Raw genomic sequence first — 56,146 nt, 5'->3', positions numbered from 1 at the left:
CGCGCGCCGTTCGACATGCCGGAGTCCGAGGGCGACCTGGTCGGCGGCTTCAACACCGAGTACTCCTCGATCAAGTTCGCGCTGTTCATGCTGGCCGAGTACGTCAACATGATCACGGTCTCGGCGGTCTCGGCCACCCTCTTCCTCGGCGGCTGGCGGGCCCCTTACCCGATCAGCACCTTCTGGGAGGGCGCCAACCACGGCTGGTGGCCGATGCTCTGGTTCTCGCTCAAGGTCCAGCTGCTGCTCTTCTTCTTCATCTGGCTGCGCGGCACGCTGCCCCGGGTCCGCTACGACCAGCTGATGAAGCTGGGCTGGAAGGTCCTCATCCCGGTCTCGGTGGTCTGGCTGATGCTGGTCGCCTCCGTGCGGGCGCTGCGCAACGAGAACTACGACTTCGGCGACATCGTGCTGTACGTCGGCAGCGGGGTGATCGCGATCCTGCTGCTCTCCTTCGTCGCGGACCTCTTCCGCGACCGGAAGGCCAAGGCCGCCGAGGCCGGTGCCCGCGCGGCCGGCGGCACCGAGGCCTTCGACGCGATGGCGGGCGGCTTCCCCGTACCGCCCAAGCCCGGGCAGGTCCTCCCACCCGTACCCCGGCGGCGGTCCCGCGAGGAGCGGGAGCTGGTCGTCAGCGGCGGGACGAATTCCGACAGCGACCGAGAGGAGGGTGCTGAGAATGTCTGACGAGAAGTGGCAGAACCCGGTGGCCGGCTTCGGCGTGACCTTCAAGGCCATGTTCAAGAAGCGGCTGACCGAGCAGTACCCCGAGGAGCCGAAGACCACCGCTCCGCGCTTCCACGGACGGCACCAGCTCAACCGCCATCCGGACGGCCTGGAGAAGTGCATCGGCTGCGAGCTGTGCGCCTGGGCCTGTCCCGCCGACGCGATCTACGTGGAGGGCGCGGACAACTCCGAGGAGGAGCGCTACTCCCCGGGCGAGCGGTACGGCCGCGTCTACCAGATCAACTACGCCCGCTGCATCCTGTGCGGGCTGTGCGTCGAGGCCTGCCCGACCCGGGCGCTGACCATGACGAACGAGTTCGAACTGGCCGACTCGAGCCGGGAGTCGCTGATCTACACCAAGGAGCAGCTGCTCGCCGGCTTCACCGAGGACATGGTCGCCCCGCCGCACGCGATGTTCCCGGGCACCGACGAGGGCGACTACTACCGCGGCCAGGTCACCGGCGCGGCGCCCGGCACGGTGCGCCAGACGATGTCGCACGCCCGGGACGAGGCCGACCCGGCGGACAACGGCACCGCGGAGGTGGGGGCATGAGCGCGGCGGTGCTGGCCGCCGCCTCGGCGTCCACCACGTCCACCGGCGAGGCCTTCCAGTTCTGGGTGCTGGGCACGGTCGCGGTGATCGGCGCCCTGTCGACGATCCTGATGCGGCGGGCGGTGCACAGTGCCCTCAGCCTCGCCGGGACGATGATCATCCTGGCGGTCTTCTACCTGGCCAACGGCGCGTACTTCCTGGGCATCGTGCAGGTCGTCGTCTACACCGGCGCGATCATGATGCTCTTCCTCTTCGTCGTGATGCTCGTCGGCGTCACCGCCGCGGACTCGCTGAAGGAGACCATCAAGGGCCAGCGGGTGCTGGCCGCGGTCTGCGGGCTGGGCTTCGGCATCCTCCTGATCGCCGGCCTCGGCAACGCCGGGCTCAAGCACTTCGACGGGCTGGGGCAGGTCAACTCCCGCGGTCACGTGGAGGGCCTGGCGGAGCTGATCTTCACCAAGTACGTCTTCGCCTTCGAGATCACCGGCGCGCTGCTGATCACGGCGGCGGTCGGCGCGATGGTGCTCACCCACCGCGAGCGCACCGAGCGGGCCGCCACCCAGCGCGAACTGGCCGAGCGCCGGGTGCGCGAGGGCGTCCAGCTCCCGCCGCTGCCGGCCCCCGGCGTGTACGCGCGGCACAACGCCGTCGACATCCCCGGTCTGCTGCCGGACGGTACGCCCTCCGAGCTCACGGTCAGCGCGACCCTGCGGGAGCGCGGCCAGGTCCGGGACGTCTCGACGCAGGCGCTGGAGGACCTCAAGGCCCTCGAGCAGCAGTCCGCCAAGCGGCTCGGCCGTGAGCTCGGCCGTGAGGAGGCCGCCAAGTGAACCCCGTCAACTACCTGTACCTCGCGGCCCTGCTCTTCACCATCGGCGCGACCGGGGTGCTGATCCGGCGGAACGCGATCGTGGTGTTCATGTGCGTGGAGCTGATGCTCAACGCCTGCAACCTGGCCTTCGTCACCTTCTCGCGGATGCACGGCAACCTCGACGGCCAGATCATCGCCTTCTTCACGATGGTCGTGGCCGCCGCGGAGGTCGTGGTCGGGCTCGCGATCATCGTGTCGCTCTTCCGCGCCCGCCACTCGGCCTCGGTCGACGACGCCAGCCTGATGAAGCTGTAAGGGGTCGGATCACGTGGACAACCTGATTGCGCTGCTGATCGCGGCGCCCCTGCTCGGAGCGGCGGTGCTGCTCTGCGGCGGCCGCCGCCTCGACAAGGCCGGCCACTGGCTCGGCACCCTGCTCGCCGGCGCCTCGTTCGTCATCGGCGCGGTGCTCTTCGCCGACATGCTCGGCCGGGACGGCGAGGACCGGACCGTGCACCAGCACCTCTTCTCGTGGGTGCCGGTGGGCGGCTTCAAGGCCGACGTGGCCTTCCAGCTCGACCAGCTGTCGATGACCTTCGTGCTGCTGATCACCGGGGTGGGCACGCTCATCCACGTGTACTCGATCGGGTACATGGAGCACGACGAGCGCCGCCGCCGGTTCTTCGGCTACCTCAACCTCTTCCTCGCGGCGATGCTGCTGCTGGTGCTGGCCGACAACTACCTCCTGCTGTACGTCGGCTGGGAGGGCGTGGGCCTGGCCTCGTACCTGCTGATCGGCTTCTGGCAGCACAAGCCCAGCGCGGCCACCGCCGCCAAGAAGGCCTTCCTGGTCAACCGGGTCGGCGACATGGGCCTGTCGATCGCCATCATGCTGATGTTCACCACCTTCGGCACCTTCGCCTTCGAGCCGGTGCTGAAGGCGGCCGGGCAGACCGGTGAGGGCAAGCTGACCGCCATCGGCCTGATGCTGCTGCTGGCCGCCTGCGGCAAGTCCGCCCAGGTGCCGCTGCAGTCCTGGCTCGGCGACGCGATGGAGGGCCCGACCCCGGTCTCGGCCCTGATCCACGCCGCGACCATGGTCACCGCCGGCGTCTACCTGATCGTCCGCTCCGGCGCGATCTTCAACGGCGCCCCGGACGCCCAGCTGGTGGTCACCGTCGTCGGTGCGGTCACGCTCCTCTTCGGTGCGATCGTCGGTTGCGCCAAGGACGACATCAAGAAGGCGCTGGCCGGCTCGACCATGTCGCAGATCGGCTACATGATCCTCGCCGCGGGCCTGGGCCCGATCGGCTACGTGTTCGCGATCATGCACCTGGTCACCCACGGCTTCTTCAAGGCGGGCCTCTTCCTCGGCGCCGGCTCGGTGATGCACGGGATGAACGACGAGGTCGACATGCGCAAGTACGGCGCCCTGCGCTCGTACATGCCGGTCACCTTCGCCACCTTCGGCCTCGGCTACCTGGCCATCATCGGCTTCCCGGGCCTGTCCGGCTTCTTCTCCAAGGACAAGATCATCGAGGCGGCCTTCGCCAAGGGCGGCACCGAGGGCTGGATCCTCGGTTCGGTCGCCCTGCTGGGCGCCGCCATCACGGCCTTCTACATGACGCGCGTGATGCTGATGACCTTCTTCGGCGAGAAGCGCTGGCAGCCGGACGCGGAGGGCCACGAGCCGCACCCGCACGAGTCCCCGAAGAGCATGACGATCCCCATGATCGTGCTGGCCTTCGGCTCCGTCTTCGCCGGCGGGATCTTCGGCATCGGCGACCGCTTCCTGCACTGGCTGGAGCCGGTCACCGGGCACGCCGAGGGCGACTCCCCGGTCAGCGCGCTGACCGTCACCGGCGCCACCATGGTCGTGCTGGTCGTGGGCGTGGCGATCGCCTGGTCGATGTACGGGCGCAAGCCGGTCCCGGTGACCGCCCCGCGCGGCTCGCTGCTGACCCGCGCCGCCCGCCGCGACCTGCTCCAGGACGACTTCAACCACGTCGTGCTGGTGCGCGGCGGCGAGCACCTGACCCGCTCGCTGGTCTACGTCGACCACACCCTGGTCGACGGGGTGGTCAACGGCACGGCCGCCTCGGTGGGCGGGCTCTCCGGCCGGCTGCGCAAGCTGCAGAACGGCTACGCCCGCTCGTACGCGGTCTCGATGTTCGGGGGCACGGCGATCCTGATCGCCGCGACCCTGCTGATGAGGGCGGTGTGAAATGAGTTTCCCGCTTCTGACGGCGACGGCCGCGCTCCCCGCGGTCGGCGCGGTCCTCACGGCGGCCGTCCCGGCCGCCCGCCGGACCGCCGCCAAGTGGCTCGCGCTGCTCGTCTCCCTGGCGACGCTCGTCCTGGCCGCGGTGGTCGCGGTCCGCTTCGAGCCCGGCGGTGCGCGCTACCAGCTCACCGAGTCGCACTCCTGGATCGCTGACTTCGGGGTCCGCTACGAACTGGGCGTGGACGGCATCGGGGTGGCGCTGATCGCGCTCACCGCGCTGCTGATCCCGTTCGTGATCGCGGCCGGCTGGCACGACGCCGACCCCCTGGAGACGGAAGCGTCCAATAGCAGCTTCGCTGCGGGCTCCCGCTGGCGGCCGACCCAGGGCTTCTTCGCCCTGATCCTGATGGTCGAGGCGATGGTGATCATCTCCTTCGAGGCCACCGACGTCTTCCTCTTCTACATCTTCTTCGAAGCCATGCTCATCCCGATGTACTTCCTCATCGGCGGCTTCGGGGACCGGGCGCACAGCGGCAGCGACGAGAACGCCGCCGCCCAGCGCTCCTACGCGGCGGTCAAGTTCCTGCTCTACAACCTGGTCGGCGGCCTGATCATGCTGGCCGCGGTGATCGGGCTGTACGCGGTCACCAAGACCTTCTCGCTCGCCGAGATCGCCGACCTGCGGGCCGCCGGCAAGCTGGACATGGCGACCAACACCGAGCGGCTGCTCTTCCTCGGCTTCTTCTTCGCCTTCGCGGTGAAGGCGCCGCTGTGGCCGCTGCACACCTGGCTGCCCAACGCCATGGGCGAGGCCACCGCGCCGGTCGCGGTGCTGATCACCGCGGTGGTCGACAAGGTCGGCACCTTCGCGATGCTCCGCTTCTGCCTCCAGCTCTTCCCCGAGGCCAGCAAGTGGGCGACCCCGGTGATCCTGGTGCTCGCCGTGATCAGCATCGTGTACGGCGCGCTGCTCGCGGTGGGCCAGCGGGACATCAAGCGGCTGGTGGCCTACGCGTCGATCTCGCACTTCGGCTTCATCATCCTGGGCATCTTCGCGATGACCACCCAGGGCCAGTCCGGCGCGACCCTCTACATGGTCAACCACGGCATCTCGACGGCCGCGCTGATGCTGGTGGCCGGCTTCCTGATCTCCCGCCGCGGCTCCCGGCTCATCGCCGACTACGGCGGCGTGCAGAAGGTCGCCCCGGTGCTCGCCGGCACCTTCCTGATCGGCGGCCTGGCCACCCTCTCGCTGCCCGGGCTCGCGCCCTTCGTCAGCGAGTTCCTGGTCCTGGTGGGCACCTTCGCCCGCTACCCGGCCGTCGGCATCGTCGCGACCGTCGGCATCGTGCTCGCCGCGCTCTACACGCTGGTGCTGTACCAGCGCACCATGACCGGCCCCGTGAAGGACGAGGTCCGGTCCATGCCGGACCTGAAGCTGCGCGAACTGCTCGTGGTGACCCCGCTGATCGCGCTGCTGATCTTCCTCGGCGTCTACCCCAAGCCGCTGACGGAGATCGTGAACCCGGCGGTCCAGCACACGATGTCCGACGTGCACCAGAAGGACCCCCGGCCCGAGGTGGAGGCGGCCAAGTGAGCAACAGCATGATGGGCCTGGCGGCCGCGGCCGCCGGTCCCGTGGACAAGATCCCGGCCCCGCACATCGAGTACGCCCAGCTCTCCCCGGTCCTGATCGTGCTCGGCGCGGCGGTCCTCGGGGTGCTGGTGGAGGCGTTCGTACCGCGCCGGGCCCGGCACTACACCCAGGTGTTCCTGACGGTCGCCGGGCTGGCAGCGGCCTTCGCCGCGGTGGTCGGCCTGGCCGCCGCCGGGTACGGCACGACCAAGGCGCACATCGCCGCGATGGGCGCGGTCGCGGTGGACGGCCCCGCGCTGTTCCTCCAGGGCACCATCCTGCTGGCCTCCGTGGTCGCGGTGTTCACCTTCGCCGAGCGGCGGCTGGACCCGGCGGCGCACGGCAGCAAGGTGGACTCCTTCGCCGCGCAGGCCGCGTCGGTACCGGGCAGCGACAGCGAACGCGAGGCGGTCCGGGCCGGTTTCACCACCAGCGAGGTCTTCCCGCTGGCGCTGTTCGCGGTCGCGGGCATGCTGGTCTTCCCGGCGGCCAACGACCTGCTGACGCTGTTCGTGGCGCTGGAGGTCTTCTCCCTGCCGCTGTACCTGCTCTGCGCGCTGGCCCGCCGCCAGCGGCTGATGTCGCAGGAGGCCGCGGTCAAGTACTTCCTGCTCGGCGCCTTCTCCTCGGCGTTCCTGCTGTTCGGCGTGGCGCTGGTGTACGGCTACGCGGGCACGGTCACGTACGCGGGCATCGCCGACGTGGTCGACGGCACGGTCGTCAAGATCGACCCGGCGCTGGCCGACACCATGGGCAACGACGCGCTGCTGCTGATCGGCGGCGCGATGATCCTGATGGGCCTGCTGTTCAAGGTCGGCGCGGTGCCGTTCCACATGTGGACCCCGGACGTCTACCAGGGCGCCCCGACCCCGGTGACCGGCTTCATGGCCGCCGCCACCAAGGTCGCCGCCTTCGGCGCGCTGCTGCGGCTGCTGTACGTGGTGCTGCCCGGGCTGCGCTGGGACTGGCGGCCGGTGATGTGGGGCGTCGCGATCATCACGATGCTGGCCGGTGCGGTCATCGCGGTCACCCAGACCGACGTGAAGCGGCTGCTGGCCTACTCCTCGATCGCGCACGCCGGCTTCATCCTCGCGGGCGTGATCGCCACCAACCAGGAGGGGATCTCCTCGGTCCTCTTCTACCTGGGCGCCTACTCCTTCGTCACCATCGGGGCCTTCGCGGTGGTGACGCTGGTGCGGGACGCCGGCGGCGAGGCCACGCACCTGTCCAAGTGGGCCGGTCTGGGCCGGCGTTCGCCGCTGACCGCGGCGGTGTTCGCGGTCTTCCTGCTGGCCTTCGCGGGCATCCCGCTGACCTCCGGCTTCGCCGGGAAGTTCGCGGTCTTCAAGGCCGCGGCGGAGGGCGGGGCCGGGGCGCTGGTCGTGGTCGGTGTGATCTCCTCGGCGATCGCCGCGTTCTTCTACATCCGGGTGATCGTCCTGATGTTCTTCAGCGAGCCGAAGGCGGACGGCCCCACGGTCGCGGTGCCCTCGCCGCTGACGATGACCACCATCGCGGTGGGCGTCGCGGTCACGGTGGTACTGGGCCTGGCGCCGCAGTACTTCCTGGACCTGGCGGACCAGGCGAGCGTGTTCGTGCGCTAGCCCGTCGTACGGCCCCGGGCCCGGCTCCCGTTCCTCACGGGGCCGGGCCCTCGTGCGTCTGGCCGGCCGGGCAGGACACGGTGGGGTTGTACTGCTTGAACATCCCGTTCGGGTTGTCCTTCCACAGCCACACGTGCAGGTCGTAGTGGACCGGCTGGCCCGGGTGGTGGCCCTTCATCGGCCCGTCGAAGGGCACCCCGAAGAGGGTCGGGCGGTCGTCGTCGGTGTCCAGCCGGCCGTCCCGGTCGTAGACGATCCACTCGGCGCCGGTCAGCTGGCGGCGGTGGGTGAGCGGGTCGTCCTCGTAGAGCAGGGCACCCGGCCGGGCCGGGTCCAGGCTGCCCACGTCCGCCTCGTTGACGTAGTGGAAGCCCATCGCGCCGCTGCCCGCCGCGTCCTGCCAGCAGGTCCCGTCCGAGAGCCAGCCGTCGGGGGCGGCGTACGGCTCCCAGAGGTAGCGCTCGGTGGCCTTGTACGCCGTGGTCAGGGCGGACCAGACCGCCGGATCCAGCTCGTCCGGCTCGCCCAGCGCCTCGGCCCGGACGGCCTGCACGGGCCCGGGGGGCCGGGCCGCGGGCGGTACCGGGCCCGGCGGGGTGCCGGACCCGGCGGGGCTCGCGGGGCCCGGTGGCGGGGCCGCCGCGGCGGGTGCGGCGGCCAGGGCTATCGCGGCGGCGGCGGCCGCCAGGGCCGGTGCGGTGCGGTGTCTGCGGGCCATCTGCGGACTCCTAGGGGGGAGGGTGCGGCCCCCCGACCGCCACCGGCAGCTTCCCCCGGTCCCCGGCACCCCGCCACACGAAACCCGCCGTTCGGCTGACGCGCGGGCCGTTACGGCAGCGCGGGCAGCGGGCGGGCCGCGTAGGCACGGACGTCGGCGTCGGGGTCCTCGAGGACGGCGGCGAGGGCGGTGCGGGCCGCGGGATCGGTGGCGTGCGCCCGCAGGGAGAGCACCGCGGCCTTGCGGACGTCGGCGTTCGGGTCGGCCAGCGCCCCGGCCAGCGCGGCGACCGCCGCCGGCCCGGCGGCCGCCAGGGCCGCCGCCGCACCCGCCCGCACCTGCCAGGCCCCGTCGGCCAGCGCGGCCCGGGCCGGGCCCGCGTACGGCTCCGGGCACCCGGTGACCGCCAGGGCGGCCAGCGCGGCCCCCCGCACCAGCGGGTCCGGATCGGCCAGCAGGGGTGCCAGCGGGTCCGGGGCGGGCGAGCGGACCGCGGCGAGCCCCTTGGCCACCGCCACCCGGACCTCGCGCGCCGGGTCCGCCGCGGCCGCCGCCAGGGCGGCCACCGCGTCCACCGCCACCAGGCCGCGCACCGCGTGGATGCGGACCTCCGGCTCGGGGTCGGCCAGCAGCGCCGCGTACTGCCCGGCGCCGCCCAGCCGCAGGGCCCGCAGCGCCTCCAGTGCGGCCGCCCGCACCACCGGGTCCGGCACCGCCAGCGCGGCGTCCAGCGCCTGCGCCAGCTCCGGACCGGGCTCCAGCACCTCGACCAGCTCCCGCACCGAGGCCGCCGCCGCGGCCCGGACCGCCGCCGCCGGATCGCCCAGCCGGGCGGCCAGCGCGGGCCCGGCCCCGGCCGGCACGGTCTCGGTCAGCGCCGCCACCGCCGCGGCCCGCACCGCCGGGTCCGGATCGGCCAGGTACGGCTCCAGGGCCGCCAGTGCGGGCGACTCCTCGGCCAGCGCCAGCACCTCCAGGACCCGCGGCGAGGTGGCCCCGGTGGCGACCTCCGCCGGGATCCGCGCGGCGGTCCCGGACCCGGCCGGTGCCGGGGCCCCGCCGCCGCCGGCCCGCGCCACGTCCAGCGGCCGGGACTCGCCCAGCGGCCGGGACGCCCCGCCGGCCGGGTCGAAGCCCTCGACCGGCACCAGGTACGGCGCCACCGGCCGGGCGGTGAAGTGCATGGCGCCGGAGGCGGACTTGTACAGGTCCAGGTGGTGCAGCCAGGCCGCGTCGTCCCGCTCCGGGTGGTCCAGCCGCTCGTGGTAGAGCCCCCAGCGGGACTCGGTGCGGGCCAGCGAGGCCCGGGCCGCCATCTCCGCGCAGTCCCGGATGAAGGACACCTCCGCGCAGCGCATCAGCTCGTGCGGGGTCCGCGCGCCCATCCCCTCGATCTCCGCGGTCATCCGCTCGAAGGCCGCCACCGCCAGGGAGAGCCGGGCCCCGGACTTCGGCGGGGCGACGTAGTCGTTGACGAACCGCCGCAGCTTGTACTCCACCTGCGGCTGCGGGGGGCCGTCCGGGTGCCGCAGCGGCCGGTAGACCAGCTCGTGCGCGGCCTCCAGCTGGTCGGCCGGCAACTCGCCCTCGTACGCCCGGTACTGCGCCGCGTCCGCGCCCGCCAGGTCGCCGAAGACGAAGGCGCCGATCATGTAGTTGTGCGGTACGGAGGCCAGGTCCCCGGCCGCGTACAGCCCGGGCACGGTGGTCCGGGCGTGGTCGTCGACCCGCACGCCGGAGGCCGAGTGGCCGCCGCACAGGCCGATCTCGGAGATGTGCATCTCGATGTCGTGGGTGCGGTAGTCGTGGCCGCGGTTCGCGTGGAAGGTGCCGCGGGTGGGCCGCTCGGTGGTGTGCAGGATCGTCTCGAGCGCGCCGACCGACTCCTCCGGCAGGTGGCTCAGTTTGAGGTACACCGGCCCCCGGTCGGAGGCCAGTTCGGCGGCGAACTCCGCCATCATCTGCCCCGACCAGTAGTCGGAGTCCACGAACCGCTCGCCGTGCCGGTTGACCTGGTAGCCGCCGAAGGGGTTGGCCACGTACGCGCAGGCCGGGCCGTTGTAGTCCTTGATCAGCGGGTTGATCTGGAAGCATTCGATGCCGGTGAGCTCGGCCCCCGCGTGGTAGGCCATGGCGTACCCGTCGCCCGCGTTGGTCGGGTTCTCGTACGTGCCGTACAGGTAGCCCGAGGCGGGCAGCCCCAGCCGGCCGCAGGCCCCGGTGGCCAGGACGACCGCCCCGGCGCGGACCGTCACGAACGCGCCGGTGCGGGTGTGGAAGCCGGCCGCGCCCACCGCCCGGCCGCCGGCGGTGAGCACCCGCACCGGCATCACGCGGTTCTCGATCCGGATCCGCTCGCGCATCTCGCGGCGGCGCAGCTGCCGGTAGAGGACCTTCTTGACGTCCTTGCCCTCGGGCATCGGCAGCACGTACGAACCGGAGCGGTGCACCTGGCGGACCGCGTACTCGCCGTGCTCGTCCTTCTCGAACTTCACCCCGTACGACTCCAGCCGGCGGACCATGTCGTAGCCGAGGACCGCGGTCTGGCGGACCGTGGACTGGTCGACGATGCCGTCGTTGGCGCGGGTGATCTCGGCGACGTAGTCGTCCGGTTCGGCGCGGCCGGGGATGACCGCGTTGTTCACCCCGTCCATGCCCATGGCGAGCGCGCCGGAGTGCCGGACGTGCGCCTTCTCCAGCAGCAGGACGTCCGCGCCGCGCTCGGCGGCGGTCAGGGCCGCCATCGTGCCGGCCGTGCCGCCGCCGATGACGAGGACGTCGCAGCGCAGTTCGGTGGCGTCGGTGAGGGCGGGGATCTGCACGGTGGGGCCTTTCAGAGGGAGTCGAGGATCCGGTGCCGCAGCCCGGCGTCGGGGGTGTCCCGGGGGCGCGGGCCGGGGACGTCGAGCACCTCGCCGGTGTGCAGCAGGGCGATGCGGTCGCCGAGCCGCAGGGCCTCGTCCACGTCGTGGGTGACGAAGACGACGGTGCTCGCGCCGCCGGCCTCGCGCAGCACCTCGACGAGGAGGTCCTGCATCTCGCGGCGGGTCTGCGCGTCCAGGGCGCCGAAGGGCTCGTCCATGAGGACGGCCCGGGGGCCGGCGGCGAGGGCGCGGGCGAGCTGGACGCGCTGGCGCTGGCCGCCGGAGAGCTGGTGCGGCAGCTTGTGGAGGTGGCCGGCCAGGCCGACCCGGTCCGCCCAGTCGGCGGCCCGGGCCCGGCGCTCGGGCCGGGGCACCCGGCGGATCCGGAGCGGGAGTTCGATGTTGGCCAGCACCGTGCGCCAGGGCAGCAGGGCGTCCTCCTGGAAGACCAGGGCCCGGTCGGCGCCGGGGGCGGTGACGGCCGCGCCGTCCTGCCGGACCTCACCTTCGAGGGGCGGCAGCAGTCCGGCGAGGGTCCGCAGCAGGGTGGACTTCCCGCAGCCGGACGGCCCGACGACGGCCAGCAGCTCGCCGGGCCCGACGGCCAGGTCGACGGCCCGCGCGGGCCCGTGCGCGAGCCGCACCGCCGCCAGCCGGAGGCCGTCCGGCTCGGCCCGTACCTGTACGTCCACGGTCTGTGCACTCACTGCGGCCTCCCGCCGGTGGTGGTGGTTGCGATGCCGGGGGGCTTGCCCTGCGGGGCTGTTCCCCTACCCGCCCCTTCGCCGTTTCCCGGGGCTGCGCCCCGGCCCCCGTACCGCCGCTCCGCGCCGGTGCGCTCGATCTCCCCCGGACTCCGTCCGGGGGGACCCCCAGCGCGGGCTGGAAACGCCCGGCCCGAGGGCGAGGACGTGCGGGGCAGCCAGGACGTCAGGCGGCGGCCCAGGAGTTCGACCGCCGTGGACGTCAGCCAGCCGAGGAGGCCGATGGTGGCCATGCCGACGAAGACGCCGGGGTAGTCCACGACCGTGTAGTCCTGCCAGGTCCGGTAGCCGACCCCGTACTCGCCGGAGATCATCTCGGCCGAGATCACGCAGATCCACGACACCCCGATCCCCACCGACAGGCCGCCGAAGATCCCCGGCAGCGCCCCCGGCAGGACCACCGAGACCAGCACCCGCAGCCGCCCGCCGCCCAGCGTCAGCACGGCCTCCTCCCACACCGGCGTCAGCGCCCGCACCGCGTGCCGGGTGGAGACCAGGACCGGGAAGAAGGCGGCGGTGCAGGTGATGAAGACGATGCCCTGCTCGTTGCTGGGGAAGAGCAGGATCGCCACCGGCACGAGGGCGATCGCCGGGATCGGCCGCAGCACCTCCAGCACCGGCCCCAGCAGGTCCGCCGTCCAGCGGGACCGGGCCAGCGCGGTGCCCAGCGCCACCCCGAGCACCGCGGCGAGCAGGAAGCCCGACAGGATGCGGGTCAGACTGTCCGTCAGGTCCTGCCAGTACGTGTCCCCGGCCACCCGGTCGGCGAAGGTCCGGGCCACCTCCCCGACGGTGGGGAACTGGTCGAAGCGCAGCCAGAGGTCCACGTCCCAGACGGTGAGCGCCTGCCACAGCCCCAACGCCGCGACCAGCGAGAGCGCCCGCCGGATCACGGCGCGAGCCTGCGGACGGCGTCCCAGTCCACGGTCCGGGCGCCCGGGTGCGCGGCCACGTAGGCCGCCGCGTGCGCCGCGGTCACGAAGGGCACCGGGGTCCGGCCGTCGGCCACCCACACCGCCCGGTCGGCGAACCAGCGGGTGCCGGTGGTCGCATCGGCCACGTACGCCGCCCGCACCCGGTCCGGGCCGACCGCGGCGAGCGCGGCCAGCAGCGCGGAAGTGCTGGGGTAGGTACGGGTCTTCGGTTCGCCCCGGACCCACAGCTCGGGACCGGCGGCGGACGGGGCGGCGGCCGGCCGGCCCGCGGTGGCCCGGGCCAGCGGCGCCGGGTCCACGAAGGCGTCCACGTCCACGTCCCCCACCAGCTTCGCGGACCTCAGCACCGGCACGTCCTGCTTGAGCGCCGCGACCAGCTCGGGCCGCAGCGCCGGGTCGAAGGTGGCGATGCCGGCGGCGCCGTTGTAGAGGTAGACCACCTCGGCGGGCAGGCCGGTGGCCTTCGCGACCGCCTCGGCGTCCTGCACCGGATGGGCCCGCAGGTGGTCGGTGGCCTTGACCTGGGCGCGCAGGAAGTCCTCCAGCAGGCCGGGCCGGCGCTGGGCGAACTCCTCGCGGACGGTGACCCCGTGGAAGGTGGGCAGCCTCAGCTCGCCGCCGTCGTACAGGGCCTTGGCCCGCCCCTGGAAGGCCAGCAGTCCGGGCCAGGCGACGAACTGCGAGAGCGCGTCCACGCTGCCCGCCTGGAGCGCCGAAGCCCCCACCGCGGGCTGCTGGTTGAGCTTGGAGACGTCCTCGGCCGGGTCCAGCCCGGCCCGCTCCAGGGCCCGTACCAGCGTCCCGTCGGCGGCCGAGCCCACGGAGGTGGAGATCCGCTTGCCCTTGAGGTCGGCGAGCGTCCGGGCGTCCGAACCGGTCGGTACCAGCACGGTGTTGAGGGCGCCGGTCAGGTTGTAGCCGGTCACCGAGACCAGCCGGGTGGGCCGGTGCAGCTGCTTGCCGCGGGCCGCGTTGATCAGCAGCGGGAAGTCGCCCATCGAACCGATGTCGATCTTCCCGGCGGTCATCTGGGCGGTGATCGGGGCCCCGGTCGCGTAGTCCTGCCAGACGACCTTGTAGTGCACCCCGTCCTTGCGGCCGCGGGCGGCGAGCTCCTGCTCGAAGTAGCCCAGGGAGCGCAGCAGGGTGCCGGCGGTGACGGTGTTGATGGTCTTGGACTGGTAGCCGACGGTCACCGTGACGGTGCCGCCGGCGCCCGCGCCCGCGTCGTCCCCGCCGCAGCCGGTGGCGGTCAGGGCGAGGGCGAGCAGCGGGGCCGCGAGCAGCGGCCGGGCCGGGCCGGAGCGGGGGCGTGCCATCGGGACGGGTCCTTTCACCGGAGCAGGTAGGGCATGTTGACGGTGACCGCGCCGGTGGGGCACCGGGCCGCGCACGGGCCGCAGTACCAGCACTCGTCCACGTGCATGTAGGCCTTGCCGCTCTCCTGGTGGATGGCCAGCGAGTCGAGCGGGCACATCTCGACGCAGAGGGTGCAGCCGTCGATGCACAGGGACTCGTCGATGGTCACGGGCACGTCGGCACGCTGGGGCGCCAGAGGCATGGCTGTCTCCAGTGAAGGGGTTTCGGGACGGGGCGAAGGGGGCGCGGGCCGGTCAGGCCGAGCGGTGCAGCAGCCCGCTCATGGTGATCCGGTCCCCGCGGAAGCGGATGAACTCCAGGTCGACGGGGCGTCCGTCGCGCAGGTGGGTGAGCCGTTCCAGCATCAGGACGGCGGCCCCGCGCGGGGCCTGGAGGACGGCGGCGGAGTGCGCGTCGGCGTTGACGGCCTCGAGGGTGATCTCGGCGGTGCCCAGCGGCTGGCCGGTCACCGCCTCCAGCAGCTTGAAGACGTCCGTGTGCTCGAGGTCGCAGCCCAGCAGTTCGGCGCCGATGTCGAGCGGGACGTAGGTGAGGTCCAGGGAGAGCGGCAGGCCGCCGAGCCGGCGCAGCCGCTCGATGTAGAGGACGTCGGAGCCCTCCGGCAGCCGCAGCCGGCCGGCCACCGGGGCCGGCGCGGGCACCGCGCCGATGGTGCGGACCTCGTTGGTGACCGGCCCGTGTTCGTGGAGGGTTTCGGCCAGCCCCTGGAGCCGGTCCAGGCCGTGCCGGTACTTCGCGCAGACCACGACCGTGCCCACGCCCGGCTGCCGGGCCACCAACTGCTCGCCGCGCAGCAGGTCCAGGGCCTGGCGGACGGTGTTGCGGCTGGTGCGGTAGTCGGCGGCGAGGGCGTCCTCCAGGGGGAGGACCCGGTCCGGGAAGGCGCCCGCCAGGATCTGGTGGCGCAGCAGGTCGGCGAGTTGCCGGGCCTGGTCCGCGCGCAACCGTCGACGGCGCGCGGCGGCGACCGGGGCGGTGTGCTCACGGGTGCGTTCGGCTGGCATGGCAGGGAACGTACCGCCCGGGTGGCGGTGGTGGTGTTGCAGCGGTGTTGCGCCACCCGACGCTCTGCTCGGACGGCTGTGACCTGCGGTTTCGCGGGGCCGGCGGAAAGATCCGCCACCGCTCTTCCCACCAGGTGGACGGGCCCGGGCGGCCCCGGTGGCCGGATCCCGGCCGTCGCGGGGACGGCCGGGATCGCGGTGGTCCGCAGGAGCGGGTCTAGCGGGCCGGGGTGATGGTGCCGCTGACCTCGCCGAGGGCGATGCGGGCGCCGTCCGGGCCCGGGGCCCAGGCGGTCATGGTGACGGTGTCGCCGTCCTCCAGGAAGGTCCGCTTGCCGTCGGTGAGCTCGATGGCGTCGCGGCCGTTCCAGGTCAGTTCGAGCAGCGAGCCGCGCTGGCCGGTCTCGGGGCCGCTGACCGTGCCGGAGCCGTACACGTCGCCGGTGCGCAGCGAGGCGCCGTTGACGGTCATGTGGGCCAGCTGCTGGGCGGCGGTCCAGTACATGGTGGCGAACGGCGGGGCGGCCACCTCCTGGCCGTTGATCGCGACCGTGATGTGCAGGTCGTAGCCGGCCGGCTCGGTCGCGGCGTCGTCCAGGTAGGGCAGCAGCGGGAAGTCGCGGGCCGGGGGCGCGATCCGGGCCGTGTCCAGGGCCTCCAGCGGGGTCACCCAGGCGGCGACGGAGGTGGCGAAGGACTTGCCGAGGAAGGGGCCCAGCGGGACGTACTCCCAGGCCTGGATGTCGCGCGCGGACCAGTCGTTGAGCAGGAAGAGCCCGAAGACGTGCTCGCGGAAGTCCGCCAGCGCCACCGGCTCGCCGAGCACGGAGGGCGTGCCGACCACGAAGCCCACCTCGGCCTCGATGTCCAGCTTGACGGAGGGGCCGAAGACCGGCGCCGGGTCGGCGGGGGCCTTGCGCTGGCCCGAGGGGCGGACCACGTCGGTGCCGGAGACCACGATGGTGCCGGAACGGCCGTGGTAGCCGATGGGCAGGTGCTTCCAGTTGGGGGTGAGCGCGTCGCCGTCCGGCCGGAAGATCTTCCCGACGTTGGTGGCGTGGTGCTCGCTCGCGTAGAAGTCGACGTAGTCGGCGACCTCGTACGGCAGGTGCATGGTGACGGCGTCGAGGGGCACGAGCAGCGGCTCGACGGCGGCCCGGTGGGCGGGCTCGGTCACCCAGGCGGTCAGCTCGGCGCGGACGGCGCTCCAGGTGGTGCGGCCGGCGGCGAGCAGCGGGTTGAGGGTGGCGGCACCCAGCAGGGCGGCGTGCGGGGAGCCGAGCGCGACGGCTGCTGCGCCCGCATCCAGGACGTGCGCGCCGATCCGCACTCCAATGCGCCGGGGGGAGCCGCCCCCCGTCGAGAACACGCCGTACGGCAGGTTGTGCGGACCGAACGGGTCGCCCTGGGCCAGGTCGAGAGGGCTCTGCTCGGGCATGGGGTGCTGCCTCGCTTTCACGCGGTCCGGGGGTGTCCCGGCGTACACAGTGCGGACGACACGTTACGTGCCGGGCGCGTGGCGCGGGAGGCCGGATTCGGCAGCTATTTATATGACTTGTCCATAAGGCTCCCGGTAAAGATCCGTATTCTTGACGCCGTGACTTCGTCCCTCCCGTTCGCCCTGATCGCCACGGACCTCGACGGCACGCTGCTGCGCGCCGGGGACACCGTCTCACCCCGCTCGTACGCGGCGCTCGCGCGGGCGCGCGACGCGGGCGCCCAGCACATCGTGGTGACCGGACGCCCCGTCCCACAGGTGCGCCACGTCCTGGAAGGGCTCGGGTACGCGGGGCTCGCGGTGTGCGGCCAGGGCGCCCAGGTCTACGACGCCGCCGCCGGCCGGATGCTCAGTTCGGTGACGCTCGACCGGGAGCTCGCCGAGGTCGCCCTGGGCAAGATCGAGGCGGAGATCGGCGAGGTGCACGCCGCGGTGGACCGGGACGGCGTGGACGCCGAGATGCTGCGCGGCCCGGGCTACCGGATGCCGCACCCGCACCTGCCGACGGTGGTGGTCACCCGGCGCGCGGAGCTGTGGTCCGAGCCGATCACCAAGGTCCTGCTCCAGCACCCCAAGCTGGACGACGACGAGCTGACCCGGGTGGCCCGGGGCGTGGTCGGCCACCTCGTCAACGTGACGATGGCGGGGGAGCACACGGTCGAGCTGCAGCCGCCGGGGGTGACCAAGGCCAGCGGGCTGGCCTGGGCGGCGGGGGCGCTGGGGGTGGTGCCCGGGGCCACCATCGCCTTCGGGGACATGCCCAACGACATCCCGATGTTCGTCTGGTCCGGCCACGGCGTGGCCATGGCCAACGCCCACACCGAACTGAAGGCCGTCGCCGACGAGGTGACCCTCTCCAACGAGGACGACGGCATCGCCGTCGTCCTCGACCGCCTCTTCGGCTGACCGCCTCAGCCGGCCGTGCGCGGTACCCGCCGCTCCCACGTCCGGTGGAAGACGACCTCCGTCCCTTCCCGGCAGATCAACTCGTTCGAGAGCACGAACGCAGCCGCATCGCAGGCGGTCTCGGAGCGCGTCTCGACGTGCACGTCCCACCCCGCCTCCGGCCGGTGCAGCCGCACCGACCAGTCCGAGCGGGCCCGCGCCGAGAGGGCGTCCTCGGACTGGATCTCGTACGTCTCCAGCGCGGACTCGGTGAACTCCAGGCCGTCCGGGTACACCCGGGTGCCGCCGTACCGGGGGTCCACCTCCAGCCGCCAGGTGCCGCGCGCCACGTCCCGGACCACCAGCCGCTCGGGCCGGGGCTCGTCCAGCGTCTCGGGGAAGACCACGCCCAGCGGTGGCGCCTGCTCGGCCGCCTCGAAGAGCACCGACTCGCCGGGTACGGGCTCCCGGACCGGCAGTTCCAGCGAGCTGGCGGCCGGGTCCACCGTCCAGCCCGCCTCCGAGCCCGGCCGCGGCCAGATCCACGGCCAGTACGCCGAGGACAGTGCCAGCCGGATCCGGTGGCCGGGGGCGAAGCCGTGCCCGATGGCGTTCAGGTGGAAGGACACGTCCCCGGTGGCCCCCGGCGGCCAGGCCACCGACCGGTCCCGGCCCTCCCGCGCGCCCAGGTTCAGCGCCCCGCGGGTGACCAGGGTCGAGGAGCCGTCCGGGGCCACGTCGCAGACCCGGGCGACGACCTGCCCGTGCGGCACGTCCAGCCGCAGCCGCAGCCGCACCTCGGGCCGGCCCAGGATCTCCAGCGGCCCGCCGTCGGCCGGCACCGGGAACTCGAAGCAGGCCGAGCGGGCGTCCTCCTCCCGCTGGTCGGGCGGCAGGTCCGCGTCGTTGCCGAAGGGGAAGAAGCGGCCCGCGTCCACCCCGGTGTGCTGCGGCGAGGCCACGTGCACGGGCGCGCCCCGGAGCCCGTAGACCACCGGCCGGACGTGCGGCGAGGGCCAGGCCGGGTCGCCGACCCAGCGGCCCTCCATCCGTTCGTAGGTGGTGGCCGGCGGGTGCGAGTCGCTGATCCAGGAGCGCAGCAGCGGCTCCTCGAGGACGCCGGTGTCCGCGTCCTTGAGCCAGTGGTCCCACCAGCGCAGGGTCTCCTGGAGGAAGCCGATGGCCGGGCCCGGCGGCAGGCCGCGGTCCGGGTACTGGTGCGACCAGGGCCCGATCAGTCCGCGCACCCGGTCCGGCGGCAGCGCGGCGACCAGCCGCAGCACGGTGTCGCGGTAGGGGTCGTGCCAGCCGCCGACCGCGAGCACGGCCGCGCCGATCGCGCCGTAGTCCTCGCAGACGCTGCCGTGCCTCCAGTAGGCGTCCCGGGTCTGGTGCGCCAGCCAGGTGTGGACGAGCGGTTCCACCGACTCCAGCCGGTCCAGCCACTGCTCCCGCCAGCCCTCGCCCGCGTACCGGGGGTCCGGCGGGCGGGCGGCGAAGGCCAGCATGGTGGCGCCCCAGGCGTGCATGTCCACGCCCAGCACCGAGCCGCCCATGTAGTGGACGTCGTTGTCGTAGCGGTCGTCGGTGGAGCAGACCGTCACCACGGCCTTGAGCGGTGCGGGCGCCAGCGCGGCGATCTGGAGCGAGTTGAAGCCGCCCCAGGAGATCCCGAACATCCCGACCCGGCCGCTGCACCAGGGCTGGGCCGCCAGCCACTCGACCACCGCCACCCCGTCCGCCAGCTCCCGCGCGTCGTACTCGTCGCCCGGGTGCCCCTCGCTGATGCCGTGGCCGCGGACGTCCACCCGGACCGAGGCGTAGCCGTGGCCGGCGTACCAGGGGTGCCGCTGCCAGTCCCGGGGCGCCGTCCAGTCGGTCAGCCGGTACGGCAGGTACTCCAGCAGCGCGGGCACCGGCGCGTCGGTGACCGGGCGCCAGATCCGGGCGTAGAGGTGGGTGCCCCCGGAGACCGGGATCCGGACGTCCTCGCGGGTGGTCTCGTAGGGGAAGGCGGTACGGATGATCATGCGCGTCCTTCCGGCCGGGCGGGGCGCTCAGGGGAGGGTGCTCAGTGGACGGGGTGCATCGTGCGGCGCAGCCAGGGCGCCAGGGCGATCACGACCAGGCCGACGACCACCGCCAGCGCGCCGTTGAGGCCGAAGTAGACGGGGTTCGAGAGGGTGCCGTAGAGCTTGACGACCTGCGCCTGGATGCCGTTGGCCAGCGCCAGGGACAGGAACCACAGCGCCATCGTCTGGTTGGCGAAGGCCTTCGGCGCGAGCTTGGTGGTGGCGGACATGCCCGAGGTCTCCAGCAGCACGTCCCCGAGCCCGAGCAGCAGGTACGAGCCGACGATCCACCAGGCGGCCATCTTGTAGGAGTCCCCGGTGTGCCCCGAGGTGGGCAGCACCATCAGGAGGAAGGACAGGCCGCCCAGGACCACGCCGATGGCGATCTTGTTGGAGGCGTGCGGCTGCCGGTGCCCCATCCGGGCCCACAGCGCGGCCACCACCGGAGCCAGCGCCACCTCGAAGGCGCCGAGCGCGGAGGCGTACCAGCCGGCCGGGAAGTCGAAGCCCAGGATGGTGGTGCGGGCGTTGGAGGAGGCCAGCAGCATCATCGTGGAGTAGGCCTGGAAGAGGATGAGGTTGAAGGCCACCGAGGCCAGGAAGAGCACGACGTACGGGCGCAGCCGGCCGCGCTCCTCGCGGGTCACCCGGGGGCTGCGGAACATCACCGCGAAGTACACCGCCGGGGCGATCACCGAGATCAGGGTGAGCAGGTCCACGAACCGGTCCATGGTGAGCCAGCCCGCCCCGGCCAGCAGCGCGCACAGGGCGCCGACGGCCAGCAGCCCGCCGGCGATCAGCCGCACCGCCCGCCGCATGGCGTCCGGGGCCAGCGCGAACTCCGCGGAGTGCCTGCGGCCGGCCAGGTGACGGCGGCCGGCGACGTACTGGACCAGGCCGGCGGTCATGCCGATCGCGGCGGCCGAGAAGCCCCAGTGCCAGCCCTGGTGGTCGCCCAGCCAGGCGGTCACCAGCGGTCCGGCGAAGGCGCCGATGTTGATGCCCATGTAGTAGAGGGCGAAGCCGGCGTCCCGCCGGTCGTCGTCGGTGCGGTAGAGCCGGCCGACCATGCTGGCGACGTTGGGCTTGAGCAGGCCGGTGCCGGCGCTGATCAGGCCGAGGCCGACCCAGGTCATGGTGGCGGTGGGGACCGCCATCGCGTAGTGCCCGCAGGCGATCAGGACGCCGCCCCAGAGCACCGCCCGGTACGAGCCGAGGATCCGGTCGGCCAGCCAGCCGCCGCCCACCGAGACGAGGTAGACCATCGTCCCGTACGCCGCCGACACGGAGGCCGCGGTGCCCGGGTCCATGCCCAGGCCGCCGTGGGCCACGGTGTCGGCGAAGTACAGGACGAGGATCGCCTGCATGCCCAGGAAGGAGAAGCGCTCCCAGACCTCGAGGCCCGAGAGGACGGCCAGGCCCCGGGGGTGCCCGAGGAAGGCCCTGGCGTCCTCGGGCGGCGGCTGCCCGCCGGCTTCCGGGCCCGGCCCGTCGGATTCGGTATCGGTCACAGTTCTGGGCAAAAGTCATTCTCCGGTCTAATGAGCTGCACACGAACATACCGGTGCTCTTCGGGCACGGCGATGGAGAAGACGTCCAGGCCCGCTCCGTGATCGAAAATGGACCGGATACGCTGACTTAAGTGATGGCAGCGACACATCGACAATCCGTGTGATCGTCAGCAGACAGGAGTACCCCTCGTGACCGTCGTCGGGCCGTTCGGACTGAGCGTGCGGGACCAGGCTCTTGAGACCGATGTCCAGGCCGGACTTGCGGCCGTCGAGGAGGGTCTGCTCGAGGCCACCAAGAGCGACGTCCCCTTCATCACCGAGGCCGCACAGCACCTGGTGCGGGCCGGTGGCAAGCGGTTCCGCCCCCTGCTGGTGATGCTCGCCTCGCGCTTCGGCGACCCGTACGCACCCAAGATCGTGCCCTCCGCCGTCGTGGTGGAGCTCACCCACCTGGCGACGCTGTACCACGACGACGTCATGGACGAGGCGGACGTCCGCCGCGGGGTACCCAGCGCCAACGCCCGCTGGGGCAACTCCGTCGCCGTCCTGACGGGTGACTTCCTCTTCGCCCGCGCCTCGCACATCCTGGCCGACCTCGGCCCGGAGGCCGTCCGCATCCAGGCCGAGGCCTTCGAGCGGCTGGTCACCGGCCAGATCCTGGAGACCGCGGGCCCCCGCGACGGCCGGGACCCGGTCGAGCACTACCTCGACGTCATGGCCGGCAAGACCGGCTCGCTGGTCGCCGTCTCCTGCCGGTTCGGCGCGATGATGTCCGGCGCCGACGACAGCGTGGTCGACATCCTCACCCAGTACGGCGAGCGGCTGGGCCTGGCCTTCCAGCTGGCCGACGACGTGCTGGACATCGCCTCCGACTCCCACGAGTCCGGCAAGACCCCCGGCACCGACCTGCGCGAGGGCATCCCGACGCTGCCCGTGCTGCGGCTGCGCGCGATGGCCGACCGGGACGGCCGCCCCGAGGACGTCGACCTGGTCGCGCTGCTCGACTCGGACCTCACCGACGACGCCCGGCACGCCGAGGCGCTGGCCCGGCTGCGGGTGCACCCCGCCCTGGAGCAGGCCCGCCGCGACACCGTGCGGTACGCCGAGGAGGCCCGGGCCACCCTCGCGCCGCTGCCGGAGTGCTTCGCCAAGGCCGCCCTCCAGGAGCTCTGCGACGCCGTGGTGCACCGCGCGGGCTGACGCCCCCGGGTGCCCGGCCGGCGTCTGACACCTTCGGCCCCCCGTCCCCTACGGGATGGGGGAGCCCGCGACGCCCCCATGTCATCCCTGCGTAGTACGCCGAGTTGAATCCGTGGTCTGACGCCCCGAAGCCTCCGATTTGGTCAGATGGATGCACGATCCCCACCACATCGGGTGACACGGAGGCAGGACTGACATGGCACCGAACGTAAGCGGAACTCCCGAGGGCGCTCAGGCCGACGAGGCCGCCGACCTCCGGGCGGGCCGCCGCAAGGCCGCCCGGTACGTCGTACCGATCGCGGTGGCGGGCGTGGCCGCCGCGACGATCGGGCTCGTGCCGGCCCTCGCGGCCAACGGGAACCCGGACCTCCCGAAAATCACGGCCCAGCAGCTGATCGAGAAGATCGCCGCCTCGGACACCGAACAGCTCTCCGGCACGGCCAAGGTCAAGACCGACCTGGGCCTGCCCTCCTTCACCGACGGCCTGCTCGGCGGCGCGCTGGCCGGGGTGGCCGGCGGCTCCGGCGGCGGCTCGGCCGACCCGCAGGCCAAGCTCACCCAGCTGGCCATGGGCACGCACACCTTCAAGCTCGCGGCGGACGGCCCCGACCGCCAGAAGCTCACCTTCGTGGACGGCAAGGACCAGTACACCCTCGTCCACAACGGCAAGGACGTCTGGGGCTACGACAGCAAGTCGAACCAGGCCTTCCACGAGCAGCAGGACGGCGCGGCCGGGCACGCCCGCGGCGAGCGCCCGGCGGGTACCCCGGGCACGCCCAAGGAGTTCGCCCAGGAGGCCCTGAAGGCCGCCGGGCCCACCACCGACGTGCGGGTGGGCGACACCGCGCAGATCGCCGGCCGGGACGCCTACCAGCTGGTCCTCGAGCCCAAGGGCAGCGGCTCCACGGTCGGTTCGGTCCGGATCGCGGTGGACGCGAAGACGGGTACGCCGCTGCGCTTCCAGCTGCTCTCCAGCGAGGGCGGCAAGCCGATCGTCGAAGCCGGCTTCACCCAGGTCGACTTCGGCAAGCCGGCCGCGGGCACCTTCGACTTCACCCCGCCCAAGGGCGCGAAGCTGACCGAGGGCGCCGAGGCGGGCAAGGGCGGGGACAAGGGCAAGGACGGCCACGAGGAGCTGTTCAAGGGCCTGGAGGCCGTCCCCGGCCTCGGTGACCTCGGCGCCGGCGGCGGCGAGACCCGGGTGATCGGCGAGGGCTGGTCGGCCGTGGCCGAGATCAGCACCGGCGCGAAGGGCGGCCTGGACGCCGCCCAGGGCAAGGACGTCCCGAAGCAGGCCCAGGGCTTCCTGGACTCGCTGGGCGACAAGGTCTCCGGGAAGTTCGGCAGCGGCCGGGTGCTGTCGACCCGTCTGGTCAACGCCCTGGTCACGGACGACGGCAAGGTCTACGTCGGCGCGGTCACCAAGGACGCGCTGGTGAAGGCCGCCAACTCGGCGAAGTAACCGCCGCGGCAGGACACGAGGCGGCCCGGGACCTGTCCCGGGCCGCCTTCCGCGTGCCCGGGGACTTCCGCGTGCCCGGGGTCTTTTGCGCACCCCACCGCCCGTACAGCCGGGCCGCTGTACGGTGGTGGGCATGTCGAGACACGTCACCATCCGCCTGGACGAGGAGTTCCACGACCGCCTCAAGGCGCGGGCCGCGGCGCTGGGGACGACCGTCACCGCCCTGATCACCGAGGTCACCGAGCGGGAACTGGACGAGGACCGGAGCAGCTTCCTCGCCGGCATCGAGGAGTTCGCGGACCACTGGGGCTACTTCCAGGAGCGGTTCGGCACTTGAAGATCACCGAAGAGTGGGCCTGGACCGCACTGGCCCACCACCTGCCGTCCGACCCGGCGGTCTGGGACCCCTCCGGGGTGGTCGCCGCCGTGGCCCGGCACCAGAGCGACCTGGTGCTGCTGCCGGACGCGCCCGCCCCGGACATCGCCTGGCGGGCCGCGGCCTTCCTGCACACGCTGGCCGTCTGCCCGGCGCTGGAGTCGCCGATGAACGAGTTCTACGCGGCCGCCGCCACCCGCTCCTACCTGCGGGTGGCCGGGGCGGCCCAGTTGCCCTCGCCGGAGGCGCTGGGCGACCTGGTGGAGGCCGCCAAGCTCGGCAAGGCCGACATCGCCACCGTCGCCGAGGAACTGCGCGGGCTGATCTGAGGCGGCCGGCCCGGCTGCCGGTGACCGACGGCCGGTGACCGGTACCGACGGCCGGCGGCCGGGCCCCTGAGGGACCCGGCCGCCGTCGCTCCACAGCTCACACCCGCTGCCGCACCCCGGTCAGAAGGTCAGCTTCCAGCTGTTGATGTAGCCGGTGTCCTGCGCGGCCACGTCCTGGACCTTGAGTTTCCAGACGCCGTTGGCCACCTCGCTCGAGGCGTTGACGGTGTACGTCGCGACGACGTTGTCCGCCGAGTCGTTGGAGGAGGAGTTCTTCAGCCGGTAGGCCGTACCGTCCGGCGCCACCAGGTCCACGACCAGGTCACCGCGCCAGGTGTGGACGATGTTCACGTCCACCTTGAGGGTCGCCGGCGCGTTCCCGGTGACGCCCGAGACGGTGATCGGGGAGGTCACGGCCGCCCCGGCGTCGGGGATCGCCACGTCGGCGGTGTTCTCGAAGGACGGGCCCGGCGGGACGGTGGTGCCGGCGCCCAGGGTCCAGATCGCGTAGGCGATGGCGTCGCTGTTGCGGTCCAGGGCGGTGTCGTTGATGTTCGCCGAGGTGTCGCAGGAGGAGTGGTAGCAGCGGTCGAAGGCCTGACCGGAGGTGCCGCCCCACTTCTGCGCCTGGGCCGCGGTCTTGGTGTAGTCGGCGCCGGAGAAGAGGCCGCCGACCGGGATGCCGACGTTCTTGAACGGCGCGTGGTCCGAGCGGCCGTCGCCCTCGGTCTCGATCTCGGTCGGGATGCTCACCGTGGCGAAGTAGTCCTTGAAGACCTTCTCCAGCGCCGGGTCGTCGTCGTAGACGAAGTAGCCCGGGTTCGGCGAGCCGATCATGTCGAAGTTCAGGTAGCCGGATATCTTCGCGCGCTCGGCGGCCGGCAGGTTGTTGACGTAGTACTTCGACCCGACCATGCCCAGCTCCTCCGCGCCCCACCAGCCGAAGCGCAGGTGCTTGGTGGGCTGGAGGCCGGCGCGGGAGACGGCCAGCGCGGTCTCCAGGATGCCGGCGGAGCCGGAGCCGTTGTCGTTGATGCCGGGGCCCGCGGTGACCGAGTCCAGGTGCGCGCCGGTCATCAGCACGGAGTTGGGGTCGCCGCCGGGCCAGTCGGCTATGAGGTTGTAGCCGGTGGCGCCGCTGGAGGTGAAGGTCTGGAGCGTGGTGGTGAAGCCGGCGGCGTCCAGCTTGCCCTTCACGTAGTCGATCGAGGCCTTGTAGCCGGTGCGGCCGTGGGCGCGGTTGCCGCCGTTGTTGGTCGCGATGGTCTGCAGCTGGGCCAGGTGCGCCTTGACGTTGGCGACCGGGATGTCCGGCGGGGTGGGCGCGGCGGCGGCCGTGGGGACGGCCAGCGCCGCGGGGGCGGTCGTGGAGAGCAGGCCGGCGACCGCGAGTGCGGTGGCCGCGGCCAGCCGTCGGGACACGGAGAAGCTCATGTGGGGGCTCCGGAATTCCGTACGGGGACAGGACGGAACGTGCGTGGGGGTGCGGGGGGAGCGGAGCGAGCTGTGGAGCAGCTGTGCGTGGGCTGAATGTTCAGCGAGAGCCTGACTCACCGTCAAGAGCGGAAACCGGTCACAGGTGTTCGACATACGGACAAACGCCCGCACGGGGATCCGTGCGGGCGTCCGGGACGGTGAGACTGGAGGGTTAGGCCGATTCTGCCGCGGCGGCCGGGGCGGGGGAGGCGGCGCCGGGCGCCCCGCCGGTCCCGGCGGCGGGCACGGCCGCCCGGGCGGCCGCGGCCCGGGCCCGGGTGCGCCGGGCGGTCCGCAGCGCGTCCCAGGTCAGCAGCGCCAGCGCGGCCCATACCAGCCCGAAGCCGGCCCACCGCTCGGGCGGCATCGCCTCGTGGAAGTACAGGACGCCCAGCCCGAACTGGAAGACCGGGGCGAGGTACTGGAGCAGGCCCAGGGTGGAGAGCGGCACCCGGATCGCGGCCGCGCCGAAGCAGATCAGCGGGATGGCCGTGACGATGCCGGTGCTGGCCAGCAGGGCGCCGTGGCCCGCGCCGCCGTGCGTGAAGGTGCTCTGGCCGGCCGCGGTCAGCCAGAGCAGGTAGCCGAGGGCGGGCAGGAACTGGATCGCGGTCTCGGCGGCCAGCGACTCCAGCCCGCCGAGGTTGACCTTCTTCTTGATCAGCCCGTACGAGCCGAAGGAGAAGGCCAGCGTCAGGGCGATCCACGGCGGCCGGCCGACCCCGACGGCGAGCACCACGACCGCGGAGAAGCCGATGGCCACGGCCGCCCACTGGGCGGGCCGCAGCCGCTCGCCGAGCAGCAGCACCCCCAGTCCGATGCTGACCAGCGGGTTCACGAAGTAGCCGAGCGAGGCGTCCACCACGTGCCCGGTGTTCACCGACCAGATGTAGACGCCCCAGTTGACGGTGATCACGGCCGCGGCCGCCGCGGTCAGCGCCAGCCGGCGGGGCTGCCGCAGCAGCTCGCCGATCCAGGACCAGCGGCGGAGCACGACCAGCGCCACCCCGACCACGACCAGTGACCAGACCATCCGGTGGGCCAGGATCTCGATCGCGCCCGAGGGCTTCAGGAGCGGCCAGAAGAGCGGGACCAGGCCCCACATGCCGTACGAGGCGAAGCCGAAGAGGAGTCCGGCCCGCCGCTCGTCGTCTGCCTTCACGAACCCTCCAGAGCCGCCGTGGCCGATTGCACGACCGTAGCGGCCGGAAGGTCACCTGTCATGCCCGTTCTCACGGATCGGTCATGACCTTGACCGGCCGGCCGCCGGGGCGGGTGGTGCAGGTCGGGCGCGGTCCCCGGCCGGCCGGGGTGCTCAGGCCAGCGCGGCCGCGATGGCCTCGGCGACCGGGGTGGTGGGCCGGCCGATCAGCCGGGCCAGGTCGCCGTTGCTGCGGGACAGCAGGCCCCGGGCGATCGCCGCGTCCACGTCGACCAGGATCCCGGCGAAGTCCTCGGGCAGGCCGTTGTGCTTCAGGACCTCCAGGTGGGCGGTGGCCGGCAGGTCGGAGTGCGCGACCGCGGTGCCGCTCTGAGCCGCGACCTCGGCCGCGTACTCGTCCAGGCTCCAGGCCCGGTCGCCGCTGAGCTCGTAGGCCCGGCCGAGGTGGTCGGCGACGTCGCCGGTGAGCACGGCCGCCGCGGCGGCGGCGTAGTCGGCCCGGGCGGCGGAGGCGATCCGGCCGCCGGCGGTGCTGCCCACCACGGCGCCGTTGGAGACCGCCGCGGCCACGCTGACCGTGTAGTTCTCGTGGTACCAGCCGTTGCGCAGGAAGGTGTAGGGCAGGCCGGCGGCGAGGACGGCGTCCTCGGTGGCCCGGTGCTCGGCGGCCAGCTCGAAGTCCGCCTCGGGGCCGCCGAGGATGCCCGTGTACGCGAACTGCGCGACCCCGGCCTCGCGGGCCGCCTCGATCACCGCGAGGTGCTGGGGGATCCGGCGGCCCACCGCGTTGCCGGAGATCAGCAGGACCCGGTCGCCGGCCTGGAAGGCGGCGGCCAGGGTCTCGGGCCGGTCGTAGTCGGCGACCTTCACCACGACCCCGCGCGCGGCCAGGCCCGCGGCCTTGTCCGCGTCCCGGACCAGGGCGGTGATCCGGCCGGCGGGGACGGTGGCGAGCAGTTCCTCGATGACGAGGCTGCCCAGGGCTCCGGTGGCTCCGGTGACGACGATGCTCATGGCGGGCTCCTTGTGGGATGCGGGCGGGGCGGGCCCCGGGGGTGCTCGTAGCGCTACCCTATCGATAGCGCTTACTTTTTGAAAGTGCTGATGTGGTGGAGTTCGAGCGGTCGTGCGGTGTTCCTCGAGCGGACCCCGGACGCAGCGAGGCCCGGATCTCCACGAGGAGATCCGGGCCTGTGCGACGGGCCGGGGCGGCGCGGGCGGCTAGCCCACGACCGTCCAGGTGTCGTTGCCGGCGAGCAGGGCGCCGAGGTCGCCCTTGCCGCGCTGCTCGACGGCCTGGTCCAGCTGGTCGGCCATCTGCGTGTCGTACACCGGCCGGGACACGCTGCGGAAGACGCCGATCGGGGTCTGGTGGAGCGTGTCGGGGTCGGCGAGCCGGGAGAGCGCGAAGGCGGTGGTGGGCGAGGCCGTGTGGGCGTCGTGCACCAGGATCCGCGCCTCGTTCTCCGGGGTCACCTCGACCACCCGCAGGTCGCCGGTGGCCGGGTCGCGCAGCACGCCCTTGCGCAGGTCCGCGCCGAAGCGGATCGGCGCACCGTGCTCGAGGCGGATGACCGCCTCCTGCGCCAGGTCGTTGTCCTTCAGGACCTCGAAGGCGCCGTCGTTGAAGATGTTGCAGTTCTGGTAGATCTCCACCAGGGCCGTGCCCGGGTGGTCCGCCGCCTGCCGCAGCACCTCGGTGAGGTGCTTGCGGTCGGAGTCGACGGTGCGCGCCACGAAGGACGCCTCCGCGCCCAGCGCCAGCGACACCGGGTTGAAGGGGGCGTCCAGCGAGCCCATCGGGGTGGACTTGGTGATCTTGCCGACCTCGGAGGTGGGCGAGTACTGGCCCTTGGTCAGCCCGTAGATCCGGTTGTTGAACAGCAGGATCTTCAGGTTGACGTTCCGCCGCAGGGCGTGGATCAGGTGGTTGCCGCCGATGGAGAGCGCGTCGCCGTCACCGGTGACCACCCACACGCTCAGGTCCCGGCGCGAGGAGGCCAGGCCGGTGGCGATGGCCGGGGCGCGGCCGTGGATGGAGTGCATCCCGTAGGTGTTCATGTAGTACGGGAAGCGGGAGGAGCAGCCGATGCCGGAGACGAAGACGATGTTCTCCTTCGCCAGTCCGAGCTCGGGCATGAAGCCCTGCACGGCGGCGAGGACGGCGTAGTCGCCGCAGCCCGGGCACCAGCGCACTTCCTGGTCGGACTTGAAGTCCTTCATGGACTGCTTGCCCTCGGCCTTGGGGACCAGGGACAGCAGGGTGCGCTCGATGCTCTCGGGGCGGGTGCTCGTCTCAGTCATTGATGGCCTCCTTGAGGGCCTCCGCGAGCTGCTCGGCCTTGAACGGCATTCCGTTGACCTGGTTGTACGACTGGGCGTCGACGAGGTACTTCGCCCTGAGCAGGGTCGCGAGCTGCCCGAGGTTCATCTCCGGCACCACTACCTTGTCGTAACGCTTCAGGACCTCGCCCAGATTCCGCGGGAACGGGTTGAGGTGGCGCAGGTGGGCCTGGGCCACCGGCAGCCCGGCCAGCCGCAGCCGGCGGACCGCGGCCGTGATCGGGCCGTAGGTGGACCCCCAGCCGATCACCAGCGTCCGGGCGCCGTCCGGGTCGTCGACCTCCAGGTCCGGGACCTCGATGCCGTCGACCTTGGCCTGGCGGGTGCGGACCATGAAGTCGTGGTTGGCCGGGTCGTAGGAGATGTTGCCCGTGCCGTCCTGCTTCTCGATGCCGCCGATCCGGTGCTCCAGACCGGGCGTGCCCGGCACCGCCCACGGGCGGGCCAGGGTTTGCGGGTCGCGCTTGTACGGCCAGAAGACCTCGGTCCCGTCGGCCAGCTCGTGGTTCGGGCCGCTCGCGAACCGCACCCGCAGGTCGGGCAGCTCGTCCACGTCCGGGATCCGCCACGGCTCGGAGCCGTTGGCCAGGTAGCCGTCCGAGAGCAGGAAGACCGGGGTCCGGTAGGTCAGCGCGATCCGGGCCGCGTCCAGCGCCGCGTCGAAGCAGTCCGCCGGGGTCTTCGGCGCCACGATCGGCACCGGCGCCTCGCCGTTGCGGCCGTACATCGCCTGGAGCAGGTCGGCCTGCTCGGTCTTGGTGGGCAGGCCGGTCGAGGGGCCGCCGCGCTGGATGTCCACGATCAACAGCGGCAGCTCCAGCGAGACCGCCAGGCCGATGGTCTCCGACTTGAGCGCCACGCCCGGGCCGGAGGTGGTGGTCACCGCCAGCGAGCCGCCGAAGGCCGCGCCCAGCGCGGCGCCGATGCCGGCGATCTCGTCCTCGGCCTGGAAGGTCCGCACGCCGAAGTTCTTGTGCTTCGACAGCTCGTGCAGGATGTCCGAGGCCGGGGTGATCGGGTACGAGCCCAGGTAGAGCGGCAGGTCCGCCTGCCGGCCGGCGGCGATCAGGCCGTAGGACAGGGCGAGGTTCCCGGAGATGTTCCGGTAGGTGCCGGTCGGGAAGGCCTTGGTGGCCGGCGCGACCTCGTAGGAGACCGCGAAGTCCTCGGTGGTCTCGCCGAAGTTCCAGCCGGCCCGGAAGGCCGCCACGTTCGCCTCGGCGATCTCCGGCTTCTTGGCGAACTTCGAGCGCAGGAAGCGCTCGGTGCCCTCGGTGGGGCGGTGGTACATCCAGGACAGCAGGCCCAGCGCGAACATGTTCTTGCTGCGCTCGGCCTCCTTGCGGGGCAGCCCGAACTCCTTCAGCGCCTCGACCGTCAGCGTCGTCAGCGGCACCGGGTGGACGTGGTACGCCTCCAGCGAGCCGTCCTCCAGCGGTGAGGTGTCGTAGCCGACCTTGGCCATCGGGCGCTTGGTGAACTCGTCGGTGTTGACGATGATCTCCGCGCCCCGCGGCACGTCGCCGATGTTGGCCTTCAGGGCCGCCGGGTTCATCGCCACCAGGACGTTCGGCGCGTCACCCGGCGTCAGGATGTCGTGGTCGGCGAAGTGGAGCTGGAAGGAGGAGACGCCCGGCAGGGTGCCGGCGGGGGCCCTGATCTCGGCGGGGAAGTTCGGCAGCGTCGAGAGGTCGTTCCCGAACGACGCCGTCTCCGAGGTGAAGCGGTCACCCGTCAACTGCATACCGTCACCCGAGTCGCCCGCGAAGCGGATGATGACCCGGTCGAGTCGGCGGACTTCCTTCGCGCTCTGTTCGCCCGCGGCGGCACCGGCGGCCTCGGCGGGCGCACGCTGCTCCCCGACGACCGCCTCCTCGGCTCCGTCGGCCTGATCGGCTGGGCTACTGACCTGGCTGGTCACTGAACTGGACCTCCTTCGAGGCGTGAGCGTCCCAAAACCAACCCTACGTCGGTAAGGGTGCCCTTCCTTAGGGCTCTCACATGCTGGATGCGCAAATGAGACGACGTGCCCGTGGGACGACTGGCCATGGCGGATTTTCCGGCACTCGCTGGCGACTTTCTGACAGGGTGTCAGGCAGTCAGGAATTCAGGTAGGTGAGGACGGCGAGCACCCGGCGGTGATCCCCGTCACTCGGCGACAGGCCGAGCTTCATGAAGATGTTGCTGACGTGCTTCTCCACCGCGCCGTCGCTGACCACCAGCTGCCGGGCGACCGCGGAGTTCGTCCGGCCCTCCGCCATCAGTCCCAGCACCTCCCGCTCGCGGGGGGTCAGCCCGGCCAGCACGTCCTGCTTGCGGCTGCGGCCCAGCAGCTGGGCGACCACCTCCGGGTCCAGTGCGGTACCGCCGCGGGCCACCCGGACCACGGCGTCGACGAACTCGCGCACCTCGGCGACCCGGTCCTTGAGCAGGTAACCGACCCCGGTGCTCGAGCCGGCCAGCAGTTCGGTGGCGTACTGCTCCTCGACGTACTGCGAGAGGACCAGCACCCCCACGCCCGGGTGCTCCCGGCGCAGCCGCACGGCCGCCCGGACGCCCTCGTCGGTGTGGGTGGGGGGCATCCGCACGTCCGCGACGACCACGTCCGGCAGCCCCTCGCCCGCGGCCAGGTCGGCGATCGTCTTGAGCAGTGCCTCCGCATCCCCGACGCCGGCTATGACCTCGTGACCGCGGTCCGTGAGGAGCCGTGTCAGGCCCTCCCGGAGCAGCACCGAATCCTCGGCGATGACCACCCGCACCCTGTCCTGCTCCACGTTCAGCAGCTCCCGCACTCGCTCGGTTCCGGCACCTCAGTAAAGCCAAGCATCCCAGTCTCGGGGACGAGTTGGAGTCAGGCTCATGACGCGTCGGCCGCCCCGTGGCCGGAGGTTCGAGGTCCGTTTCCGGCCGCCCGGCGCGGTACGGGCCTCCGGGCGCGCGGACGCCCCGGCGCCGGGGGGCGGGCGCCGGGGCGGGTCGGGGGTGCTGCGGGGACGGGCCGGGGACCGGGCTCGGGCGGCGAATCCGCGGGTCAGCCGCGCCAGGGCAGCTCGGCGGTGACCCGGGTGCCGCCGGCCTCGGGGGACTCCACGAGCAGCACCCCGTCCACCGCGCCGATCCGCTCGGTCAGCCCGGCCAGCCCGGTGCCGCCGCCGACGGCCGCGCCGCCCCGGCCGTCGTCCGAGACCTGGATCATCAGCCGCTCTCCGGACCGCCAGATGTCCACCCCGGCCGAGCGGGCCCCGGAGTGCTTGCTGATGTTCTGCAGCAGCTCCGAGACCGTGAAGTACGCGATCCCCTCGATGGCGGGCGCGGGCCGGGCCGGCAGCTCCACCTGCACCCGGACCGGGACGGTGCAGCGAGCGGCCAGCGAGGACAGCGCCGCGTCCAGCCCCCGGTCGGTGAGCACCGCCGGGTGGATGCCCCGGGCCAGGTCCCGCAGCTCCTGGAGGGCCAGCTTCACCTCGCCGTGCGCCTCGTCCACCATCCGCGCGGCGGCCTGCGGGTCCGCCGGCAGCTTCTCCTTGGCCAGACCGAGGTCCATGGCCAGGTTCACCAGCCGGGCCTGCGCCCCGTCGTGCAGGTCGCGCTCGATCCGCCGCAGGTCGGCGGCCGCGGTGTCGACCACCACGCCCCGGTCCGACTCCAGCTCGGTGACCCGGTCCGCCAACCGCGACGGCCCGAGCAGCCCGGCCACCAGGGCCCGGTCCACCGCCGCCAGGCCCCGGACCAGCCAGGGCGTCACGAAGACCAGCAGCACGCCGACGGCACAGGCGGCGGCGATCCGCAGTGGGGAGTCGAGGTAGAAGCCGTCGCCGTGGCCGTCCCCGTACAGCTGGAGCCCCGGCTGGTCGGTGAAGGTGGGGAAGACCCACTGCCAGGCCGGGTACAGCGCCATCGCCCAGCCGTACGTCATGAAGGTCAGGGCCACGCAGAAGGAGAAGACGGCCCAGGGGAAGTGGATCACCATGTAGAGCGCGTGCCGCCAGTTCGCCCCGCTCTTGAGCATCGCCCCCATCCAGGCCAGCGGCCCCTTGGCCCGCCGCAGCGGCGCCGGCGCCGCGACCTCGAGCCCGAGCAGCCCCCGGGCCCGGGCCCGCTCCACGGCCCCGAAGCCGCGGAACACCCCCAGCGACCAGGCCAGCAGCGGGACGCCGAGGAAGGTGACCAGCAGGCCCGCCCCGGCCGAGAGCAGCGTGACCGCGACGCAGAAGTACAGGGTGCTGAGCGGGAAGCCCACCATGATGTGGCCGAACTCCCGCCAGGTCCGCCCCTCGAACGGCGCCCGCACCACCGCGTACCGCCCCCGCCGCTGCCCGTTCTCCATGCCCCGCTCCGTCCTCGACCCGTCCGTCCTGCCTACCCCTCCAATCTCGCCCCCCGCCGCCCCCGATCCCATCCGGCACGTCGGCGTCCCGACCGGGGGGTTATCCCCACCCTGTGCATGCAGCCCGACCGCCCCCCACGACAAGCCGAAGGCCCGGACCCCCCCCAGGGCCCGGGCCTTTGACCGGCAGCTCACACCCGGTCCCGCCACGGCAGCTCCGCCGTCACCACCGTCCCCCCGCCCTCCGGCGAGGAGACCAGGAAGACGCCGTCCACCGCCCCCAACCGCTCCGACAGCCCCGCCAGGCCCGTCCCCGAGGACAGCGTCGCCCCGCCCACCCCGTCGTCCGAGACCCGCAGCAGCAGGCGGCCGCCGCCGCGCCCCGCGGTCCGCCGCACCTCGACGACCGCCGAGCCGGCCCGGGAGTGCTTGCTGATGTTCTGCAGCAGCTCCGAGACCGTGAAGTACGCGATCCCCTCGATGGCCGGGGCGGGCCGGGCCGGCAGGTCCACCTGCACCCGTACCGGCACCAGGCAGCGGGCCGCGACCGCGGAGAGCGCCGCGTCCAGCCCCCGGTCCGTCAGGACCGCCGGGTGGATCCCCCGCGCCAGGTCCCGCAGCTCCTGGAGCGCCAGCTTCACCTCGCCGTGCGCCTCGTCGACCATGGCCGCCGCCGCGTCCGGGTCCTCGAGCAGCTTCTCCTTCGCCAGGCCCAGCCCCATGGCCAGGTTCACCAGCCGGGCCTGCGCCCCGTCGTGCAGGTCGCGCTCGATCCGCCGCAGGTCGGCGGCCGCGGTGTCGACCACCACGCCCCGGTCCGACTCCAGCTCCGCGATCCGCTGCTCCAGTTCGTCGGAGGGCGCGAGCAGCCCCCGCACCATGGCCCGGTCGACGTTGGCCATCAGCCGTACCAGGTACGGCAGTACCGGCCACAGCACGAAGAGCCCGGTCAGCGCCACGGTGAAGGTCAGGATCCCCCACGGCAGTCGCAGCGCCCCGAAGAGCACCGCCCGCCAGGCGACCGGGTCCTTCAGGCTCGTCCACAGCCAGGGGAAGAAGCCGTTGCGGGTGGGGATGGCGGAGGGGTCCTCGACGTGCGTCCCCAGCAGCAGCCGGGCACGGGTCCGCTCGAGCCGGGCCAGCTGGCGGGCGCCGAGCAGCCCGGCGGCCAGCAGCGGCAGTCCGACGGCCGTGACGGCGAGACCGCCCGATACGCCGATCATGACAACTACGTAAACAAATCCGATCAACGCCATCGGCAGATTGACCAGAAGGTGCACCAGCTCGCGGCAGGTGTCCGCCGAGAAGACGGGACGGACGGGGGGCGGGCGCTCGTGGTCGGCGACTTCCGCGGCGGCCGGGCCGCTGCCGGTGATGATCGTGGTCATGACCGACAGCCTGCCGGTACGGAGGCCGCTGATGCCATGGGGTGGCCGGGCGTCGGTGAACGGGGGATAACCCCACCCCGCTTTTTGCAGGCCCTAGACTCCCGTGCGTAACAAGACGTCGACAGTGGCCGAAGAACGAGGAGCGGACGTGCCAGAACGGACGGTAACGGCCGTGACCGTAACCGCGACCGACTATTTCGAGAGCTATTCGGTCGTCGGGCTCCTCGCGTTGGTCGGCGTGCTCTTCGTCGCCGTCGCCTTCGGGGCCGGCAAGCTCCTGCGCCCGGTCGTGCCCACGCGCGAGAAGATGCTGACGTACGAGTGCGGCGTGGACCCGGTCGGCGACGGCTGGGCGCACACCCAGGTCCGCTACTACGTCTACGCGTTCCTGTACGTCATCTTCGCCGTCGACTCCATCTTCCTCTTCCCGTGGGCGACCGTCTTCGCCGCCGCGGGCTACGGGGCCACGACCCTGGTGGAGATGTTCATCTTCCTCGGCTTCCTGGCCGTCGGACTGCTCTACGCATACAAGAAGGGCGTCCTCGAATGGACGTGACCAGCCAGGTCCCCGCAGGGGGCGCGGCCGAGCCGCACCTGCTCCCCGAGCCCAGGAGGCTGGGCGCGCTCGCCCGGCTGGCCCCGGAGCCGATGAAGGTGGTCCTGAACTGGGGCCGCCGCTACAGCCTCTGGGTCTTCAACTTCGGACTGGCCTGCTGCGCGATCGAGTTCATCGCCGCGTCCATGGCCCGGCACGACTTCATCCGGCTCGGCGTGATCCCGTTCGCGCCCGGCCCGCGCCAGGCCGACCTGATGATCGTCTCGGGCACGGTGACGGACAAGATGGCCCCGGCCGTCAAGCGCCTCTACGAGCAGATGCCGGAGCCGAAGTACGTCATCTCCTTCGGCGCCTGCTCGAACTGCGGCGGGCCCTACTGGGACTCGTACTCCGTCACTAAGGGTGTCGACCAGATCATCCCCGTCGACGTCTACGTGCCCGGCTGCCCGCCCCGGCCCGAGGCGCTCCTCCAGGGCATCCTCAAGCTGCAGGAGAAGATCGCCCGGGAGTCGCTCGAAGAGCGCTATGCGTCCGCCCGGCCCTCCGTGGCGGCCCTCACCAGCGGCCTGGTGACCCCGCCGCCGACGCCTTCCGCGGCCGAGGGCGACGCGTCCGAGGGGGAGCAGCGGTGACCGGCCACCCCTACGACGAGCTGCCCGAGGGCGTCACCGCGATCTTCGGCGAGGAAGCCACCGCCGAGGCCGCGTACGACCTGCTGACCGTCGACGTGCCGGTCGGCTCGTGGATCCCGGCGCTCGAGATCGCCCGCGACAAGCTGGGCTGCACCTACTTCGACTGGCTGAGCGCCGTGGACGAGCCGGGCACCGGCTTCCGGGTGGCAGCCCACGTGGTGGCCCTGGAGGGCGGCCGGGTCCGGCGGCTGCTGCTGCGGACCACCGTCCCGCACACCGCACCCTCGCTGCCCTCGGCCATCGCCGTGTACGCCGGGGCCTCCTGGCACGAGCGCGAGACCCACGAGATGTTCGGCGTGGTCTTCACCGACCACCCGCACCTGGTCCCGCTGCTGCTCCCGGAGAACTTCGAAGGGCACCCGCTGCGCAAGGACTTCGTGCTCGCGGCCCGGGTCGCCAAGGCCTGGCCGGGCGCCAAGGAGCCGGGCGAGGGCGCCGACCACGGCGGCCCGAAGCGGCGCCAGATGCTGCCGCCGGGCGTGCCGGACCCGAACGACTGGGGCCCCCTCAAGGGCCAGTTGCCGCCGGCTCCGGCCCGGCCGGCCCGTACCCCGCGCGCCGCGGGCGACGCGCCCGCCCGGCGGGCCCGCCCCGCCGCGGCCGGCACCGGCGAGGCCGGCGAGGCGCCGGTGCGTCCGGTGCGCCGGGCCCGCTCGGTCACCGAGGGCTCGGCCAGCCAGGCCGCGGCCCCGGCGGAGCCGACGGAGGCCGGCGAGGCGCCGGTCCGCCCGGTGCGCCGGGCCCGCTCGGCCGCCCAGGGCTCGGCCAGCCAGGCCGCCGCACCCGCGGAGGCCCCGGCCGCGCCCGCGCCGGACGCCGCGGAGGCGGCCCCGGCCGTCCGCCCCTCGGACGCCCCCTGGCACAACGCCCGCCCGGCGTTCGACGATGCCCCGGCACCGAAGACCCCCGAGCCCGCGGCCGGCCCGGAGCCCGCGGCCCCGACGACCGGGGCGCCGACCCCGGAGCCGGCGGCCGAGCCCGAGGCCCCGAAGCCCGAGCCCTCGAAGCCCGAGCCCGAGCCCTCGAAGCCCGAGCCCGAGCGCTCGAAGCCCGAGCCCGAGACCTCGAAGCCCGAGGCCCCGAAGCCCGCGGCCGGGCCCACCACCGAACCGGACACCAACGGAGGCGACGCGTGAACGACGTCCTCGACGTCGCGCTGCGACTGATCGTCGTCTTCGTGGCGTTCCTCGTGCTGCCGCTGGTCGTCGGCCAGACCGAGCACAAGGTCATGGCCCACATGCAGGGCCGGCTCGGCCCCATGTACGCCGGCGGCTTCCACGGCTGGGCCCAGCTGGTCGCCGACGGCGTGAAGTTCGCGCAGAAGGAGGACGTGGTGCCGGCCGACGCCGACCGCCGCATCTTCCAGATGGCGCCCGCCGTCGCCCTGCTCCCCTACCTGCTCGTGCTGGTCGCGATCCCGGTCGGCCCCCGCGAGGGCGCCGTCGGCCAGGTCATCGACGCGGGCCTCTTCTTCGTGCTCGCCGTCATGGGCGTCGGAGTCCTCGGCAGCCTGATGGCCGGCTGGGCCTCCGCCAACAAGTTCTCCCTCCTCGGCGGCCTGCGCACCGCGGCCCAGCTGCTCGCCTACGAGCTGCCGATGCTGCTGGCCGCGGCCTCGGTGGCGATGGCGGCCGGGACGGTCTCCCTCCCCGGCATCGTGGACGCCTTCGAGTGGTGGTGGCTGCCCTGGCAGATCGTCGGCGCGCTGGTGTTCTTCACCGCCGGCCTCGCCGAACTCCAGCGGCCGCCCTTCGACATGCCGGTGGCCGACTCCGAGATCATCTTCGGCGCCTACACCGAGTACACCGGCCTGCGGTTCGCGCTGTTCCTGCTGGCCGAGTACGCCGGCATCGTCGTGCTCTGCGCCCTGACCACCGTGCTGTTCCTCGGCGGCTGGCACGGACCCTTCGGGACCGACGGCTGGGCCTGGACCCTCCTGAAGACCGCGATCCTCGCCTTCGGCGTGATCTGGCTCCGCGTCACCTACCCGCGGCTGCGCGAGGACCAGCTCCAGAAGCTCGCCTGGACCGTACTCATCCCGCTCGCGCTCGCCCAGATCGCGCTCACCGGCATCGTGAAGGTGGCGATCCAGTAAATGCCTCCCATCCCCGGCTCCGGCCTCGCCAAGGGCCTCGCCGTCACGCTGCGCACGATGACCAAGCGCGCCCACACCGCCCAGTACCCCGACGTGCAGCCCGAACTGCCGCCGCGCACCCGCGGCGTCATCGGCCTGTTCGAGGAGAACTGCACCGTGTGCATGCTCTGCGCGCGCGAGTGCCCCGACTGGTGCATCTACATCGACTCCCACAAGGAGACGCTGCCGGCCGCCGCCCCCGGCGGGCGCGAGCGCAGCCGGAACGTCCTCGACCGGTTCGCCATCGACTTCTCCCTCTGCATGTACTGCGGCATCTGCATCGAGGTGTGTCCCTTCGACGCCCTCTTCTGGTCGCCGGAGTTCGAGTACGCGGAGACGGACATCCTCGAGCTGACCCACGAGCGCGACAAGCTGCGCGAGTGGATGTGGACCGTGCCGGCGCCGCCCGCGCTGGACCCGGCCGCCGAGGAGCCCAAGGAGCTCGCCGCCGCCCGCAAGGCCGTCGAGAAGGCCGAGGCCGCCGAGGCCGCGGCCGCCGCCGCTGCCGCCGAGGCCGCGCAGGCCGAAGCGGCACCGGCCGACGCCCCGGCGGCGGAAGCCGCACCCGACGGGACCCCCCAGCCGCCCACGACCCCGGAGACAGACGCGTGAGCCTCGCCGCCACCCTGGCCGCCGGGAGCCACCCCGGCTTCCTCTCGCCCTCCGGCGTGGAGATCGCCTTCCTGCTCGTCGGCATCGCCACCTTCGGCGCGGCCCTCGTCACCGTCACCACCAAGCAGCTCGTGCACGCCGCGCTCTGGCTGGTCGTGGCGCTCGGCGGGATCGCCGTCGAGTACCTGCTGCTGACGGCGGAGTTCATCGCCTGGGTCCAGGTGCTGATCTACGTCGGTTCCGTGGTGGTCCTCCTCCTCTTCGGCCTGATGCTCACCAAGGCCCCCATCGGCCGCTCCCCGGACGCCGACTCCGGCAACCGCTGGGCGGCCCTGGCCGTCGCCCTCGCCGCCGCGGCCGCCCTGGTGTGGGTGGTCGTGGACGCCTTCCGCACCACCTGGATCGACCTCGACGGACCCGTCCAGGGCTCGACGAAGGTCTCCGGCGAAATCCTCTTCCGCCACTGGGTGCTGCCCTTCGAGGCGCTCTCCGTGCTTCTGCTGGCCGCCCTGGTCGGCGCCATCGTGCTGTCCCGCAAGGACGCCCCGACCGACGGCAAGGAGCAGCGCTGATGCACCTCGTCTACCCCGCCGTGCTCGCGGCGCTGCTCTTCTGCACGGGCCTGTACGGCGTGCTGGCCCGCCGCAACGCCATCCTGGTGCTGATGTCCGTCGAGCTGATGCTCAACGCCGTCAACCTCAACCTGGTCGCCTTCGACGTCTGGCTGCGCGACACCCTGCACGGCGGCCAGGCGCTCACCCTCTTCACCATCGCCGTGGCCGCCGCCGAGATCGGCATCGGCATGGCGATCGTGCTGATGGTCTACCGCAACCGCGGCACCGCGGACGTCGACAGGCTGCGCGACAACGCCGAGGCGTCCGAGCCCGCCCCGACCACCGCCCCGGCGGACCGCGTGACCGGAGCCGCCGCGTGACCACCACGACCCTCGCCGTCCTCGTCCCCGCCCTGCCCTTCCTGGGCGCGGTGGCCGGACTGCTCCTCGGCCGCAAGGCCCCCGGCTACGTCCGCCCGCTCGCCGTGCTGCCCTCCCTCGCCGCCGCGGTGCTCGCGGTCGTCGTGGCCGTCCGGCAGGGCGGCGGCAAGCCGATCGACGCCGCCACCGAGCTCACCCCGACCGGCTCCGTACCGATCGAGCTGGCCCTGCACATCGACGGCTTCGCCGTCCTGGTCGCCGTCCTCGTCGGGGTCGTCGCCACCTGCGTGCAGCTCTACTCCACGGCGTACCTGCGCGAGGACCCGCGCTACCCGTCCTACGCCGCCCTGGTGTCCCTGTTCACCTCCGCCATGCTGCTCGTCGTCTACTCCGGCGACCTGATGGTGCTGCTGGTGGGCTGGGAGATCATGGGCATCTGCTCGTACTTCCTGGTCGGCCACTACTGGGAGACCGAAGCGGCCCGCTCCGCCTCGCTCAAGGCCTTCCTCGTCACCAAGCTCGGCGACGTCCCCTTCCTCTTCGGCCTGTTCGCCCTCGCGGCCGACGCCGGCTCCTTCCGGATCACCCGCATCCTGGGTGCCGTCGCCGCCGGCGAGCTCGACCACCCCACGCTGATCGCCCTGCTGCTGCTGGCCGGCGTCGCGGGCAAGTCGGCGCAGTTCCCGCTGCACACCTGGCTCCCGGACGCCATGGCGGGCCCCACCCCGGTCTCGGCCCTGATCCACGCCGCGACCATGGTCGCCGCCGGTGTCTACTTCATCGCCCGCCTCCTGCCGGTCTTCACGGCCTCCGCGGCCGCGCTGGTGGTGCTGGCGGTGATGGCCGCCGTCACGATGGTCGGCTCCGGCCTCGCGGCCCTCGCCCAGGACGACCTCAAGCGGGTCCTGGCCTACTCCACCATCGGCCAGCTCGGCTACATGACCGGCGCCCTGGCCGTCGGCGACCGCGGCGCGGCCGTCTTCCACCTCCTGTCCCACGGCGCCTTCAAGGCGCTCCTCTTCCTCGGCGCCGGCGTGATCATCCACGCCGCCGGCACCAACTCGCTCTCCGCGATGTCCCGGATGAGCGGCCTGGCCAAGCGCATCCCGGACGCCTTCTGGACGATGACGGTCGCGCTCCTCGCGCTGGCCGCCCTGCCGCCCTTCGCCGGCTTCTTCTCCAAGGAAGCCGTCCTGGTCGCCGCCGAGCACGCCGCCGTCGGCGACTCCGACCTGGCCCCCTCCGCCGCCGGCTGGACCGTGCTGGCCGCCGGGGTGCTGACCGCCCTGCTCACCGCCGCCTACGCCACCCGGCTGTGGCTGCTGGCCTTCCGGGGCCGGGGCGAGGAAGCCCCCGACCACGGCAAGGACCCGGTCGCCATGACGGGCGTGCTGTGGCTGCTGGCCGTCCCGACCATCGGCTTCGGCGTGGCCGCCTGGGCGCTGCCCGACTGGTTCGACGGGCACCACCTGACGCCCACGGTGGTCACCGCCGTCCTCGGCACCGGCGCCGCCGTCATCGGCGCGGCCCTCAGCTACGCCCTGTGGCAGCGGCCCGCCGCCGACGGCGCCGCCACCGACCCCGGCCGCGCCCTGCTCGGCCCGCTGCACCGGCACGCGGCCGTCGGCTTCCACCTCGACGCCGTCTACGCCGCGCTGTTCGTCCGTCCCGTCCTCGCCGCGGCCGGCCTGGTGCGCTTCCTCGACCGCGAGGTCGTGGACGTGTACGTGCGCAGCGCCGGAGCCGGCCCCCGCCTGCTGGGCACGCTGGTGCGCCGCGCCCAGACCGGCAACGTCCAGACCTATCTGAGCGCCCTGCTCGCCGGGTCCGTGGTCCTCGCGGTCGCCGTCGCCGTCCTCGCCAACGTCAACGCCGGATCGTGAGCAGTGAGTCAGCCGTGATTGATATCAGCGCATCCGTGATGCAGTTCCTTCTGGCGTTCATCCTGGGCGTGCCGCTGCTCGGTGCGGTGGCCGCCCTGCTCCCGGCCCCGCCCGGGCTGAAGGGCAGCAGCCCCGAACAGGCGGTGCTGCGCCACGGCGTGACCGTCACGGGCGTGGTCCTGGCCGCCGCCGTGGTCCTCACCCTCGGCTTCGACCACGACAACCCCTCGACGATGCAGGCCACCACCGACATCAGCTGGATCCAGGCGCTGAACGTCCGGATCCACCTCGGCATCGACGGCATCTCGCTCCCCCTCCTCCTGATGACCGCGCTGCTCTTCTTCCTCTGCGCGCTCTACTCGTACTTCAAGCTCCCCGCGGGCCCCTCCGCCAGGGCGTTCGTCGCCCTGCTGCTGGTACTCGAGGCCGGCACCCTCGCGACCTTCGCCGTCCTCGACCTGCTGCTGTTCTTCCTGGCCTTCGAGATGGTGCTCATCCCGATGTACTTCCTCATCGCCCGCTGGGGCGGTGACCAGCGGCAGGCCGCCGCCTGGAAGTTCATCCTCTACACGCTGCTCGGCTCCGTGGTCATGCTGCTCGGCCTGCTGCTCATCGGGCTCGACGCGGGCACGTTCGACATGGTGGCACTGGCCACCGACAACGGCAGCGGACTGACCCACACCACCCAGCTGCTGGCCGTCCTCGCCATCGGCATCGGCCTCGCCGTGAAGACCCCGATGTGGCCGCTGCACACCTGGCTGCCCGAGGCGCACACCGCCGCCCCCACCGTCGGCTCGGTCCTGCTGGCCGGCGTGATGCTGAAGATGGGCACCTACGGCTTCGTCCGGATCCTGCTCCCGGTGGCGCCCGACGGCATGCGGACCTTCGCGCCGTACCTCGCCGCCTTCGCCGTGGTCGGCATCGTCTACGGATCCCTGGCCTGCCTGGCGCTCGCGAAGAAGGGCGCCAAGGGCGACCTCAAGCGCCTGATCGCCTACTCCTCCGTCGGCCACATGGGCTTCGTCCTGCTGGGCATCGCGACCATGACCCCCACCGGCGTCAACGGCGCGCTCTTCGCCAACGTCGCGCACGGCCTGATCACCGGCCTCCTCTTCTTCCTCGTCGGCGCGCTGAAGGACCGCTACGGCACCAGCGACCTCGACACCCTCGCCGGTGCCACCGGCGCCGCCCTCTACGGCCGCGCCCCCCGCCTCGGCGCCCTGCTCGCCTTCGCCGCGGTGGCCTCGCTCGGCCTGCCCGGGCTCGCCGGCTTCTGGGGCGAGATGCTGGCCCTGTTCGGCGCCTTCGACCCGGCCGAGGGGCTCAGCCGCCCCGCGTTCCTCACCTTCATGGCGATCGGCGGCCTGGGCACCCTGCTGACCGCCGGCTACCTCCTGGTCGTCGTACGGCGGGTGTGCATGGGCGACCCGCAGGCCCGGCCCGAGGGCCACCCGGCGGTGCTGGCCGACGTCCGCTCGTACGAGTTCGCCGCCTGGACCCCGCTGGTCGCCCTCACCGTCCTCGCCGGGCTCTGGCCCGCCGTCCTCCTCGGCCTGACCGATCCGGCCGTCCAGAAGCTCCTCGCAGGAGGCAACGCATGACGGCCCTCGCCGCCGGCACCGTCCCCACCGTGACGACCGCCGCCCCGAGCCTGGTCCAGAGCGTCGACTGGGCCGCCATCGCCCCGCCGCTGATCACCGCCGCCGTCGGCCTGCTGGTGCTGGTCGCCGACCTGTTCACGCCCGAGCGGCGCAAGCCGCTGCTGGGCTGGCTCTCGGTCGCCGGCCTGGCCGGCGCGGCGCTGTCGCTGCTGCCCCTGCGCGCCGGCGACCGGGCCACCTTCTGCCTGGTCGACCGGCCGGAGGCGTGCAGCTACACCGCCGACCACTTCACCCTCGTCATCCAGTTCCTGGTCCTGGCCGGCGCGCTGCTCACCGCGCTCCTGTCGCTGACGGCCGTCGAGGAGACCCGGCTGCCGGCCGGCGAGTTCTGGTTCCTGCTGCTGTCCTCCGCGGCCGGCGCGGCCCTGCTGCCCGCCGCCCGGGACCTCGCGACGCTGATCGTCGCCCTCGAAGTCGCCTCGCTGCCCGCCTTCGCCCTGGTGGGCCTGCGCCGCGGCGACCGGATGTCCTCCGAGGCCGCGCTCAAGTTCTTCCTGTCCTCGGTGACCGCGACCGCCGTCTCCCTGCTGGGCGTCAGCTTCGTCTACGCCACCACCGGCACCCTGCACCTCACCGAGATCGCCGGCCGCCTCGAGCAGGTCCCCGGGCAGCTGGACACCCTCGCCATGGCGGGCGTGGCGCTCACCCTGGTCGGCTTCGCGTTCAAGACGGCCGCGGTGCCCTTCCACTTCTGGGTCCCCGACACCTACGTCGGCGCCCCGCTGCCGATCGCCGCGTACCTGTCGGTGGTCGGCAAGGCCGTCGGCTTCACCGGCCTGATCCTCGTCACGGTGATCGCCTTCCCGTCGTACTCCGACGTCTGGGGCCCCGCGCTGGCCGTGCTGGCCGCGCTCACCATGACCCTCGGCAACGCCGCCGCCCTGCGCCAGTCCCCGGACCGCCCGCACGGCGCCGTCCGGCTGCTCGCCTGGTCCTCCGTCGGCCAGGCCGGCTACCTGCTGGTGCCGATCGCGGCCGCCGCCTACACCGACCGCGACGAGGTCGGCACCACCGTCGCGTACGCGCTGATGTACGCCGCGGTGAACCTGGGCGCCTTCGCGGTGGCCGCGCTGGTCGGCCGCACCACCGCCGCCCACCGGCTCGGCGACTACCGGGGCCTGTACCGGCGCCGGCCGCTGGCCGCGCTGGCGCTGGCCTTCTTCCTGCTCTGCCTGGCCGGCCTGCCGCCGGGCATCGTGGGCCTGTTCGCCAAGGTCGCCGTCTTCCGCTCGGCGGTGGACGCCGGGCTGGGCTGGCTGGCCGTGGTCATGGCCGTGAACGTGGTCGTCGCCCTCTACTACTACCTCCAGTGGACGGCGCTGCTGTTCCGCGCGCCGGAGCCCGCCACGGCGGCGGAGGCCGACGCGGACCCCGAGCCCGCCGCCACGCAGGCGGCCACCGGCCCGCGGGCCCGGGTGCCCGCCCCCGTCACCGCGGCCGTCGCCCTCGCCGCGGTGCTGGCGGTCGCGATCTCCGGCGCCCCGCAGCTGGTGCTGCACTTCGCCGCCACCGGCCTCTTCCAGTAGCGGGACGGCCGGGGGCCCGCCCCCGGCCTCACCCGTACGGAGTAGCGCCGCCGCCCCCGCCCCCCGGCAGCGGCCGGGAACCCGTCGTGCTCGCCTGGCGTTGACCAGGAAGGGAAGGTCCACTGGACCGTAGCCCCACGGACCCACGACGGGGCCCCTGCCGCACCATTTGGAGGGCGTACCGTGCACCGCCGGCACAACGGGCTGAAGACCGCCGTACTCCTCGGCGGGCTGTCCGCACTCATCATCGTCATCGGTGGCTTCTTCGGCCGGACCGGCCTGATCGTCGCCGTCCTCGTCGCGCTCGGCACCAACGCCTACGCGTACTGGAACAGCGACAAGCTCGCCCTGCGCGCCATGCGCGCCCGCCCGGTGAGCGAGTTCGAGGCACCGGAGCTCTACCGCATGGTCCGGGAGCTCTCGACCTCCGCCCGCCAGCCGATGCCCCGCCTCTACATCTCGCCCACCGAGGCGCCGAACGCCTTCGCGACCGGCCGCAACCCGCGCAACGCCGCGGTCTGCTGCACCGAGGGCATCCTGCGCATCCTCGACGAGCGCGAGCTGCGCGGGGTCATCGGCCACGAGCTGAGCCACGTCTACAACCGCGACATCCTGATCTCCTCGGTCGCCGGCGCACTGGCGTCCGTGATCATGTTCCTGGTGAACTTCGCCTGGCTGATCCCGATCGGCCGGTCCAACGACGACGACGGCCCGGGCATCTTCGGCATGCTGCTGATCATGCTGCTCGGCCCGCTGGCCGCCTCCGTGATCCAGCTGGCCATCAGCCGCTCCCGGGAGTACGAGGCCGACGCCTCCGGCGCCCAGCTGACCGGGGACCCGCTGGCCCTCGCCAGCGCCCTGCGCAAGCTCGACGCGGGCACCAAGCAGCTGCCGCTGCCGCCCGAGCCGCGCCTGGAGACCGCGAGCCACATGATGATCGCGAACCCCTTCCGGCCGGGGGCGGGCCTGTCGAAGATGTTCTCCACCCACCCGCCCATGGCCGAGCGGATCGCCCGGCTCGAACAGATGGCAGGACGCCACCAGTGAAGACGATCCTGAATGTCATATGGCTGGTCCTGAGCGGCTTCTGGCTGTTCCTGGGCTACTGCCTCGCGGGCCTCATCCTCTGCATCACGATCATCGGCATCCCGTTCGGCATCGCGGCCTTCCGCATCGCCCTGTACGCCCTCTGGCCCTTCGGCTACACGACCGTGGAGCGGCGGGACGCGGGTGCCCCGTCCTGCGTCGGGAACGTCCTGTGGCTCGTCCTGGCGGGCTGGTGGCTCGCCCTGGGGCACATCGTCACCGGCATCGCGCTGTGCATCACGATCATCGGGATCCCGTTCGGCATCGCCAACTTCAAGATGATCCCCATCTCCCTGCTCCCGCTGGGCCGCGAGATCGTCCCGACGGACGCCCCCTTCGCCTCCCGCTGAGCCGCCGCACGGCGCCGGCCCGCGCGGTCGACCGCGCGGGTCAGGGTGCCCGTCGGGGCCGTCGTCAGTGGGGTGCCCCACCATGAACGCACGACCGGGGCCGGGCAGTTGCTGGAGCAAGTCGCCGCCCGCGCGGCGTACCCGCGGACGCCGGCCGGACCGGTGGAGCGGCGCCCCGTCACGCCCGGCCGGGCCGGCCGCGGCCGGCTCCTCTACACCTGAACGGCGAGTCCACGCCCGGGCGTTCGCGATCGCGCAGCCGACGCCCGCCCGCAGGGGACCGGCTAGCCGGCCGAGGGGCCGCCGGCCCGGCGCTCGCGCTGCCGCTGCCAGGTGTCGAGCGCCGTCAGACAGGCGTGGTCCAGATGGCGCAGCCCGCTCAGGTCCAGCCGTACCGGCCGGTCCGCGGGCAGCGGCTCCAGCGCGTCCAGCAGCTTCGGCAGCCGCAGGAAGGTCACGTTGCCCGCCACCCGCACCCGCAGCACCTCCCCGCCCGGACCCTCGGGCACCGCCTCCACGTGCACGTGCGAGGCCTCCCAGGCGGCCTTGGCCACCGCCAGCCCCAGCCCCACCAGCACCCCCTCGAAGAGGTTGGTGACCACGATCGCCCCCGCCGTCGCCACCAGCACCACCGCCTCCCCGCGGTGCTCGCGCCACAGCACCCGCACCGCCCGCCCCGGCAGCAGCTTCCACCCGGCGTACAGCAGCACCCCGGCCAGCGAGGCCAGCGGCACCACCGCCAGCGCGCCCGGCACCAGCACGGCGAAGACCAGCAGCCAGAGCCCGTGCAGCACCCGCGAGGCCCGGGTGCGCGCCCCCGCCTCCACGTTCGCCGCGCTGCGCACGATCACCGCCGTCATCGGCAGCGCCCCCAGCAGCCCGCAGACGGTGTTCCCGACGCCCTGGGCCATCAGCTCCCGGTCGTAGTCGGTCCGGGGCCCCTCGTGCAGCCGGTCCACCGCCGCCGCGCTGAACAGCGTCTCGGCCGAGGCGATCAGGGCCAGCGCCAGCACCGTCGCGGCCGCCCCCGGCGACCACAGCACCCCCAGTCCGGCCGCCCCGGGCAGCGACACCGCGGCCGCCACCCCGGTCACCTCCACCCGCGCCACCGGCAGGTCCAGCAGCGCCGCCGCCCCGGTCGCCAGCGCCACCCCGGCGAGCGCCCCGGGCACCGCCCGGACCGCGGCCGGCGCCCGCCGCCACAGCACCATCACCGCCACGGTCGCGGCCCCCAGGGCCACCGCGGTCAGCTCGGCCCGGCCGGCCAGCCGGACCAGCCCGGCCAGCTTCGCCACCGTGCCGCCCGGCGCCGGCGCGTCGGCCAGCGCGTACAGCTGGCCCGCGATCAGCACCAGCCCGATGCCCGCCAGCATCCCCTGCACCACGGCCACCGAGATCGCCCGGAACCACCGGCCCAGCCGCAGCGCCCCCATGCCCAGCTGCACCAGCCCGGCCGCGCACACCAGCACCCCCAGCGCCGCCGTGCCGTACGTCCGCACCGCCTCGAAGACCAGCACCGTCAGCCCCGCCGCCGGCCCGCTGACCTGGAGCGAGCTGCCCCGGAACCAGCCGGTGACCAGCCCGCCGACCACCCCGGTGATCAGCCCGAGCTCGGCCGGCACCCCGGAGGCGACGGCCACCCCCACGCACAGCGGCAGGGCCACCAGCGCCACCACGACGGACGCGCCCAGATCGTCCCGCAGCGTCACGGGCACGGATGGGACCCAAGAAGATCCGGGCCACGGCATGGCAAAGCCCCCTGTCCACGAAGTGATCGACGTCACCCAGCGTGGTGGGCGCACGCACCCACCCCCAAGTGACCACAGGGGGCCCGTCACGGAGCACACGCCGCACGCGCGCGGCGCACGGCCGCCCCGCGCCGAGGGCGTACCCGGGGCGCGGCGCGGCCGAAGGGGAGGGGCCGCCGGAGCCGGCGGCGGGCGGTCCGCGGACCGCCGCGGGGTCTAGCGGTAGTTCACGAACTGGATCGCGAAGTCCAGGTCCTTGCCCTTGAGCAGGGCCTGCACGGCCTGGAGGTCGTCACGGCTCTTGGAGCTGACGCGCAGCTCCTCGCCCTGGACCTGCGCCTTGACGCCCTTGGGGCCCTCGTCGCGGATGATCTTGGCGACCTTCTTGGCGTTCTCCTGGGAGATGCCCTCCTCGATGGTGGCGAAGATCTTGTACTCCTTGCCGGACAGCTGCGGCTCGCCGGCGTCGAGCGCCTTGAGGGAGATGCCGCGCTTGACCAGCTTGGTCTCGAAGACGTCGAGGACGGCCTTGACCCGCTCCTCGGAGTTCGCCTCCATCAGGATCTTCTCGCCGGACCAGGCGATGGTGGCGCCGGTGCCCTTGAAGTCGTAGCGCTGCGAGAGCTCCTTGGCGGCCTGGTTGAGGGCGTTGTCGACCTCCTGCCGCTCGACCTTCGAGACGATGTCGAAACTGGAGTCGGCCATGTCCTGTGGCTCCTTGAAATCGCTGGGGGATGTTCGGACGGACGCCGGCCGGGACACGCCCGGCCGGCTCCGCAAAGCCTAGCCACCAGCCCGGTCCGGAGCGCTGATCAACCGGGTGGCGAAGCACCCCCGGGCATCGGGTATTGTTTACGTCGTTGCCAGGGATCACCGCCGAAAAGCGGCTCCGGGGCGACATCCCATGGCGGTGTGCCCGAGTGGCCAATGGGAACGGACTGTAAATCCGTCGGCTCTGCCTACCCAGGTTCGAATCCTGGCGCCGCCACACGAGTGAGGCCCCCGTCCACTGCGGAAACGCAGCGGACGGGGGCCTTCTCGCATCCCCCGGGCCACTCCCTCGTTGACCTCGCATGATGCGATTCACACAGGCCAGGGCGCTGGCCCTCGGCGGGGCGCTGGCCACGGCACTGGTGGCGGGCGGACCGGCCGCGTACGGAGCACTGCAGGGCGAGGCCCCCGGGCACGGCACGTCCTACGTCGAGACCCGGCTCTTCTTCGGCACCGAGCGCGCCGACGGCGCCCCGGCCGTCACCGACGCGCAGTTCATGTCCTTCCTCGACCGCCGGGTCACCCCCGCCTTCCCCGAGGGCCTGACCCTCCAGCAGGGCCGCGGCCAGTGGCGCAACGCCCACGGCGTGGTCGAGCACGAGCGCTCCTACGAACTCCTGCTGCTCTACCCGGCCGCCGAGGCCGACCGCCGGGACGTGCGCGTCGAGCAGATCAGGGACGCGTACGCGAAGGAGTTCGCGCAGGAGTCCGTGGGGCGCGCCGACGCCCGTGCCCGGGTGGACTTCTGACCCGGACTCATCCGGCGCGACGGGGAACTCAGTTGCCGGCCACCGCCTTGACCGCCACACCGGCGGGGGTGGTGCCGGCGATCAGTTCCAGCGTCAGGCCGGCCGTGGCCGGGGTCTCGACCAGCTCGGCCAGCACGGCCGCCACGTCGTCGCGGGAGACCGGGCCCCGGCCGGTGCGGGCCTCCAGCCGCACCAGCCCGGTGCCCGCGTCGTCGGTGAGCTGCCCGGGCCGCAGGATCGTCCACTCCAGGCCCAGCCGGGTCTTCACGTACTCGTCGGCCGCGCCCTTGGCCCGCAGGTAGGCGTCGAAGACCTCGTCGCCCCGGTGGCCGGCGTCCGCGCCCATCGACGAGACCACCACGAAGCGCCGCACCCGGGCGCGTTCGGCCGCGTCGGCGAACAGCACCGCCGCGCCCCGGTCCACGGTGTCCTTGCGCCCGCTGCCGCTGCCCGGGCCCGCCCCGGCCGCGAACACCGCGGCGTCCGCGCCCTGGAGGACCGCCGCGACCCGCTCCACGGTCGCCGACTCCAGGTCGCACAGGACCGGTTCGGCCCCGGCCTCCCGGAGGGCCGCACCCTGCTCCCGGTCGCGGATGATGCCCGCGACCTCGTAGCCGCGCGCGGCGAGCAGGCGCTCCAGCCGCAGCGCGATCTGACCATGTCCACCAGCGATGACGATGCGCATGTCCCGACCGTACGTCGGCCCGCGCGGACGCGCTCAGGGACCGGGCTCCATCCGGCCCTGCCGGGGCAGGTCCAGGGCCACCGCCACGGCCGAGTCGCAGTACTCCCGGACGGCGCTGGTACGGGCCACCACCCGGCCGCGGTGGATGACGATCCGGCTGTAGGCCAGGGAGAGCACGCCCGCGATCCGGTCCCCGCGCACCGCCAGGAGCTCGGCCGGGAAGCCGGCCTCGACCCGGACCTCCGGCAGGCCCATGGCGCTCCGGGCGGCCGCGCCGACCGTGTCGTAGGCCTCGGCGGGGCGCAGCCCGCACTGGGAGGCCAGCAGGTAGGCCGCCTCCATCGGGTCGCCGCGGCCGACCGGGTTGGCGGCGTCCCGCAGGGCGCCGCTGCCGGCCGCCACCCGGACCCCCGCCGCCCGCAGCAGCCGGACCGGACCCGGCCGGGGCCCCCGGCGTTCCAGCGCGGCGCAGTCGCCCTGCGGCAGGCAGACCACGGTCACCCCGGCCGCCGCGAGCCGGTCGGCGGCCCGGGTGGCGACGTCCAGCGGGAGCCGCGACAGCCCCCCGCAGGGCCCGACGGACACCCCGGGGCGCAGGCCCCCGGCCATCGACGCGAGCCGGGCCAGCCGGGCCGGGTCGTCACCGTCCGTGTGCAGGTCCACCGGGCAGCCGTGCTCGGCGGCCAGCTCCAGGACCGCCTGCACGTACCCGGTGGGGTCGGGGTCCAGGTCGGGGCAGCCGCCGATGACGGAGGCGCCCATCTTGACCGCGTCGCGCAGCATCGCCAGCCCGTCCGCGCCCGCCACCCCGGTCAGCAGCCGGGGCACCGCCACCGCGGTCAGGTCGGTGAGCCCGCGCAGCGAGCGGCGGGCGCCCAGCACGGCTTCGAGGGGGCCGAGCCCGTGCACGTCCCCGATGCGCACGTGCGAGCGGACCGCGGTGGCGCCGTGGCCGAGCTGGAGCAGCGCGGCCTCGGTGGCCCGGCGCTGCACGTCCTCGGGGGCGTACGAGACCGGGCCCTCGGCGTCCGCGGTCAGAGCGGTGTCGCCGTGCGCGTGCGGCTCGGCGGGGGCCGGCAGCAGCAGGTAACCGCTGAGGTCGACCCGGGAGGAGGTGTGCGCGACCAGGCTCCCCGCGGTGCCCACCGCCTCGATCCGGCCCCCGCCGATCCGGACGTCCACCATCCGGCCGTCGGTCAGGCGGGCACCCGAGAGCAGCAGGGTGCCGGGGTCGGCGGCGGGGCCGGAGCCGCCCCCTGCGCCGCTGCCGCTGCGGGGGGAGTGGGGTGGCTGCTGCGGCTGGCTGTCGGGCATCGCGCTCCTGCGGGGGCTCGGGCGTACCTGGACCGTCGGGAGCTCGGGGGCCGCGGCCCAAGATCACGCAGCGTGGTCCGAGCCTAGGGGCCCGTACGGCGCGCTTCAGGGAGGAGCCGAATAGTCATACCGGTGTGGTGCCCCGGGGCGGAGGGGGCGTCAGAGGCCCCCGGGGAAGCGGCCGGGAGCCTTCGAAAGCGCGTCCCGGAGGCCCTGCGACAACGGATTTGGGCGATCGGCGGAAGGCCGTGTAATGTCTTCCCTGCTCGCCCCAATAGCTCAGTCGGTAGAGCGTCTCCATGGTAAGGAGAAGGTCTGCGGTTCGATTCCGCATTGGGGCTCTGGTGAGAGAGGCCCCCCACCCTCGGGTGGGGAGCTGATCACATCAAAGCGGCGTAGCTCAGTCGGTAGAGCAAGCGGCTCATAATCGCTGTGTCACCGGTTCAAGTCCGGTCGCCGCTACACACAGTAGCCGATTGTGGGGTCGGTCTCCCGATCGGCTACTCTTTTATGCGTTCATCCGTCCATCCGTCCGTCAAGGAGCACTCACGTGGCTGCCACCGACGTCCGCCCGAAGATCACGCTGGCCTGCGTGGAGTGCAAGGAGCGGAACTACATCACCAAGAAGAACCGGCGTAACAACCCGGATCGCATGGAGATGAAGAAGCACTGCCCGCGCTGCAACTCGCACACCGCGCACCGCGAGACCCGCTGACCCCAGCGAGTCCTCGCACTCAGGCTGTCATGAGGTCGTCCCCTTTCTGAGGGGGCGGCCTCGTGTCGTTTCCGCAGTTTTCTACCAGGAGGTAGTGAGCACATGGCGCTCGACCAGTCCTTCGTGGGGCGGACCTACCCGCCCACCGAGCCGTACGAGGTCGGCCGGGAGAAGATCCGGGAATTCGCGGTGGCCGTCGGTGACGACAACCCTGCGTACACGGATCCGGAAGCCGCCAAGGCGCTCGGGCACCAGGACGTGATCGCCCCGCCGACTTTTGTGTTCGCGATCACGTTCAAGGCCGCCGGGCTGGTCATCGAGGACCCGCAGCTGGGGCTGGACTACAGCCGTGTGGTGCACGGCGACCAGAAGTTCGCCTACACCCGGCCGGTGCGGGCCGGCGACCGCCTCTCGGTCACCTCCACCATCGAGGCGATCAAGTCCATGGCGGGCAACGACATCCTCGACATCCGCGGCGAGGTGCACGACCAGAGCGGCGAGCACGTGGTGACCGCGTGGACGAAGCTGGTCGCGCGCGCGGCCGAGGAGGCCTGAGATGACTGCGAAGATCGCGTACCAGGACGTCGAGGTCGGCACCGAGCTGCCCGCCCAGAGCTTCCCCGTGACCCGCGCCACCCTCGTCCAGTACGCCGGCGCCTCGGGCGACTTCAACCCGATCCACTGGAACGAGAAGTTCGCCAAGGAGGTCGGGCTGCCGGACGTGATCGCGCACGGCATGTTCACCATGGCCGAGGCGATCCGCGTGGTGACCGACTGGGCCGGTGACCCGGCGGCCGTGGTCGAGTACGGCGTGCGCTTCACCAAGCCGGTGGTGGTGCCCAACGACGGCACCGGCGCGCTGGTCGAGGTCGGTGCGAAGGTCGCGGCGCTGCTCGAGGACAACTGCGTGCGGGTGGACCTCACGGCCACCTGCGCCGGGCAGAAGGTGCTGGGCATGTCCCGCGCCGTGGTCCGGCTGGCCTGAGCCGCGGGCCCTGTGAACTGCTGGTTTCCCGGTGCGGGGGCCGGTCCCCGGGTGGGGGCCGGCCCCCGCACCGCGTTCCGGGTCCCCGGACCGGTTGACATAGTTAGTGATTGGCCACTAACTTAATCGCATGGTCAGGATGAGCGCGGAAGAGCGACGCGAGAGCGTGATCCGGGCGGCGATGCTCGAATTCGCCCGCGGCGGGTACTACGGCACCTCCACCGAGGCGATCGCCAAGCGGGTCGGGGTCTCGCAGCCCTATCTGTTCCGGCTCTTCCCCAACAAGCAGGCCATCTTCCAGGCCGCGGCCCTGCGCTGCACCGGGGAGATCACCCGGTTGTTCGGGGCGGCGACCGAGGGGCTGGAGGGCGAGGAGGCCCTGCACGCCATGGCCAACGCCTACACCCGGCTGATCTCCGAGCACCCCGAGCAGCTCCAGCTCCAGATGCAGGTGTACGTCGCGGTGTCCGCGGCCGAGGCCGCCGGGGACCACGAGTTCGGCGAGATGGTCCGGGCCGGCTGGTTGGAGCTCTGGGACACCGTCAAGGTCCCGCTGGGCGGCGACGACGGCGAGACCACCACCTTCATGGCGTACGGGATGCTCATCAACACCCTCGCCGCCATGGGCTTCCCGCCCGGTCACCGGATCTGGGAAGGTCTGTACCCCTCCGCCCGCCTCACCGGGCGGCTCGAGAAGTAGCCGCGCGGCGCCCGCAGCGCCGCGCCTTCTTCTGCCCAAGAAAGTTAGTCAGTAATTACTAACCCTACCGGGGGCGATCATGAAGCAGTCCGAGCACGCGCAACGATCCGAGCGGGACCTCCAGCCCGACCCGGGCCCCGCGGCACCCGCCAAGGGCCTCGGCCCCGCCGCCCGCTGGGCACTGATCATCACCAGCCTCGCCGGGTTCATGGCGGCCCTGGACAACCTCGTCGTCACCACCGCCCTGCCGGCGATCCGCAGCGACCTCGGCGGCAAGCTGGAAGACCTCGAATGGACGGTCAACGCCTACACGCTGACCTTCGCCGTCCTCCTCATGCTCGGCGCGGCCCTCGGTGACCGGTTCGGCCGCCGGCGGCTCTTCATCGGCGGACTCCTCGTCTTCACCGGCGCCTCCGCCGCCGCGGCCCTCTCGCCCGGCATCAATGAACTGATCGCCGCCCGGGCCGTCCAGGGCGTCGGCGCCGCCGTGATGATGCCGCTCACCCTCACCCTGCTGACCGCCGCCGTCCCGGAGGCCCGCCGCGGCATGGCCCTCGGCATCTTCGGCGCCGTCTCTGGCCTCGCGGTCGCCAGCGGCCCGCTGATCGGCGGCAGCCTCACCGAACACGTCGCCTGGCAGTGGATCTTCTGGCTCAACGTCCCGGTCGGCCTCGTCCTGCTGGTCCTCGCCCGGCTGCGGCTCGCCGAGTCCAAGGCCCCCGGCGCCCGGCTGGACGTCCCCGGCACCCTGCTGATCAGCGGCGGCCTCTTCGGCATCGTCTACGGCCTGGTCAACGCCAACGCCCACGGCTGGACCAGCGGTCCGGTGCTCACCGGCCTGATCGCCGGCCCGCTGCTCGTCGCCGGCTTCATCCACCACGGCTTCCGCGCCGAGCACCCGATGCTGCCCATGCGGCTCTTCCGCAACCGCGGCTTCTTCGGCATCAACATCGCCAGCATGCTGATGTACGTCGGGATGTTCGGCTCGATCTTCCTGCTGAGCCAGTTCCTCCAGGGCGTGTCCGGCTACTCGCCCACCGAGGCGGGGCTGCACATGCTGCCTTGGACCGCCATGCCGATGGTCGTCGCGCCGATCGCCGGCATCCTGTCCGACCGGATCGGCGGCCGCCCGGTGATCGTCGCCGGCCTCCTCTTCCAGGCGCTCGGCCTGGGCTGGTTCGCCGCGATCCTCTCGGCCGACGTCTCGTACGGGGCGCAGCTGCCGGCCCTCGTGCTGAGCGGCATCGGCATGGGCCTCTACTTCGCCCCCTCCTCGCACATCCTGATGTCCTCGGTCGCACCGGCCGAGCGGGGCATCGCCTCCGGCTCCAACGCCGCCCTGCGCGAGGTCGGCGGTGCGCTCGGCGTCTCGGTCCTGGCCTCGGTCTTCTCCGCCCAGGGTGGCTACCGCACCGCCCAGACCTTCACGGACGGCACCGTCCCCGCCCTGTGGATCGGCGTCGGTGCGGTGACGGTCGGAGCGGTGGTCGCCCTGCTGATCCCGGGCCGGGGCAAGCCGCAGCCCTCCGCCACCAGCGCCGCGCCGGCCGGTGCGGCGGCGCGGGTACCGGCGGGGCTGTGACCCGCCGCCCGCCCCGGGCGCCGGCCCTACTGGGGCCGGCGCCCGGCCGCCCGGCGGTGGCCGGGGCCTACGAGCCCCGCCGGCGATTGGGGCGGCCGTCGCGGAGCGGCGGTGCGGGGTTCGGGGCGGAGCCCCGCTGTACCCCTACCAGCCTCGCCGGCGTTTGAGGCGACCGTCGCGGCAGCGGCGGTGCGGGGGATCCGGGGGCAGCGCCC

At 73.0% G+C, this 56,146-nt stretch carries 52 protein-coding genes and 3 tRNA genes (1 of these 55 cut by a window edge); 33 read left to right on the top strand and 22 right to left on the bottom strand.

Going from position 1 to position 56,146, the window contains the following annotated elements; translation table 11 throughout:
• The 7 genes in view from nuoH to nuoN are tightly spaced (at most 13 nt apart) and all read left to right on the top strand, a layout consistent with a single transcriptional unit that may run on beyond the window.
• Positions 1-687, top strand: partial view of an NADH-quinone oxidoreductase subunit NuoH gene (nuoH, locus tag AB0O40_RS16560; RefSeq protein ID WP_365041207.1) — the 3' portion only. Its footprint begins 684 nt before the window's first position; 687 of the gene's 1,371 nt are visible here — the last part of the coding sequence; the start codon falls outside the window, past its left edge; its stop codon occupies positions 685-687.
• A complete protein-coding gene (gene nuoI, locus AB0O40_RS16555) occupies positions 680-1,279 on the top strand; it encodes an NADH-quinone oxidoreductase subunit NuoI (RefSeq protein ID WP_365041204.1) in 600 nt (199 codons plus the stop codon). The genes nuoH and nuoI overlap by 8 nt, the downstream gene beginning before the upstream one ends.
• Before the next feature lie 8 nt (positions 1,280-1,287).
• The gene (locus AB0O40_RS16550; protein ID WP_365041258.1) at positions 1,288-2,109 is read left to right on the top strand and encodes an NADH-quinone oxidoreductase subunit J; all 822 of its coding nucleotides are present in this window, start codon (positions 1,288-1,290) and stop codon (positions 2,107-2,109) included.
• Positions 2,106-2,405: an NADH-quinone oxidoreductase subunit NuoK gene (nuoK, locus tag AB0O40_RS16545; protein ID WP_365041201.1), complete on the top strand. Its 300-nt coding sequence runs from the start codon at positions 2,106-2,108 to the stop codon at positions 2,403-2,405. Before AB0O40_RS16550 ends, nuoK (AB0O40_RS16545) begins: the two co-directional genes overlap by 4 nt.
• 13 nt (positions 2,406-2,418) lie before the next feature.
• Positions 2,419-4,314 (top strand): NADH-quinone oxidoreductase subunit L, encoded by a 1,896-nt coding sequence (gene nuoL, locus AB0O40_RS16540; RefSeq protein WP_365041199.1) that lies wholly within the window; start codon positions 2,419-2,421, stop codon positions 4,312-4,314.
• 1 nt (position 4,315) lies between these two features.
• Entirely contained in the window at positions 4,316-5,911 is a 1,596-nt protein-coding gene (locus AB0O40_RS16535; protein WP_365041196.1) for an NADH-quinone oxidoreductase subunit M, read from the top strand.
• An 8-nt stretch (positions 5,912-5,919) separates the two neighbouring features.
• On the top strand, positions 5,920-7,554 hold the full coding sequence (gene nuoN, locus AB0O40_RS16530) for an NADH-quinone oxidoreductase subunit NuoN (protein WP_365041255.1): 1,635 nt from the start codon (positions 5,920-5,922) through the stop codon (positions 7,552-7,554).
• Positions 7,555-7,588: 34 nt separating this feature from the next.
• Here the strand turns inward: nuoN and AB0O40_RS16525 are convergent, their stop codons facing one another.
• The 8 genes from AB0O40_RS16525 to fahA all read right to left on the bottom strand — a co-directional run bounded on the left by AB0O40_RS16525 (position 7,589) and on the right by fahA (position 16,657).
• Complete coding sequence (locus tag AB0O40_RS16525) at positions 7,589-8,272, bottom strand: hypothetical protein (protein ID WP_365041194.1); 684 nt, start codon at positions 8,270-8,272, stop codon at positions 7,589-7,591.
• A 110-nt stretch (positions 8,273-8,382) separates the two neighbouring features.
• Positions 8,383-11,088 (bottom strand): fumarate reductase/succinate dehydrogenase flavoprotein subunit, encoded by a 2,706-nt coding sequence (locus tag AB0O40_RS16520; protein ID WP_365041253.1) that lies wholly within the window; start codon positions 11,086-11,088, stop codon positions 8,383-8,385.
• A gap of 17 nt (positions 11,089-11,105) precedes the next feature.
• Positions 11,106-11,789, bottom strand: a complete 684-nt coding sequence (locus AB0O40_RS16515) for an ABC transporter ATP-binding protein (protein ID WP_365041250.1) — start codon at positions 11,787-11,789, stop codon at positions 11,106-11,108.
• 50 nt (positions 11,790-11,839) lie between these two features.
• Positions 11,840-12,790, bottom strand: coding sequence for an ABC transporter permease (locus AB0O40_RS16510; RefSeq protein ID WP_365041247.1), 951 nt, complete (start codon positions 12,788-12,790; stop codon positions 11,840-11,842).
• The gene (locus tag AB0O40_RS16505) at positions 12,790-14,154 is read right to left on the bottom strand and encodes an ABC transporter substrate-binding protein (protein WP_365041191.1); all 1,365 of its coding nucleotides are present in this window, start codon (positions 14,152-14,154) and stop codon (positions 12,790-12,792) included. The genes AB0O40_RS16510 and AB0O40_RS16505 overlap by 1 nt, the downstream gene beginning before the upstream one ends.
• Positions 14,155-14,168: 14 nt before the next feature.
• A complete protein-coding gene (locus AB0O40_RS16500; RefSeq protein ID WP_365041189.1) occupies positions 14,169-14,396 on the bottom strand; it encodes a ferredoxin family protein in 228 nt (75 codons plus the stop codon).
• A 52-nt stretch (positions 14,397-14,448) separates the two neighbouring features.
• On the bottom strand, positions 14,449-15,219 hold the full coding sequence (locus AB0O40_RS16495) for a GntR family transcriptional regulator (protein WP_365041186.1): 771 nt from the start codon (positions 15,217-15,219) through the stop codon (positions 14,449-14,451).
• A 217-nt stretch (positions 15,220-15,436) separates the two neighbouring features.
• Complete coding sequence (fahA, locus tag AB0O40_RS16490; protein ID WP_365041182.1) at positions 15,437-16,657, bottom strand: fumarylacetoacetase; 1,221 nt, start codon at positions 16,655-16,657, stop codon at positions 15,437-15,439.
• A gap of 159 nt (positions 16,658-16,816) precedes the next feature.
• Between fahA and AB0O40_RS16485 the strand changes: the two genes are divergently transcribed.
• A complete protein-coding gene (locus AB0O40_RS16485) occupies positions 16,817-17,623 on the top strand; it encodes an HAD family hydrolase (RefSeq protein WP_365041179.1) in 807 nt (268 codons plus the stop codon).
• A 5-nt stretch (positions 17,624-17,628) separates the two neighbouring features.
• Here AB0O40_RS16485 and AB0O40_RS16480 read toward each other — a convergent pair whose 3' ends face one another.
• Positions 17,629-19,632: a CocE/NonD family hydrolase gene (locus AB0O40_RS16480; RefSeq protein WP_365041176.1), complete on the bottom strand. Its 2,004-nt coding sequence runs from the start codon at positions 19,630-19,632 to the stop codon at positions 17,629-17,631.
• A 41-nt stretch (positions 19,633-19,673) separates the two neighbouring features.
• Positions 19,674-21,185, bottom strand: coding sequence for a peptide MFS transporter (locus AB0O40_RS16475; protein WP_365041173.1), 1,512 nt, complete (start codon positions 21,183-21,185; stop codon positions 19,674-19,676).
• Positions 21,186-21,374: 189 nt separating this feature from the next.
• Between AB0O40_RS16475 and AB0O40_RS16470 the strand changes: the two genes are divergently transcribed.
• The 4 genes from AB0O40_RS16470 to AB0O40_RS16455 all read left to right on the top strand — a co-directional run bounded on the left by AB0O40_RS16470 (position 21,375) and on the right by AB0O40_RS16455 (position 24,552).
• Positions 21,375-22,385, top strand: a complete 1,011-nt coding sequence (locus AB0O40_RS16470) for a polyprenyl synthetase family protein (protein WP_365041170.1) — start codon at positions 21,375-21,377, stop codon at positions 22,383-22,385.
• 196 nt (positions 22,386-22,581) lie between these two features.
• Entirely contained in the window at positions 22,582-23,847 is a 1,266-nt protein-coding gene (locus AB0O40_RS16465; protein WP_365041167.1) for a DUF2092 domain-containing protein, read from the top strand.
• Positions 23,848-23,980: 133 nt separating this feature from the next.
• Positions 23,981-24,184 carry a hypothetical protein gene (locus AB0O40_RS16460; protein WP_365041164.1) on the top strand — a complete coding sequence of 68 codons (204 nt, stop codon included), beginning with the start codon at positions 23,981-23,983 and terminating at the stop codon, positions 24,182-24,184.
• The gene (locus AB0O40_RS16455) at positions 24,181-24,552 is read left to right on the top strand and encodes a hypothetical protein (protein WP_365041161.1); all 372 of its coding nucleotides are present in this window, start codon (positions 24,181-24,183) and stop codon (positions 24,550-24,552) included. Before AB0O40_RS16460 ends, AB0O40_RS16455 begins: the two co-directional genes overlap by 4 nt.
• Before the next feature lie 120 nt (positions 24,553-24,672).
• On the opposite strand, the gene AB0O40_RS16450 is transcribed toward AB0O40_RS16455, so the two are convergent.
• From AB0O40_RS16450 to AB0O40_RS16415, 8 genes are all read right to left on the bottom strand, one after another.
• Positions 24,673-25,986 (bottom strand): M28 family metallopeptidase, encoded by a 1,314-nt coding sequence (locus AB0O40_RS16450; RefSeq protein WP_365041159.1) that lies wholly within the window; start codon positions 25,984-25,986, stop codon positions 24,673-24,675.
• A 214-nt stretch (positions 25,987-26,200) separates the two neighbouring features.
• Positions 26,201-27,190 carry an EamA family transporter RarD gene (rarD, locus tag AB0O40_RS16445; RefSeq protein WP_365041157.1) on the bottom strand — a complete coding sequence of 330 codons (990 nt, stop codon included), beginning with the start codon at positions 27,188-27,190 and terminating at the stop codon, positions 26,201-26,203.
• Between the two features lie 153 nt (positions 27,191-27,343).
• Positions 27,344-28,204 carry an NmrA family NAD(P)-binding protein gene (locus AB0O40_RS16440; RefSeq protein WP_365041154.1) on the bottom strand — a complete coding sequence of 287 codons (861 nt, stop codon included), beginning with the start codon at positions 28,202-28,204 and terminating at the stop codon, positions 27,344-27,346.
• A gap of 207 nt (positions 28,205-28,411) precedes the next feature.
• Positions 28,412-29,494, bottom strand: coding sequence for a 2-oxoacid:ferredoxin oxidoreductase subunit beta (locus AB0O40_RS16435; protein WP_365041151.1), 1,083 nt, complete (start codon positions 29,492-29,494; stop codon positions 28,412-28,414).
• On the bottom strand, positions 29,487-31,454 hold the full coding sequence (locus AB0O40_RS16430) for a 2-oxoacid:acceptor oxidoreductase subunit alpha (RefSeq protein WP_365041148.1): 1,968 nt from the start codon (positions 31,452-31,454) through the stop codon (positions 29,487-29,489). Before AB0O40_RS16430 ends, AB0O40_RS16435 begins: the two co-directional genes overlap by 8 nt.
• A gap of 178 nt (positions 31,455-31,632) precedes the next feature.
• Entirely contained in the window at positions 31,633-32,292 is a 660-nt protein-coding gene (locus AB0O40_RS16425) for a response regulator transcription factor (protein ID WP_365041244.1), read from the bottom strand.
• Between the two features lie 272 nt (positions 32,293-32,564).
• The gene (locus AB0O40_RS16420; protein WP_365041145.1) at positions 32,565-33,860 is read right to left on the bottom strand and encodes a sensor domain-containing protein; all 1,296 of its coding nucleotides are present in this window, start codon (positions 33,858-33,860) and stop codon (positions 32,565-32,567) included.
• 191 nt (positions 33,861-34,051) lie between these two features.
• On the bottom strand, positions 34,052-35,248 hold the full coding sequence (locus tag AB0O40_RS16415) for a sensor domain-containing protein (RefSeq protein WP_365041142.1): 1,197 nt from the start codon (positions 35,246-35,248) through the stop codon (positions 34,052-34,054).
• Positions 35,249-35,396: 148 nt separating this feature from the next.
• On the opposite strand from AB0O40_RS16415, the gene ndhC reads away from it, so the two are divergent.
• The 12 genes from ndhC to AB0O40_RS16355 all read left to right on the top strand — a co-directional run bounded on the left by ndhC (position 35,397) and on the right by AB0O40_RS16355 (position 46,682).
• Complete coding sequence (gene ndhC, locus AB0O40_RS16410; protein ID WP_365041139.1) at positions 35,397-35,804, top strand: NADH-quinone oxidoreductase subunit A; 408 nt, start codon at positions 35,397-35,399, stop codon at positions 35,802-35,804.
• Entirely contained in the window at positions 35,795-36,436 is a 642-nt protein-coding gene (locus AB0O40_RS16405) for an NADH-quinone oxidoreductase subunit B family protein (RefSeq protein ID WP_365041136.1), read from the top strand. Before ndhC ends, AB0O40_RS16405 begins: the two co-directional genes overlap by 10 nt.
• Complete coding sequence (locus AB0O40_RS16400) at positions 36,433-37,632, top strand: NADH-quinone oxidoreductase subunit C (protein ID WP_365041133.1); 1,200 nt, start codon at positions 36,433-36,435, stop codon at positions 37,630-37,632. Before AB0O40_RS16405 ends, AB0O40_RS16400 begins: the two co-directional genes overlap by 4 nt.
• Entirely contained in the window at positions 37,629-38,591 is a 963-nt protein-coding gene (locus tag AB0O40_RS16395) for a complex I subunit 1 family protein (RefSeq protein ID WP_365041130.1), read from the top strand. The genes AB0O40_RS16400 and AB0O40_RS16395 overlap by 4 nt, the downstream gene beginning before the upstream one ends.
• Positions 38,592-39,242, top strand: coding sequence for an NADH-quinone oxidoreductase subunit I (locus tag AB0O40_RS16390; RefSeq protein WP_365041128.1), 651 nt, complete (start codon positions 38,592-38,594; stop codon positions 39,240-39,242).
• Positions 39,239-39,814 (top strand): NADH-quinone oxidoreductase subunit J, encoded by a 576-nt coding sequence (locus AB0O40_RS16385; RefSeq protein ID WP_365041125.1) that lies wholly within the window; start codon positions 39,239-39,241, stop codon positions 39,812-39,814. Before AB0O40_RS16390 ends, AB0O40_RS16385 begins: the two co-directional genes overlap by 4 nt.
• The gene (gene nuoK / locus AB0O40_RS16380; RefSeq protein ID WP_365041122.1) at positions 39,814-40,176 is read left to right on the top strand and encodes an NADH-quinone oxidoreductase subunit NuoK; all 363 of its coding nucleotides are present in this window, start codon (positions 39,814-39,816) and stop codon (positions 40,174-40,176) included. Before AB0O40_RS16385 ends, nuoK (AB0O40_RS16380) begins: the two co-directional genes overlap by 1 nt.
• On the top strand, positions 40,173-42,059 hold the full coding sequence (locus AB0O40_RS16375) for an NADH-quinone oxidoreductase subunit L (protein WP_365041119.1): 1,887 nt from the start codon (positions 40,173-40,175) through the stop codon (positions 42,057-42,059). Before nuoK (AB0O40_RS16380) ends, AB0O40_RS16375 begins: the two co-directional genes overlap by 4 nt.
• A gap of 38 nt (positions 42,060-42,097) precedes the next feature.
• Positions 42,098-43,660, top strand: a complete 1,563-nt coding sequence (locus tag AB0O40_RS16370) for an NADH-quinone oxidoreductase subunit M (RefSeq protein ID WP_365041241.1) — start codon at positions 42,098-42,100, stop codon at positions 43,658-43,660.
• Positions 43,657-45,246: an NADH-quinone oxidoreductase subunit N gene (locus AB0O40_RS16365; RefSeq protein WP_365041116.1), complete on the top strand. Its 1,590-nt coding sequence runs from the start codon at positions 43,657-43,659 to the stop codon at positions 45,244-45,246. The genes AB0O40_RS16370 and AB0O40_RS16365 overlap by 4 nt, the downstream gene beginning before the upstream one ends.
• Positions 45,247-45,429: 183 nt before the next feature.
• The gene (htpX, locus tag AB0O40_RS16360) at positions 45,430-46,293 is read left to right on the top strand and encodes a zinc metalloprotease HtpX (protein ID WP_365041113.1); all 864 of its coding nucleotides are present in this window, start codon (positions 45,430-45,432) and stop codon (positions 46,291-46,293) included.
• Positions 46,290-46,682: a YccF domain-containing protein gene (locus AB0O40_RS16355; protein WP_365041111.1), complete on the top strand. Its 393-nt coding sequence runs from the start codon at positions 46,290-46,292 to the stop codon at positions 46,680-46,682. Before htpX ends, AB0O40_RS16355 begins: the two co-directional genes overlap by 4 nt.
• 284 nt (positions 46,683-46,966) lie before the next feature.
• Here AB0O40_RS16355 and AB0O40_RS16350 read toward each other — a convergent pair whose 3' ends face one another.
• Positions 46,967-48,430 (bottom strand): SulP family inorganic anion transporter, encoded by a 1,464-nt coding sequence (locus AB0O40_RS16350; protein ID WP_365041108.1) that lies wholly within the window; start codon positions 48,428-48,430, stop codon positions 46,967-46,969.
• A gap of 216 nt (positions 48,431-48,646) precedes the next feature.
• Complete coding sequence (locus AB0O40_RS16345) at positions 48,647-49,135, bottom strand: YajQ family cyclic di-GMP-binding protein (protein ID WP_030653550.1); 489 nt, start codon at positions 49,133-49,135, stop codon at positions 48,647-48,649.
• 201 nt (positions 49,136-49,336) lie between these two features.
• Here AB0O40_RS16345 and AB0O40_RS16340 point away from each other — a divergent pair.
• Together AB0O40_RS16340 and AB0O40_RS16335 are read left to right on the top strand one after the other, a co-directional pair.
• Positions 49,337-49,418 (top strand) — tRNA-Tyr (locus AB0O40_RS16340).
• Between the two features lie 88 nt (positions 49,419-49,506).
• A complete protein-coding gene (locus AB0O40_RS16335; protein WP_365041105.1) occupies positions 49,507-49,950 on the top strand; it encodes a DUF3574 domain-containing protein in 444 nt (147 codons plus the stop codon).
• Positions 49,951-49,978: 28 nt separating this feature from the next.
• Here the strand turns inward: AB0O40_RS16335 and AB0O40_RS16330 are convergent, their stop codons facing one another.
• Together AB0O40_RS16330 and AB0O40_RS16325 are read right to left on the bottom strand one after the other, a co-directional pair.
• A complete protein-coding gene (locus AB0O40_RS16330; RefSeq protein ID WP_365041102.1) occupies positions 49,979-50,635 on the bottom strand; it encodes an NAD(P)H-binding protein in 657 nt (218 codons plus the stop codon).
• Positions 50,636-50,668: 33 nt separating this feature from the next.
• Entirely contained in the window at positions 50,669-51,949 is a 1,281-nt protein-coding gene (locus AB0O40_RS16325; protein WP_365041099.1) for an amidohydrolase family protein, read from the bottom strand.
• Between the two features lie 268 nt (positions 51,950-52,217).
• Here AB0O40_RS16325 and AB0O40_RS16320 point away from each other — a divergent pair.
• From AB0O40_RS16320 to AB0O40_RS16290, 7 genes are all read left to right on the top strand, one after another.
• A tRNA-Thr gene (locus tag AB0O40_RS16320) sits at positions 52,218-52,290 on the top strand.
• A 48-nt stretch (positions 52,291-52,338) separates the two neighbouring features.
• A tRNA-Met gene (locus AB0O40_RS16315) sits at positions 52,339-52,411 on the top strand.
• 88 nt (positions 52,412-52,499) lie between these two features.
• Positions 52,500-52,664 carry a 50S ribosomal protein L33 gene (rpmG, locus tag AB0O40_RS16310; RefSeq protein WP_007265873.1) on the top strand — a complete coding sequence of 55 codons (165 nt, stop codon included), beginning with the start codon at positions 52,500-52,502 and terminating at the stop codon, positions 52,662-52,664.
• 102 nt (positions 52,665-52,766) lie between these two features.
• The gene (locus AB0O40_RS16305; protein WP_365041096.1) at positions 52,767-53,219 is read left to right on the top strand and encodes a MaoC family dehydratase N-terminal domain-containing protein; all 453 of its coding nucleotides are present in this window, start codon (positions 52,767-52,769) and stop codon (positions 53,217-53,219) included.
• 1 nt (position 53,220) lies between these two features.
• Positions 53,221-53,649 (top strand): MaoC family dehydratase, encoded by a 429-nt coding sequence (locus AB0O40_RS16300; RefSeq protein ID WP_365041093.1) that lies wholly within the window; start codon positions 53,221-53,223, stop codon positions 53,647-53,649.
• Positions 53,650-53,779: 130 nt separating this feature from the next.
• The gene (locus AB0O40_RS16295) at positions 53,780-54,349 is read left to right on the top strand and encodes a TetR/AcrR family transcriptional regulator (RefSeq protein WP_365041091.1); all 570 of its coding nucleotides are present in this window, start codon (positions 53,780-53,782) and stop codon (positions 54,347-54,349) included.
• A 79-nt stretch (positions 54,350-54,428) separates the two neighbouring features.
• Positions 54,429-55,931 carry an MFS transporter gene (locus tag AB0O40_RS16290; RefSeq protein WP_365041088.1) on the top strand — a complete coding sequence of 501 codons (1,503 nt, stop codon included), beginning with the start codon at positions 54,429-54,431 and terminating at the stop codon, positions 55,929-55,931.
• Positions 55,932-56,146 lie beyond the last annotated feature (215 nt).

This window comes from Streptomyces sp. NPDC089919 (genome assembly GCF_040684615.1).
Taxonomy (GTDB): domain Bacteria; phylum Actinomycetota; class Actinomycetes; order Streptomycetales; family Streptomycetaceae; genus Streptomyces.
Note: the sequence above shows the minus strand (reverse complement) of the source record. Positions and strands in the feature narration are given on the sequence as shown.

What these genes read in the sequence shown, in the direction of transcription:
- fahA (WP_365041182.1), bottom strand. Translation starts at nt 16,657, where the DNA reads ATGCCCGAGCAGAGCCCTCTCGACCTGGCCCAGGGCGACCCGTTCGGT.
- AB0O40_RS16325 (WP_365041099.1), bottom strand. Translation starts at nt 51,949, where the DNA reads ATGCCCGACAGCCAGCCGCAGCAGCCACCCCACTCCCCCCGCAGCGGC.
- AB0O40_RS16460 (WP_365041164.1), top strand. Translation starts at nt 23,981, where the DNA reads ATGTCGAGACACGTCACCATCCGCCTGGACGAGGAGTTCCACGACCGC.
- AB0O40_RS16435 (WP_365041151.1), bottom strand. Translation starts at nt 29,494, where the DNA reads ATGACTGAGACGAGCACCCGCCCCGAGAGCATCGAGCGCACCCTGCTG.
- AB0O40_RS16330 (WP_365041102.1), bottom strand. Translation starts at nt 50,635, where the DNA reads ATGCGCATCGTCATCGCTGGTGGACATGGTCAGATCGCGCTGCGGCTG.
- nuoK (WP_365041122.1), top strand. Translation starts at nt 39,814, where the DNA reads ATGCACCTCGTCTACCCCGCCGTGCTCGCGGCGCTGCTCTTCTGCACG.
- AB0O40_RS16390 (WP_365041128.1), top strand. Translation starts at nt 38,592, where the DNA reads ATGCCTCCCATCCCCGGCTCCGGCCTCGCCAAGGGCCTCGCCGTCACG.
- AB0O40_RS16505 (WP_365041191.1), bottom strand. Translation starts at nt 14,154, where the DNA reads ATGGCACGCCCCCGCTCCGGCCCGGCCCGGCCGCTGCTCGCGGCCCCG.
- AB0O40_RS16450 (WP_365041159.1), bottom strand. Translation starts at nt 25,986, where the DNA reads ATGAGCTTCTCCGTGTCCCGACGGCTGGCCGCGGCCACCGCACTCGCG.
- AB0O40_RS16405 (WP_365041136.1), top strand. Translation starts at nt 35,795, where the DNA reads ATGGACGTGACCAGCCAGGTCCCCGCAGGGGGCGCGGCCGAGCCGCAC.
- nuoI (WP_365041204.1), top strand. Translation starts at nt 680, where the DNA reads ATGTCTGACGAGAAGTGGCAGAACCCGGTGGCCGGCTTCGGCGTGACC.
- AB0O40_RS16535 (WP_365041196.1), top strand. Translation starts at nt 4,316, where the DNA reads ATGAGTTTCCCGCTTCTGACGGCGACGGCCGCGCTCCCCGCGGTCGGC.
- AB0O40_RS16365 (WP_365041116.1), top strand. Translation starts at nt 43,657, where the DNA reads ATGACGGCCCTCGCCGCCGGCACCGTCCCCACCGTGACGACCGCCGCC.
- AB0O40_RS16295 (WP_365041091.1), top strand. Translation starts at nt 53,780, where the DNA reads ATGGTCAGGATGAGCGCGGAAGAGCGACGCGAGAGCGTGATCCGGGCG.
- AB0O40_RS16525 (WP_365041194.1), bottom strand. Translation starts at nt 8,272, where the DNA reads ATGGCCCGCAGACACCGCACCGCACCGGCCCTGGCGGCCGCCGCCGCC.
- AB0O40_RS16350 (WP_365041108.1), bottom strand. Translation starts at nt 48,430, where the DNA reads ATGCCGTGGCCCGGATCTTCTTGGGTCCCATCCGTGCCCGTGACGCTG.
- AB0O40_RS16420 (WP_365041145.1), bottom strand. Translation starts at nt 33,860, where the DNA reads ATGGAGAACGGGCAGCGGCGGGGGCGGTACGCGGTGGTGCGGGCGCCG.
- AB0O40_RS16305 (WP_365041096.1), top strand. Translation starts at nt 52,767, where the DNA reads ATGGCGCTCGACCAGTCCTTCGTGGGGCGGACCTACCCGCCCACCGAG.
- nuoN (WP_365041255.1), top strand. Translation starts at nt 5,920, where the DNA reads ATGATGGGCCTGGCGGCCGCGGCCGCCGGTCCCGTGGACAAGATCCCG.
- AB0O40_RS16370 (WP_365041241.1), top strand. Translation starts at nt 42,098, where the DNA reads ATGCAGTTCCTTCTGGCGTTCATCCTGGGCGTGCCGCTGCTCGGTGCG.
- AB0O40_RS16465 (WP_365041167.1), top strand. Translation starts at nt 22,582, where the DNA reads ATGGCACCGAACGTAAGCGGAACTCCCGAGGGCGCTCAGGCCGACGAG.
- AB0O40_RS16335 (WP_365041105.1), top strand. Translation starts at nt 49,507, where the DNA reads ATGCGATTCACACAGGCCAGGGCGCTGGCCCTCGGCGGGGCGCTGGCC.
- AB0O40_RS16440 (WP_365041154.1), bottom strand. Translation starts at nt 28,204, where the DNA reads ATGAGCATCGTCGTCACCGGAGCCACCGGAGCCCTGGGCAGCCTCGTC.
- AB0O40_RS16290 (WP_365041088.1), top strand. Translation starts at nt 54,429, where the DNA reads ATGAAGCAGTCCGAGCACGCGCAACGATCCGAGCGGGACCTCCAGCCC.
- AB0O40_RS16415 (WP_365041142.1), bottom strand. Translation starts at nt 35,248, where the DNA reads ATGACCACGATCATCACCGGCAGCGGCCCGGCCGCCGCGGAAGTCGCC.
- AB0O40_RS16495 (WP_365041186.1), bottom strand. Translation starts at nt 15,219, where the DNA reads ATGCCAGCCGAACGCACCCGTGAGCACACCGCCCCGGTCGCCGCCGCG.
- AB0O40_RS16480 (WP_365041176.1), bottom strand. Translation starts at nt 19,632, where the DNA reads ATGATCATCCGTACCGCCTTCCCCTACGAGACCACCCGCGAGGACGTC.
- AB0O40_RS16345 (WP_030653550.1), bottom strand. Translation starts at nt 49,135, where the DNA reads ATGGCCGACTCCAGTTTCGACATCGTCTCGAAGGTCGAGCGGCAGGAG.
- AB0O40_RS16500 (WP_365041189.1), bottom strand. Translation starts at nt 14,396, where the DNA reads ATGCCTCTGGCGCCCCAGCGTGCCGACGTGCCCGTGACCATCGACGAG.
- AB0O40_RS16300 (WP_365041093.1), top strand. Translation starts at nt 53,221, where the DNA reads ATGACTGCGAAGATCGCGTACCAGGACGTCGAGGTCGGCACCGAGCTG.